Source organism: Bradyrhizobium niftali, from assembly GCF_004571025.1.
Lineage (GTDB): Bacteria > Pseudomonadota > Alphaproteobacteria > Rhizobiales > Xanthobacteraceae > Bradyrhizobium > Bradyrhizobium niftali.
The window spans coordinates 1-53,548 of sequence record NZ_SPQT01000012.1 but is presented as its reverse complement, the minus strand read 5'-3'; the positions used below and the strand labels follow the sequence as shown (position 1 = coordinate 53,548).

61 protein-coding genes and 1 riboswitch (1 of these 62 cut by a window edge) are annotated in these 53,548 nt (G+C 65.6%); of the genes, 38 read left to right on the top strand and 23 right to left on the bottom strand.

The window, feature by feature from the left end; translation table 11 throughout:
• Window positions 1-1,298 carry the 5' portion of an HlyD family secretion protein gene (locus tag E4K65_RS21230; RefSeq protein WP_135175833.1) on the bottom strand. 19 nt of this gene lie to the left of the window's left edge, so 1,298 of the gene's 1,317 nt are visible here — the first part of the coding sequence; the start codon lies at window positions 1,296-1,298; its stop codon lies beyond the left edge, outside the window.
• Window positions 1,299-1,494: 196 nt separating this feature from the next.
• Between E4K65_RS21230 and E4K65_RS21225 the strand changes: the two genes are divergently transcribed.
• Complete coding sequence (locus E4K65_RS21225; RefSeq protein ID WP_135175832.1) at window positions 1,495-2,130, top strand: TetR/AcrR family transcriptional regulator; 636 nt, start codon at window positions 1,495-1,497, stop codon at window positions 2,128-2,130.
• A 55-nt stretch (window positions 2,131-2,185) separates the two neighbouring features.
• Window positions 2,186-2,527, top strand: a complete 342-nt coding sequence (locus tag E4K65_RS21220) for a DUF6665 family protein (protein ID WP_135175831.1) — start codon at window positions 2,186-2,188, stop codon at window positions 2,525-2,527.
• 218 nt (window positions 2,528-2,745) lie between these two features.
• Here E4K65_RS21220 and E4K65_RS21215 read toward each other — a convergent pair whose 3' ends face one another.
• Both E4K65_RS21215 and E4K65_RS21205 read right to left on the bottom strand, forming a co-directional pair.
• Window positions 2,746-3,957: an extensin-like domain-containing protein gene (locus E4K65_RS21215; protein ID WP_135175830.1), complete on the bottom strand. Its 1,212-nt coding sequence runs from the start codon at window positions 3,955-3,957 to the stop codon at window positions 2,746-2,748.
• A 517-nt stretch (window positions 3,958-4,474) separates the two neighbouring features.
• Window positions 4,475-5,365 (bottom strand): DUF2147 domain-containing protein, encoded by an 891-nt coding sequence (locus tag E4K65_RS21205; protein WP_135175829.1) that lies wholly within the window; start codon window positions 5,363-5,365, stop codon window positions 4,475-4,477.
• A 199-nt stretch (window positions 5,366-5,564) separates the two neighbouring features.
• Between E4K65_RS21205 and E4K65_RS21200 the strand changes: the two genes are divergently transcribed.
• Both E4K65_RS21200 and E4K65_RS21195 read left to right on the top strand, forming a co-directional pair.
• Window positions 5,565-6,320 (top strand): DUF2147 domain-containing protein, encoded by a 756-nt coding sequence (locus E4K65_RS21200; RefSeq protein ID WP_135175828.1) that lies wholly within the window; start codon window positions 5,565-5,567, stop codon window positions 6,318-6,320.
• Window positions 6,321-6,732: 412 nt separating this feature from the next.
• On the top strand, window positions 6,733-8,160 hold the full coding sequence (locus E4K65_RS21195; RefSeq protein ID WP_167771021.1) for a FecR domain-containing protein: 1,428 nt from the start codon (window positions 6,733-6,735) through the stop codon (window positions 8,158-8,160).
• A 257-nt stretch (window positions 8,161-8,417) separates the two neighbouring features.
• On the opposite strand, the gene E4K65_RS21190 is transcribed toward E4K65_RS21195, so the two are convergent.
• Together E4K65_RS21190 and asd are read right to left on the bottom strand one after the other, a co-directional pair.
• Window positions 8,418-8,981: an NUDIX hydrolase gene (locus E4K65_RS21190; protein ID WP_135175951.1), complete on the bottom strand. Its 564-nt coding sequence runs from the start codon at window positions 8,979-8,981 to the stop codon at window positions 8,418-8,420.
• A gap of 68 nt (window positions 8,982-9,049) precedes the next feature.
• The gene (gene asd, locus E4K65_RS21185; RefSeq protein ID WP_135175826.1) at window positions 9,050-9,913 is read right to left on the bottom strand and encodes an archaetidylserine decarboxylase; all 864 of its coding nucleotides are present in this window, start codon (window positions 9,911-9,913) and stop codon (window positions 9,050-9,052) included.
• Between the two features lie 35 nt (window positions 9,914-9,948).
• On the opposite strand from asd, the gene E4K65_RS21180 reads away from it, so the two are divergent.
• Window positions 9,949-11,613 carry an aminotransferase class III-fold pyridoxal phosphate-dependent enzyme gene (locus E4K65_RS21180; protein WP_135175825.1) on the top strand — a complete coding sequence of 555 codons (1,665 nt, stop codon included), beginning with the start codon at window positions 9,949-9,951 and terminating at the stop codon, window positions 11,611-11,613.
• 197 nt (window positions 11,614-11,810) lie between these two features.
• Here the strand turns inward: E4K65_RS21180 and E4K65_RS21175 are convergent, their stop codons facing one another.
• The 3 genes from E4K65_RS21175 to E4K65_RS21165 all read right to left on the bottom strand — a co-directional run bounded on the left by E4K65_RS21175 (window position 11,811) and on the right by E4K65_RS21165 (window position 14,507).
• Window positions 11,811-12,470 (bottom strand): hypothetical protein, encoded by a 660-nt coding sequence (locus tag E4K65_RS21175; protein WP_135175824.1) that lies wholly within the window; start codon window positions 12,468-12,470, stop codon window positions 11,811-11,813.
• 261 nt (window positions 12,471-12,731) lie between these two features.
• Entirely contained in the window at window positions 12,732-13,421 is a 690-nt protein-coding gene (locus E4K65_RS21170) for a class I SAM-dependent methyltransferase (protein WP_135175823.1), read from the bottom strand.
• 33 nt (window positions 13,422-13,454) lie between these two features.
• Window positions 13,455-14,507, bottom strand: a complete 1,053-nt coding sequence (locus E4K65_RS21165; protein WP_167771001.1) for a glycosyltransferase family 4 protein — start codon at window positions 14,505-14,507, stop codon at window positions 13,455-13,457.
• Between the two features lie 273 nt (window positions 14,508-14,780).
• On the opposite strand from E4K65_RS21165, the gene E4K65_RS21160 reads away from it, so the two are divergent.
• From E4K65_RS21160 to E4K65_RS21150, 3 genes are all read left to right on the top strand, one after another.
• The gene (locus tag E4K65_RS21160) at window positions 14,781-15,497 is read left to right on the top strand and encodes a L,D-transpeptidase (protein WP_135175821.1); all 717 of its coding nucleotides are present in this window, start codon (window positions 14,781-14,783) and stop codon (window positions 15,495-15,497) included.
• A gap of 113 nt (window positions 15,498-15,610) precedes the next feature.
• Window positions 15,611-16,033, top strand: coding sequence for a c-type cytochrome (locus E4K65_RS21155; RefSeq protein ID WP_135175820.1), 423 nt, complete (start codon window positions 15,611-15,613; stop codon window positions 16,031-16,033).
• Window positions 16,034-16,226: 193 nt separating this feature from the next.
• On the top strand, window positions 16,227-16,565 hold the full coding sequence (locus tag E4K65_RS21150) for a GIY-YIG nuclease family protein (protein WP_135175819.1): 339 nt from the start codon (window positions 16,227-16,229) through the stop codon (window positions 16,563-16,565).
• A 114-nt stretch (window positions 16,566-16,679) separates the two neighbouring features.
• Here E4K65_RS21150 and E4K65_RS21145 read toward each other — a convergent pair whose 3' ends face one another.
• Window positions 16,680-16,952 (bottom strand): hypothetical protein, encoded by a 273-nt coding sequence (locus E4K65_RS21145; RefSeq protein ID WP_135175818.1) that lies wholly within the window; start codon window positions 16,950-16,952, stop codon window positions 16,680-16,682.
• Window positions 16,945-17,739, bottom strand: a complete 795-nt coding sequence (locus tag E4K65_RS21140; protein WP_135175817.1) for a DUF899 domain-containing protein — start codon at window positions 17,737-17,739, stop codon at window positions 16,945-16,947. The genes E4K65_RS21145 and E4K65_RS21140 overlap by 8 nt, the downstream gene beginning before the upstream one ends.
• A 150-nt stretch (window positions 17,740-17,889) precedes the next feature.
• On the opposite strand from E4K65_RS21140, the gene E4K65_RS21135 reads away from it, so the two are divergent.
• The 8 genes from E4K65_RS21135 to E4K65_RS21100 all read left to right on the top strand — a co-directional run bounded on the left by E4K65_RS21135 (window position 17,890) and on the right by E4K65_RS21100 (window position 27,741).
• A complete protein-coding gene (locus tag E4K65_RS21135) occupies window positions 17,890-19,110 on the top strand; it encodes a helix-turn-helix domain-containing protein (RefSeq protein WP_135175816.1) in 1,221 nt (406 codons plus the stop codon).
• Between the two features lie 28 nt (window positions 19,111-19,138).
• On the top strand, window positions 19,139-19,777 hold the full coding sequence (locus E4K65_RS21130) for a Vgb family protein (protein ID WP_167771000.1): 639 nt from the start codon (window positions 19,139-19,141) through the stop codon (window positions 19,775-19,777).
• Window positions 19,778-19,918: 141 nt separating this feature from the next.
• Complete coding sequence (locus E4K65_RS21125; RefSeq protein ID WP_135175814.1) at window positions 19,919-21,487, top strand: DUF4403 family protein; 1,569 nt, start codon at window positions 19,919-19,921, stop codon at window positions 21,485-21,487.
• A 126-nt stretch (window positions 21,488-21,613) separates the two neighbouring features.
• Window positions 21,614-22,738, top strand: coding sequence for an ABC transporter ATP-binding protein (locus E4K65_RS21120; protein ID WP_135175813.1), 1,125 nt, complete (start codon window positions 21,614-21,616; stop codon window positions 22,736-22,738).
• 65 nt (window positions 22,739-22,803) lie between these two features.
• A complete protein-coding gene (locus tag E4K65_RS21115; RefSeq protein ID WP_135175812.1) occupies window positions 22,804-23,862 on the top strand; it encodes an ABC transporter substrate-binding protein in 1,059 nt (352 codons plus the stop codon).
• A 331-nt stretch (window positions 23,863-24,193) separates the two neighbouring features.
• The gene (locus E4K65_RS21110) at window positions 24,194-25,456 is read left to right on the top strand and encodes an ABC transporter permease (RefSeq protein ID WP_135175811.1); all 1,263 of its coding nucleotides are present in this window, start codon (window positions 24,194-24,196) and stop codon (window positions 25,454-25,456) included.
• Window positions 25,453-26,283: an ABC transporter permease gene (locus tag E4K65_RS21105; protein ID WP_167770999.1), complete on the top strand. Its 831-nt coding sequence runs from the start codon at window positions 25,453-25,455 to the stop codon at window positions 26,281-26,283. Before E4K65_RS21110 ends, E4K65_RS21105 begins: the two co-directional genes overlap by 4 nt.
• A 246-nt stretch (window positions 26,284-26,529) precedes the next feature.
• Window positions 26,530-27,741, top strand: coding sequence for an ABC transporter substrate-binding protein (locus tag E4K65_RS21100; protein WP_135175810.1), 1,212 nt, complete (start codon window positions 26,530-26,532; stop codon window positions 27,739-27,741).
• A 229-nt stretch (window positions 27,742-27,970) separates the two neighbouring features.
• On the opposite strand, the gene E4K65_RS21095 is transcribed toward E4K65_RS21100, so the two are convergent.
• Both E4K65_RS21095 and E4K65_RS21090 read right to left on the bottom strand, forming a co-directional pair.
• Window positions 27,971-28,495 (bottom strand): PRC-barrel domain-containing protein, encoded by a 525-nt coding sequence (locus E4K65_RS21095; protein WP_135175809.1) that lies wholly within the window; start codon window positions 28,493-28,495, stop codon window positions 27,971-27,973.
• Between the two features lie 223 nt (window positions 28,496-28,718).
• Entirely contained in the window at window positions 28,719-29,288 is a 570-nt protein-coding gene (locus E4K65_RS21090; protein WP_135175808.1) for a hypothetical protein, read from the bottom strand.
• Window positions 29,289-29,469: 181 nt separating this feature from the next.
• Between E4K65_RS21090 and E4K65_RS21085 the strand changes: the two genes are divergently transcribed.
• Both E4K65_RS21085 and E4K65_RS21080 read left to right on the top strand, forming a co-directional pair.
• Entirely contained in the window at window positions 29,470-30,240 is a 771-nt protein-coding gene (locus E4K65_RS21085) for a response regulator (RefSeq protein ID WP_135175807.1), read from the top strand.
• Between the two features lie 13 nt (window positions 30,241-30,253).
• Entirely contained in the window at window positions 30,254-31,579 is a 1,326-nt protein-coding gene (locus E4K65_RS21080; RefSeq protein WP_135175806.1) for an ATP-binding protein, read from the top strand.
• Window positions 31,580-31,587: 8 nt separating this feature from the next.
• On the opposite strand, the gene E4K65_RS21075 is transcribed toward E4K65_RS21080, so the two are convergent.
• The gene (locus E4K65_RS21075) at window positions 31,588-31,803 is read right to left on the bottom strand and encodes a hypothetical protein (RefSeq protein ID WP_167771020.1); all 216 of its coding nucleotides are present in this window, start codon (window positions 31,801-31,803) and stop codon (window positions 31,588-31,590) included.
• A 311-nt stretch (window positions 31,804-32,114) separates the two neighbouring features.
• On the opposite strand from E4K65_RS21075, the gene E4K65_RS21070 reads away from it, so the two are divergent.
• The 6 genes from E4K65_RS21070 to thiC all read left to right on the top strand — a co-directional run bounded on the left by E4K65_RS21070 (window position 32,115) and on the right by thiC (window position 37,711).
• Window positions 32,115-32,648: a lytic transglycosylase domain-containing protein gene (locus tag E4K65_RS21070; RefSeq protein ID WP_135175804.1), complete on the top strand. Its 534-nt coding sequence runs from the start codon at window positions 32,115-32,117 to the stop codon at window positions 32,646-32,648.
• Window positions 32,649-32,783: 135 nt separating this feature from the next.
• Window positions 32,784-32,911: riboswitch (TPP riboswitch) on the top strand.
• Window positions 32,900-33,910: an FAD-dependent oxidoreductase gene (locus E4K65_RS21065; protein WP_135175803.1), complete on the top strand. Its 1,011-nt coding sequence runs from the start codon at window positions 32,900-32,902 to the stop codon at window positions 33,908-33,910. (Overlaps the previous riboswitch by 12 nt.)
• Window positions 33,901-34,098, top strand: coding sequence for a sulfur carrier protein ThiS (gene thiS, locus E4K65_RS21060; RefSeq protein WP_135175802.1), 198 nt, complete (start codon window positions 33,901-33,903; stop codon window positions 34,096-34,098). The genes E4K65_RS21065 and thiS overlap by 10 nt, the downstream gene beginning before the upstream one ends.
• 171 nt (window positions 34,099-34,269) lie before the next feature.
• Window positions 34,270-35,052, top strand: a complete 783-nt coding sequence (locus E4K65_RS21055; protein WP_135175801.1) for a thiazole synthase — start codon at window positions 34,270-34,272, stop codon at window positions 35,050-35,052.
• Window positions 35,039-35,647 (top strand): thiamine phosphate synthase, encoded by a 609-nt coding sequence (locus E4K65_RS21050; RefSeq protein ID WP_135175800.1) that lies wholly within the window; start codon window positions 35,039-35,041, stop codon window positions 35,645-35,647. Before E4K65_RS21055 ends, E4K65_RS21050 begins: the two co-directional genes overlap by 14 nt.
• 165 nt (window positions 35,648-35,812) lie before the next feature.
• Window positions 35,813-37,711, top strand: a complete 1,899-nt coding sequence (gene thiC / locus E4K65_RS21045; RefSeq protein WP_135175799.1) for a phosphomethylpyrimidine synthase ThiC — start codon at window positions 35,813-35,815, stop codon at window positions 37,709-37,711.
• 203 nt (window positions 37,712-37,914) lie between these two features.
• Here the strand turns inward: thiC and E4K65_RS21040 are convergent, their stop codons facing one another.
• Window positions 37,915-38,460, bottom strand: a complete 546-nt coding sequence (locus E4K65_RS21040; protein WP_135175950.1) for an HD domain-containing protein — start codon at window positions 38,458-38,460, stop codon at window positions 37,915-37,917.
• A 98-nt stretch (window positions 38,461-38,558) separates the two neighbouring features.
• Here E4K65_RS21040 and E4K65_RS21035 point away from each other — a divergent pair, with 98 nt between their 5' ends.
• Window positions 38,559-39,071, top strand: a complete 513-nt coding sequence (locus tag E4K65_RS21035) for a mismatch-specific DNA-glycosylase (protein ID WP_135175798.1) — start codon at window positions 38,559-38,561, stop codon at window positions 39,069-39,071.
• 124 nt (window positions 39,072-39,195) lie between these two features.
• Here E4K65_RS21035 and E4K65_RS21030 read toward each other — a convergent pair whose 3' ends face one another.
• Window positions 39,196-39,924, bottom strand: a complete 729-nt coding sequence (locus E4K65_RS21030; RefSeq protein ID WP_135175797.1) for an SDR family oxidoreductase — start codon at window positions 39,922-39,924, stop codon at window positions 39,196-39,198.
• A gap of 365 nt (window positions 39,925-40,289) precedes the next feature.
• On the opposite strand from E4K65_RS21030, the gene E4K65_RS21025 reads away from it, so the two are divergent.
• Together E4K65_RS21025 and E4K65_RS21020 are read left to right on the top strand one after the other, a co-directional pair.
• Complete coding sequence (locus tag E4K65_RS21025) at window positions 40,290-41,174, top strand: hypothetical protein (RefSeq protein ID WP_135175796.1); 885 nt, start codon at window positions 40,290-40,292, stop codon at window positions 41,172-41,174.
• A 231-nt stretch (window positions 41,175-41,405) separates the two neighbouring features.
• A complete protein-coding gene (locus tag E4K65_RS21020) occupies window positions 41,406-42,056 on the top strand; it encodes a glutathione S-transferase family protein (protein WP_135175795.1) in 651 nt (216 codons plus the stop codon).
• Window positions 42,057-42,149: 93 nt separating this feature from the next.
• Here E4K65_RS21020 and E4K65_RS21015 read toward each other — a convergent pair whose 3' ends face one another.
• Window positions 42,150-42,587 carry a VOC family protein gene (locus E4K65_RS21015; protein WP_135175794.1) on the bottom strand — a complete coding sequence of 146 codons (438 nt, stop codon included), beginning with the start codon at window positions 42,585-42,587 and terminating at the stop codon, window positions 42,150-42,152.
• Between the two features lie 150 nt (window positions 42,588-42,737).
• Here E4K65_RS21015 and E4K65_RS21010 point away from each other — a divergent pair, with 150 nt between their 5' ends.
• Window positions 42,738-43,433 carry a glutathione S-transferase family protein gene (locus E4K65_RS21010; RefSeq protein WP_135175793.1) on the top strand — a complete coding sequence of 232 codons (696 nt, stop codon included), beginning with the start codon at window positions 42,738-42,740 and terminating at the stop codon, window positions 43,431-43,433.
• Window positions 43,434-43,551: 118 nt separating this feature from the next.
• Here E4K65_RS21010 and E4K65_RS21005 read toward each other — a convergent pair whose 3' ends face one another.
• Window positions 43,552-43,986, bottom strand: coding sequence for a hypothetical protein (locus E4K65_RS21005; RefSeq protein WP_135175792.1), 435 nt, complete (start codon window positions 43,984-43,986; stop codon window positions 43,552-43,554).
• 481 nt (window positions 43,987-44,467) lie between these two features.
• Here E4K65_RS21005 and E4K65_RS21000 point away from each other — a divergent pair, with 481 nt between their 5' ends.
• The 4 genes from E4K65_RS21000 (at window position 44,468) to E4K65_RS20985 (ending at window position 46,492) form a co-directional block, all read left to right on the top strand.
• Window positions 44,468-44,851: a RidA family protein gene (locus E4K65_RS21000; RefSeq protein WP_135175791.1), complete on the top strand. Its 384-nt coding sequence runs from the start codon at window positions 44,468-44,470 to the stop codon at window positions 44,849-44,851.
• Between the two features lie 143 nt (window positions 44,852-44,994).
• Window positions 44,995-45,255: a hypothetical protein gene (locus E4K65_RS47380; RefSeq protein WP_027547916.1), complete on the top strand. Its 261-nt coding sequence runs from the start codon at window positions 44,995-44,997 to the stop codon at window positions 45,253-45,255.
• Between the two features lie 240 nt (window positions 45,256-45,495).
• Window positions 45,496-45,747, top strand: coding sequence for a hypothetical protein (locus E4K65_RS20990; RefSeq protein ID WP_135175790.1), 252 nt, complete (start codon window positions 45,496-45,498; stop codon window positions 45,745-45,747).
• Between the two features lie 106 nt (window positions 45,748-45,853).
• Window positions 45,854-46,492: a hypothetical protein gene (locus E4K65_RS20985; protein ID WP_135175789.1), complete on the top strand. Its 639-nt coding sequence runs from the start codon at window positions 45,854-45,856 to the stop codon at window positions 46,490-46,492.
• Between the two features lie 7 nt (window positions 46,493-46,499).
• Here the strand turns inward: E4K65_RS20985 and E4K65_RS20980 are convergent, their stop codons facing one another.
• A complete protein-coding gene (locus E4K65_RS20980; RefSeq protein WP_135175788.1) occupies window positions 46,500-46,985 on the bottom strand; it encodes a J domain-containing protein in 486 nt (161 codons plus the stop codon).
• A 111-nt stretch (window positions 46,986-47,096) separates the two neighbouring features.
• On the opposite strand from E4K65_RS20980, the gene E4K65_RS20975 reads away from it, so the two are divergent.
• Window positions 47,097-47,864, top strand: coding sequence for an SDR family NAD(P)-dependent oxidoreductase (locus E4K65_RS20975; protein ID WP_135175787.1), 768 nt, complete (start codon window positions 47,097-47,099; stop codon window positions 47,862-47,864).
• A 268-nt stretch (window positions 47,865-48,132) separates the two neighbouring features.
• Complete coding sequence (locus E4K65_RS20970; protein WP_027547911.1) at window positions 48,133-48,378, top strand: helix-turn-helix domain-containing protein; 246 nt, start codon at window positions 48,133-48,135, stop codon at window positions 48,376-48,378.
• A 21-nt stretch (window positions 48,379-48,399) separates the two neighbouring features.
• On the opposite strand, the gene E4K65_RS20965 is transcribed toward E4K65_RS20970, so the two are convergent.
• Window positions 48,400-48,681: a hypothetical protein gene (locus E4K65_RS20965; protein WP_135175786.1), complete on the bottom strand. Its 282-nt coding sequence runs from the start codon at window positions 48,679-48,681 to the stop codon at window positions 48,400-48,402.
• A gap of 158 nt (window positions 48,682-48,839) precedes the next feature.
• Here E4K65_RS20965 and E4K65_RS20960 point away from each other — a divergent pair, with 158 nt between their 5' ends.
• Window positions 48,840-49,364: a collagen-like domain-containing protein gene (locus E4K65_RS20960; protein ID WP_135175785.1), complete on the top strand. Its 525-nt coding sequence runs from the start codon at window positions 48,840-48,842 to the stop codon at window positions 49,362-49,364.
• A gap of 20 nt (window positions 49,365-49,384) precedes the next feature.
• Here E4K65_RS20960 and E4K65_RS20955 read toward each other — a convergent pair whose 3' ends face one another.
• Both E4K65_RS20955 and E4K65_RS20950 read right to left on the bottom strand, forming a co-directional pair.
• Entirely contained in the window at window positions 49,385-49,606 is a 222-nt protein-coding gene (locus tag E4K65_RS20955; RefSeq protein ID WP_135175784.1) for a hypothetical protein, read from the bottom strand.
• Between the two features lie 96 nt (window positions 49,607-49,702).
• Complete coding sequence (locus tag E4K65_RS20950; protein WP_135175783.1) at window positions 49,703-49,969, bottom strand: DUF2277 domain-containing protein; 267 nt, start codon at window positions 49,967-49,969, stop codon at window positions 49,703-49,705.
• Window positions 49,970-50,095: 126 nt separating this feature from the next.
• Between E4K65_RS20950 and E4K65_RS20945 the strand changes: the two genes are divergently transcribed.
• The 3 genes from E4K65_RS20945 to E4K65_RS20935 all read left to right on the top strand — a co-directional run bounded on the left by E4K65_RS20945 (window position 50,096) and on the right by E4K65_RS20935 (window position 52,362).
• Complete coding sequence (locus E4K65_RS20945; RefSeq protein WP_135175782.1) at window positions 50,096-51,157, top strand: alpha/beta fold hydrolase; 1,062 nt, start codon at window positions 50,096-50,098, stop codon at window positions 51,155-51,157.
• Window positions 51,158-51,328: 171 nt separating this feature from the next.
• On the top strand, window positions 51,329-51,682 hold the full coding sequence (locus E4K65_RS47375; RefSeq protein ID WP_167770998.1) for a hypothetical protein: 354 nt from the start codon (window positions 51,329-51,331) through the stop codon (window positions 51,680-51,682).
• A 77-nt stretch (window positions 51,683-51,759) separates the two neighbouring features.
• Window positions 51,760-52,362, top strand: coding sequence for a pyridoxamine 5'-phosphate oxidase family protein (locus tag E4K65_RS20935; protein ID WP_135175781.1), 603 nt, complete (start codon window positions 51,760-51,762; stop codon window positions 52,360-52,362).
• Window positions 52,363-52,442: 80 nt separating this feature from the next.
• Here the strand turns inward: E4K65_RS20935 and bfr are convergent, their stop codons facing one another.
• Together bfr and E4K65_RS20925 are read right to left on the bottom strand one after the other, a co-directional pair.
• Window positions 52,443-52,931 (bottom strand): bacterioferritin, encoded by a 489-nt coding sequence (bfr, locus tag E4K65_RS20930; RefSeq protein ID WP_011089420.1) that lies wholly within the window; start codon window positions 52,929-52,931, stop codon window positions 52,443-52,445.
• A 133-nt stretch (window positions 52,932-53,064) separates the two neighbouring features.
• A complete protein-coding gene (locus E4K65_RS20925) occupies window positions 53,065-53,337 on the bottom strand; it encodes a (2Fe-2S)-binding protein (RefSeq protein ID WP_011089421.1) in 273 nt (90 codons plus the stop codon).
• Window positions 53,338-53,548 lie beyond the last annotated feature (211 nt).

Here is a 53,548-nt window from a genome sequence, read left to right as displayed (position 1 = left end):
GTGGGATCGTCGAGATCGACCTCGCTGTCGGCGTCGGCCGCGCCCTTGTTGGTGTCGACGGTGGCGTAGACCGACATGCCGGCGCGGAGCAGGTTCTGCTTCGCCACCGACTTCGGCACGCGGATGCGGACCGGCACGCGCTGCACGATCTTGGTGAAGTTGCCGGTGGCGTTGTCGGGCGGCAGCAGCGTGAACACCGAGCCCGCGCCCGCCGCGATGCTGTCGACGACGCCGGAGAACTTGCGCATGCCATAGGCATCGACCTTGATCGTCACCGGCTGGCCGGGGCGGATGCGCTTGAGCTGCGTTTCCTTGAAGTTGGCGTCGATATAGACGTCGTCGAGCGGCACGACGTTGCCGAGCCGCTGGCCGACCGCGACGAAGTCGCCGGCGCTGACCAGGCGGTTCGAGAACGTGCCGCCAACCGGGGCGCGCACCGCGGTGAAGGCGAGATCGCGCTCGGCCTTGGCGAGCGAGGTCTTGAGCTCGGCAAGCTGGGCCTGCGCTTCGGCCTGCTGCGCCTTGGTGACGTCGACGTTGCTGACGGCGACGTCATAGGCGGCCTGCGCGGCCTTGACCGCGGCGGCGCCCTGGTCGCGTCCGGCTTCCGAGCTCTCGAAGGTGGCGCGCGAGGCAAAGCCCTTGCTGCTCAGCGCCTGCTGGCGCTCGTAGTCGAGGTCCGCGCGCTTGAGGCCCGCCTCGGCCGAGACGAGCTGTGCCTTGGCCTGGGCAACCTGGCTGTCGAGCGCCGCGATCTGGCGGCCGATGCGATCGATGGTCGCCTGCTGGGTCGCGATCCTGGTCGCGGCGGCGTCGACCGCGATCTTGTAGTCGCCGTCGTCGATGCGGAAGATGATGTCGCCGGCGCGCACCGTCGTGTTGTCGCCGGCAAGGATCGAGGAAATGTGGCCGGCAACGCGCGCGCCGAGCATGGTGTTGTTGGCGCGGACATAGGCGTCGTCGGTGGCGATGTAGAAACGCCCGACCACCGTGTAATAGCCGGCATAGCCGGCTGCCGCGAGCGCCAGCACCAGACCGACGCCCATCAGGACGAATTTGCGCTTGCCGGATTTCGGCGTGCCGCTGGCGGCGGGCGCATCTGCCCCCGGCGCGGCCGGCTTGTCGGTCACGGGCTTCTCCGGCGCCTCGCTGCGGCGCTTGGTTTCCTCGACCACATGGGAGCGCAGCTGCTCGGCGAGAACAGCGGACGTCTCGGTCGCAGGGTCACCGTTCGCCGAATTCGTCTCCACCGCTTCCTGGCGAAGGACGCGCGCAGCCTGGTCTCTCGATACGGCCATAACGGCCTCCCCAAAAAAAAGCGCGATGAAGGACGGCCCGCCAGCGGCGTGCTCCCCTCGCTTATCCCAAATATCATTGACCGAACGGTTCGGTCAATATACATAATATCCTGCGTCGGACCCTAGTGGCCCGAATCCTTTATTTGCGTTTCATTGTTCGGCACCTCGTCCCGAAACCTTCCGAGACCCTGAACCAATGGTTGTAGCTGCCAGCGAACCTCTGCACGTCATCCAGGAGGAGGACAGCTCGAAGCGCCGCCAGATCCTGGACGGGGCCCGCAAGGTGTTCATGGATCTCGGTTTCGACGGCGCCAGCATGGGCGAGATCGCGCGCGCGGCGCAGGTCTCCAAGGGCACGCTCTACGTCTACTTCGCCGACAAGTGCGCGCTGTTCGAAGCCATCCTCGAGCAGGAGGCGCTCCAGTACGGCCAGGTCGTGTTCAACTTCGATCCCGGCCGCGACGCCGAGACCACGCTGAAGGAGTTCGGCCGGGCCTACATCCATCTGCTCTGCCGGCCGGGCGGCGGATCGGCGATCCGCACCGTGATGGCGATCGCCGAGCGCATGCCCGATGTCGGTCGCCGCTACTATGCGCGGGTGCTGGACAAGACCATCAACCGCCTCTCCGATTATCTCAAAACCCATGCCGCCTCCGGCGATCTCACGATGGACGATTGCGATCTTGCCGCCTCGCAGTTCATGGAACTGTGCAAGGCTTCACTATTCCTGCCCTTCGTCTTCCAGGCCGCGCCCGCGCCGTCGGAAGAGCGCATGACCGAGGTGGTCGACAGCGCGACGCGGATGTTCCTGGCGGCGTACCGGGCGAAGTAATCGCAAGCACGCCACGCGTTGCGCAGGCCGGTCTCGCAGCATTATATTTGCGGCCATGCCCCGTGATCTTCGCCCGCCTGTCGATATCCTCCATTATGAGATCGTCCAGGAACAGGCCTCAGCGCTTGGACGGATGGGTCGCGCGCTCGAACAGAGCCTTGCGCGCTTGCGCGAGTTCGACGCCGCCTACGAAGCCCCGGGGACGCCGGCCTCGATGCAGCCGGCCAGGCGCAAGCTGGTGATGGAGGCCGGCCAGGCGCTCTGGATGTTCGTGGTGCAACGTGAGGCGTCCGGCTTGCGCGACAGCCGTCACATCATGCGGACCTACAACGTCCCGGGCGAGGTGCAGCTGTGCATGGGGCTGGTCCCCGCGCCGTCGAAGGCGACCTCGACATGACTTTCTGGCTGCGCAGAGCTACGATCCGATCTCTTCCATCTTGCGCCATCCATGCACGATTTTCCGCCCGTCACGCGTGAACGCGAAGACGTGGCCTCCACCCGACGATGGACATGTCGATTGACGCAATCGTGGCCCGCATGAGCGTAGCGATATGCGGGAATTCTGTTCCGGGATATCGCTACGCTCATCCGGACTACAAGAGAAGCTGCGCCCGCCTAATCGTCAGCGTAATCGTCCTCTTCCTGCTTCCGCGTGCTCTTGCGCGTTCCGAGCGAGCCGGTGACATAGGGATCGCGCCTGCCCGCATAAGGATTGCGCTGTTGCGCGCGCCCGGCGACCTCTTCGCCGGAGACGGCCGCGGGCTGGCAGATCAGGCGGCGGCTGGCGCGGCGCATCAGATCGACGTGGATGTGATCGTAGTGATAGACGTTCGAGCCCGGCGCGAGCACCGTGGTGAAATGCGCGCACGCGCCCGACTGCACGTCGCGCAGAAAACCCTGCTCTTCCGGCATGCCGCGCCAGCCGTCCTTCACCGTGACACGGCGGCCATCGGCGAGCACGAAGGCGGAGATGTCGAGCGCGTTGCCGAAGGCATGCTCGGAAATGTGGGCGTGCGAGTTGCCGTTCATGCCACGGCAGGAATAGGCGGAGATCTGCTTGATCTCGGCGACGCGCACGCCAAACCAGCGCATGGCCGAGGGCTGCACGGTGTCGGCGAGCCAGCGGTCGAGCTCGGACACGATCGGACAGGCCAGCGTCGCGGTCGGCTTGATCGCAACGGGACCGACGGCAGTAACCGGATTGCCCTGCGCGGGACCAAGGCGCGGCAGCGGCTGCTGCGCGGGCGCCTGCGAATAGGGTGCGGGACCGGGCTGCCACGCCGGATAGCTCGGCGCATTCATGTAGCGCGCCGCACCCGCAGCATCGGTGCCCTCGGGCGGCAGGTCGATCTCGTCTTCCTGCGGCGCCACACCGGGCGCATTCAGTGACATCGGTCCCGACGAGGCGCCATAACCGGACGGCTGGCGCACCGCGTTCTCGGGATAGTTCGGCCGTTGCGGATAAGAGGATGCCGGATAGGCCTGGCCCTGCGGATAATTCGATCGCGGCTGTGTCACCGGCCAGCGCGGCTGGTTGCCGACATTGCCCGGCGGGCGCAGTTCCTCGTCGGCAAAGCCGTAGCTGCTCGAGGGCTCACCGATGGCGGCGACCTTGAGCGGAAACTCCGCACCGCAGCTGCCGGGCCCGGAGATCGGGTCGATGCGGACGATGTCCGCACTTTCCTTGACCGCGCCGGATTTCAGGCATGCGGCTTCCGCCTCGGCCCGCCACGGTTCACGTTCGGCCTGGAAGAAGCCGCGTCCGCAACCCGCTAGCGAAACAAGGACGATGGAGCCGACGAGATACAAACGAACTCCGCGCGTCATGCACGCACGTTCGGTGAATTTACTTAAAGACTCTTCAACGTGTCGATTTCAGCCTTCCTTAACCATGCCGGGCGCGGCCGCGCGGTCGCTCCTGGAGATGAGCGGCAGCACGGCTGACTTTTTCGCAAGGACACTTTCTGTTAACCATGTCGGCCGGGCGCAGGGGCGCGCGAGCAGCGGGACCATGCTTCAGCGGAACATCCCAGGGAGCAACGGCATGACGTTTGCCGGGAGACTGAGCGTTATCACCGCGTACCTCGCCATGGCCTTCGTCGGCGCCATCGTGCTCGGCATGATCTAGCGGCTTCAGCCCACCGCCTCGAATGTTGCTTCGTCTCCCTTCTCCCCTTGTGGGACAAGGTGGCGCGCGTAGCGCGACGGATGAGGGGTCTGCTTCCGCCAGTTCAAGCGCGAGTGTTGCTCACGGTGAGAGACCCCTCACCCGTCTTGCCGCTACGCGGCCAGCCACCCTCTCCCACAAGGGGAGAGGGAAGAAGCGCGTGCGTATCGCGAAGAGCTACGACCGCGCGCCCCACTGCCGCGACGTCGTAACCACCTGCTCCTGCGGCTCCTCAACGCGCGTCCAGTCGTTGCCCGAGCACCAGAAGTGGCCGAGCGCGCAGGCCTCCACGTAGAGGCTGCCGGTGCGCTTCAGCGTCATTCTCGCATAATAGGTGTTGCCGGTGGAGCGGCTGTAGATGCTGCCGGTCCAGACGTCGTGCGATTTCTGCTTCATGTTGACGAGCACGCTCTCGCCCCTGCTCGACGTCTCGGTCAGCGCATATCCGCACAGCGCGGAGCCGCAGCGTTCGATGCGGACCGTGCCCTTGGCGCCGTCGCTTTCCCACTGCCCGAGCGGCATGCCGGGCGACTCGTCGTCACTGCGCTGTGCGATCGCCGTGGCCGGTTTGATCTCGGGCTTCGGCGCGACGACCGGCGGCTCCATGCGCGGCGGATCGAGCGCGATCGCCTTCGGCGGATCCTCGCGCGGCAGCTCAACCCGCGGCGGATTGGGGGCCAGGGCCTCGCTCCTTGGTGCCTCGGATCTTGGCGCCGGCGGCAGCACAACGGGCTGCGACGTCGTCGCGGCGAGCACGGGCGGCGGCGCCGGTGACGGCGCGACCGCAATCGCCTGTGGCGGCCGGGCCGGGGTTGCCGGATAGACCGGCTGCGGCGCCTGGACTACCGGCGGTGGGACAGGCAGAGCGGGTGTCGTGGCGACGTCCTCCGCCGGCCGAAAGTTGCGATTGGAGGAAATCGAGACGCAGGAAGCGGATCGGCAATTCCTGGGCGCCTCGACATGGAACCGGTGCCCGCCGATCGAGAACGCGTAGGAACCGGCCTGTGCTGGAGGCGCAACCGCCAGCAGCGCGATCAATGTGCCAAGCGAAGTCGCAAGCCGCGTCATCGGCGCCTCCCCCTCTTCTGTCGCGACGACGTTACGCGGGATGGACCGCGGCTGAATGTGCGCTGCCTCACCCAAGCGCGCGGGAGTCATTGTGACGTCCATCACGGAAGGCCGGACGGGCCGGGCGTAGGGTCGAACCAAGCATCGTCCACCAGCGACTTCAGTCCATATCGGGACCACGCATTTTTCGGAGGTTGTCATGAACAAGCTCGCCATCGCCGCCACCGCACTGTTCCTCGCTTCGACCGCAGCCGCTCATGCCGGCAATTCGATCTCGTTCCAGATCGAGGGCCAGCACATCCGCATCGAGACGCCGCGCAACTGCGCCTCGCTCGACTGCGTGACCATCGTCGCGCCGGGCCTGTCGGACAAGCCGATCAAGCTGAACAACATCAACCTCAAGGGCCTTGGCTCCAAGGACGATGACGTCGACACCACGCCGGCTCCGGCCACCACCGCGCAGCCCGCGCCGGCTCCGGTGCAGCAGCAGCCCGTGCAGCAGGCGCCGGTCCAGGCGACCGCGCCTGCGGTTGCCGCTCCCGCAGCGCCCGCCCCGACGGTTGCCGCTGCTCCGTCCGTCGGCTCCGACAACACGGTGCAGCCCGCGCCCGCTGCGGCTCCCGTCGCGGCGCCCGCTCCGGCTCCGGTGGCCGCTGCGCCGGCGCAGGTCGCCAACACGCCGATCGGCATCTGGGCGACCGAAGAGAACAAGGGCAACGTCCGCGTCGAGCAGTGCGGCGCCAATCTGTGCGGCTACGCGCAGAAGACCAATGAACGCATCCTGATCAACATGAAGCCCGAAGGCTCGAAGTGGAGCGGCCGCATCCACGATCCCGACTCCGGCCGCAACTACGACTCGACGATCGCGATGAAGGGCCCGAATGCGATGCGCGTGCAGGGCTGCGCCTTCGGCGGCATGTTCTGCGGCGGCCAGACCTGGAAGCGCGTGGGCTGACGCGCGGAGCGCGTCATCCCGGGGCGATGCGAAGCATCGAACCCGGGATCTCGTGCTCCAAGCACAAATGTTCGTCATGCCCGGGCTTGTCCCGCCTGCGCGGCCGAAGCCGCTTCGGCGAGGCGAAGGCCCGGGCATCCACGTTCTTGGTGCCGCGCGGCGAGCACACTTTATCCCCTCACCCTGAGGAGCCTGCGCAGCAGGCGTCTCGAAGGGCGAGGCCCGGACCGGCAGCCAGGCCTCTATGGTTCGAGACGCGCGCAAGGGCGCGCTCCTCACCATGAGGGGAGAGAGCACCGTTTGCACGCTCGCCCCGTCCATGCGACACGTGTTCATCCGCCGTTCAGCTGTCCACGGCTGAAATCGGCCGATCTCGCCTCGCGTTTCTCACCGGGACCTCTTCGTGACTTCATTGGTGGCTTGGCGCCGCTTCGTGTTTGCGCTTCCGCTGCTGGCCTTGCCGCTGGCCGGCACGAGCGGGGCGTTCGCGTCCGACGCAATCGAACTCGCACAGGCGCAGCCGCAGGCACAGCCGGCGCCCGCTCCCTCGCCGGCGCCCGCAGCCTCGCCGACACCGGCCACCGACGCGCAATCCACCGCGGTCGAACCGATCGGCAACGTCGCGACCGTGACGGGAATCGCGACCGTGATCCGGGACAAGAATTCCTATCCGCTGCGCGTGCGCGACGACATCTATCTCAACGACGTCGTGCAGACCTCGTCGAACTCCTCGCTCGGCATCACCTTCAACGATGCGACCACGTTCAACCTCTCCGCCAGCGCCAGGATCACCATCGACAATTACGTCTATGAGGACGGCGGCAAGCAGAATTCGGCGATCTTCGACATCGGCAAGGGCACGGTTGCCTTCGTTGCGGCGGCGGTGGCGAAGACCGGCGACATGAAGATCGCGACGCCGACCGCGACGCTCGGCATCCGCGGCACCACCGGCGTCGTCGACGTGCCCGAAGGCGCGGCCGCGAGCCGCGCCAGCAACGTCAACATCAAGCTCTATCCCGACGCCGACGGCCGGGTCGGACACATCGAGGTCAACGACCGCAGCAGCGGCACGCGGCTCGGCGCGCTGACGCAAGGCGCGAGCGGCTTTGCGATCCGCCCCGGCACGGGCGGCCCCGGCGGCATGCGCTTTGCGGCCGTGCCGATCACCATTGCCCCGCAGCAGATCGCGCGCGACCGCGGCTTCGTCAGCCAGGTGCATCTGGCACAGACCGCGGGCCGCCAGATCGTCACCGAGCAGCGCGACTTCCGCCGCGCCAATCCGACCGCGACCAGCCGCATTCCGCGGCCGGCGCAGCCGCCGCAGCAGCAACAATTGCGGCCGACGACGGCGCCCGTCCAACAGCCGCAGCGGCCGAACGGTCAGCCGGGCCAGAACAACCGTCCGGGTCAGCAGCAGCCGGGCACGCCAAACCGGCAAGGCGTACAGCCGCCGCAGCGGCAGGGCCAGGGACAACAAGGACAGGGCGGCGCGGTCCAGCCGGGCACGCCGCGCGCGGGCCAGCAGCAACACGGTCAGCAGCAGGGTGCGGGCCGGCCGGCCGGCGCACCGCGCACGCAGCCCGGCGGCACGCCGCAAACCCTGCCGCCGCGCGCCGGCCAGACTCCTGTGCAGCCCGGAGCAGCCGTGCCGCAGCCGGGCACGACACCGCAGCCGCAAACGCCGCGCACCGGATTGCAGCCGGGCCAGCCGCCCGCAGTCCAGCAGCCAGGCGGCATCCAGCGCCAGGGCGGATTCCAGCAGCGCCTCCCCGCCGCACAGCACCCCGCAGCGCCGCGCAAGCCGGCACCCGCTCCGAAGGAGAAGAAAGAGCGGCGGTGACATTCTTCCTTCTCCCCTTGTGGGAGAAGGTGCAGCGTCAATGCGGACACGACTTCCGCAACGATAGCGCTGGTGAGGCGCTTCCCTGCATCCTCCGTCATTGCGAGCGCAGCGAAGCAATCCAGAATCTTTCCACGGAGGGACTCTGGATTGCGTCGCTTCGCTCGCAATGACGACTTGGAGGGAACTGACGCTCCCACAGCCATTCTAGCTCGCGGATGTGTCCAAACTCGCAAGCAAAGCGGCGCGATGACAACTCACGCCTCGCCGCGCAGCCAGGCCTTCACCTTTTGCAACAAGCCATGACGCAGTTCATCGACCGACGCTGCTTCGGCGGGCGTCAGCGTCTGCAAGGCTGCATCGGCATCGTCGGTCGCCGGCGGCGGCACGGGTGCGGGCGGAGATGCAAGGCCGGCGGCGGCGATCGCGATCGGGCCGATCTGGATCAGGAAGGCGCGCTCGTATTCGCGCGACAGGCGCGCGATTGCATCCTCCAGCGTCAGCCAGTCGACCGCCTTGACGTCGTTCATCAGCTTGCGGACCGGACCGCCCCCGGCCTCCATGCGCCAGAAATGCACGACCTTGGAGCGGCCGCCCGACTGATAGACGAGCGTTCCCAGGAATTCGTGGATGGCGACCTCGTGACCGGTCTCTTCCAGCACCTCGCGGTGCGCGGCCTCCTTCGGCGTCTCGCCGTCGTCGAGCTTGCCCTTCGGCAAGACCCATTCGTTGCGCTTGCGCTGGCGCACGACTGCAATCAGCGGCGGCGCGCCACGCCGCAGCACAATACCCCCCGCCGCCATCACCGGCGCCCGCGCCATCGCCAAATCCGTGTCGATCAAATCGTTCCCCGCCGACCATATAGGCGGCGGAGACGGCGGATTGAAGGCTACTTTCTTCCGAGCAGCGCTTGACCGGCGCGGATGCGGGTACCCTCGGCGATGCCGTCGCAGAATTTGAAATCGCCGGGCGCGAGGATGATGATGGTCGAGCCGTGCTCGAACCAGCCGAGCTCCTCGCCCTTGCTCACGTTGACGTCGCAGGGGAAGTTGACCGGGCCCTTCGTCTGCGCGTTCAGCACCATGTCGAGGAAATGCAGGCGGATGCTCGCGACCAGGATCGCCGCGACCGGCACCAGCGTCACGGCCTCGCCGGTCGACAGATGCGTCCGGATCACCGCGCGCTCGTTCTTGCAGAAGAGACGCTCGACCCGCTTCAGCGCGATCGGGTTGACGTTCCAGACATCGCCATGGATCAGCGTCACGCGCTCGATGTGTGCGTCGTAGGGCGCATGGAAGCGATGATACATGCTCGAGGTCAACCGCAGCGTGACAAAGGAGCCGTTGCGGTGCTGGTCCACCAGTGCGGAATCGCCGAGCAGATCGAGCAGCGAATACGGCGCGCCCTTGACCTGGAACAGCTCGGTATCCGCGATCCGGCCATGGGCGCCGACGATGCCGTCCGAGGGGCTGGCGACAATGGACGGGTCCGGGTCGAACGGACGCAGGCCCGGCTTCAGATCCCGGGTGAAGCAGTCGTGCAGGCTCTTGAAATGGGTCTTCCGCGCCTCCGACAGGTCGAGGTCGGAGAACAGTTTCCACAGCGCGATCGAGGCGTCCCGCACGAGCGGATTCTCGATCTTGGAGAACCAGCCCATGAAGCGGGTCAGGGCCGCGCGGGGGATGCGGTTGGTCAACAGGAAGTTGAGGTCTTCCTGCTGGGTGAAAGAGGCGATGAGGGCTTTGACTGTCATGAATCTGTCAGCTCGCAGTATTAGCGCTTGTTGTCATGGAAACGACACTCCCGATTCTCTCGATGTCCGTGGCCGCCGCAGCCTCCGCTGCCGCCGCCTTCCCGAAGCTCAAGGCGCGGATCGAACTCTCCCGCGCCAAGCACCGCTCGCTCGCCGGGCACTCCAAGATGTCGCGCCGGGTGGCCCGGCTGCTCCCGTTCTACGAGTTCGGAGACGACGACTACTTTGCCTGCGACGGGGCGCCCGCGAATATCGCGGCCCAGCGCAAGGACGGCTTCTTCCGCCTCGCAAGCCTCTACGCCGAGCGCTACCCCAAGGGGCGCGCGATGACGAAGGAAGCGGCGGAAAAGATCTCCGACCTGCACTTCACCGAGACCTACCGCGTGCCGTTCCAGTTCTCGCGCCTTGTCCGCGAGCACCTGGGCACCTCGACCTTCATGGAATCCTCGCGCGGTGTCACCGTCACCGATGTCGACGGCAACACCTCCTACGACCTCACGGGGTCCTACGGCGTCAACATCTTCGGCAACGACTTCTACAAGGAGTGCATCGAGGGATCCGAGAAGCGGGCGCATGCGCTTGGACCGGTGCTCGGCCCCTATCACCCCGTCATCCTCGATAACGTGACCCGGCTGTGCCAGATCTCGGGCCTCGAGGAGGTCTCCTTCCACATGTCCGGCACCGAGGCCGTGATGCAGGCGGTGCGGCTCGCGCGCTACCACACCAGGCGCACACATCTCGTCCGCTTCGCCGGCGCCTATCACGGCTGGTGGGGCGACGTGCAGCCGGGCGTCGGCAATCCGATCCCCGCGCACGAGACCTACACCCTCGCCGAGATGTCGGAGAAAACGCTGCACGTGCTGCGCACCCGCAAGGACATTGCCTGCGTGCTGGTCAATCCGCTCCAGGGCTTGCATCCCAACGGCAACGCGCCCGGCGATTCCTCGCTGGTCGATTCCTCCCGCGGCGGCAACTTTGACCGCGCGGCGTATACCGACTGGCTGAAGAAGCTGCGCGAAGTCTGCACCGAGCGCGGCATCGCGCTGATCTTCGACGAGGTCTTCGTCGGCTTCCGCCTCGCCGCCGGTGGCGCCCAGGAATACTTTGGCGTGCGCGCCGACATGGTAACCTACGGCAAGAGCCTCGCTGGCGGCCTCCCGGTCGGCGTGGTCTGCGGCAAGCGCGAGCTGATGCGCCGCTTCCGCGACGATCGTCCCGCCGATATCTGCTTCGCCCGCGGCACCTTCAACTCCCATCCGTACGTCATGACGGCGATGGACGAGTTCCTGAGCCGGCTCGCCAGCCCGAACTTCCGCGCCATCTATGACGGGTTGGAGGCGACCTGGAACGGCCGCGCGCAAAAGCTCAACCAGATGATGACGGACGCTGACCTGCCGGTGCGGTTCGCCAACTTCTCGTCGATCTGGACGGTGAAATACACCACCCCGTCCCGCTACAACTGGATGCTGCAATATTACCTGCGCGCCGAAGGCCTGGCGCTGAGCTGGGTCGGCACCGGACGGCTGATCTTCAGCCTCAACTACACCGAGGCCGATTTCACGGAAGTCGCCGAACGCTTCGTCCGCGCCGCCGAAAAGATGAAGGCCGACGGCTTCTGGTGGCACGACGGCGCGCTCACCAACAAGCAAATCAAGCGGCAGATCTTGAAAGAGATGCTCGCCAAGCGCTTCGGGCGCTGAGGCTGGTTCTTCGATCATAGGCACAGTCATTCCGAGGCGGTCCGCAGGACCGAACCCGGAATCTCGAGATTCCGGGTTCGATGCTGCGCATCGCCCCGGAATGACGACATCTATAGCCCCCAAGACGTGGATGCCCGGCACGAGGCCGGGCATGACGCAACCATCAGACATCGGAGTGTTGTGTGTACGCAGCGCGCTCAGGCGTGCTGCTCTTCGAGCGTGGGCTCGGCGATCAGGCCCAGCGTGTGCTCGGGGTTGAGGTGCAGGCCGGGGTCCATCAGCTCGCCGCGCATCAGGGCGAGCGGCGCGCTGCGATAGAGCATCAGATCGTGGAAGGGGTCGGTCAGGATCTTGGTCATCCAGACGAGGCCAGTCTCGACGTCGCGGATGAAGAACAGGTGCACGGTGCGGAACAGAAGACCGCCGCCGCCGACGACGAGCCAGATCTTGGCGACCTGCCGCATGAAGTCGGTCGCGCTCGCCCAGGGCGTGAACAGGCCGAACAGCGTCGGATCGGCAAGCAGCACCAGCGGCGAGGCCGCCCAGATCGCCATCAGCACCACCTTGCGCTGAAGGTTGTAGCCGACCTTGATCTCTTCCTTGTACTCGTGCGTCGCCTGGTTGATGTGGTCGTAAGTGTGCGGCTCGAAGAAGAAGTGACCGGCCTGGCGCGAGGTCATCGAGACCAGCCAGCCGACCAGCGCGGAGATCACGGGATCGATGAACAGCCAGACATAGGCGAAGAGGAAGCTCAGTGCGCTGATGAAGTGCAGGCTCTGATTGATGCGGCTGTGGTGATAGTAGCGATGGTCGTCCCAGCGCTGGATCCGCAGCTGCTCGAGATAATTCTTGATCATGCTCTCCCCCAAAATGCTTTCGGGTACGGGATTACAGGGATTCGATGTACGCCGTGTGACATCATCATTTTGTCATGTGACGATGTGCAGCGGCGCGATGACGCACGGTTACTCTCTTCCCTCATCCTGAGGAGCGCGGAACGCGCGTCCCGAAGGATGAAGGCCGAGCTGCATCGGCCGATCCTTCATGGTTCTCCGAGCGATGCGAAGCAACGTCCGGGAGACGGCGCTTACGCGCCTCCTCACCATGAGGAGAGGCCGTTACGCCGCCTTGGCGACGCCGACCTTGCGGAAGCGCACCAGCGAGAAATGGCCGAGCGGCGGAATCAGGCGGCGCTCGGCGAGCTCGATGCCGGGAGCGCCGGCCAGCCACTTGGCATAGCGCGACCAGGCGAACTCGGCGGTGCGGAAGCCGAGCGGACGCACCACCGGCTGCAGCTTCTGCTCGATGAAACGGCGCATGCCGGCGTCGGCACTGACGCGGGTCAGGATGATCAGCTCGCCGCCGGGGCGGAGCACGCGGGCGAATTCGTCGAGCGCCTTTTCCGGATTCGGCACGGCGGTGACGACATATTGCGCCATCACGACGTCGAAGGAATTGTCGGGGAATTCGAGCTTCTCGGCGTCCATCACCGCGAGGCCCTCGACGTTCTTCAGCTGGCCCTCGGTGACGCGCTGGCGCGCCTTGTCGAGCATCGCTTCCGAAATGTCGGTGCCGAAGATGCGCAGGTGCGGCGCGTAGAGCGGCAGCGAGATGCCGGTGCCGACGCCGACCTCGAGCACGCGGCCGCCGATCTTGTTGGTGGCCGCGATCGCCGCCTGCCGGCCCTTGGCGAATACGCCGCCGAACACGAGATCGTAGACGGGCGCCCAGCGATCGTAGGCCTGCTCGACCGTGCCGCGGGTGAGGTCGAGCTGCTGGGTGCCGTCAAGGTTCATGATCTTAGCCATCGATGAGGTTCTCGCTGTGGGTCAAAGTTGGGATCAACCGCGCACCGGCCGCCGCGCCATCACCGGCGAGGCGCGCAGGATGCGGCTGGGCTGAAGTGAGGTGAGGTTTCCGACGAACTGGCGCGCACTGTTCTCCCAGGAGCGCTCCAGCGCGAAGTTGCGGCAGGTCTCGCGCGACATGGTGAGCGCGCGCAGGCACGCGGTACGCAGATCATGGTCGATCGCGCCGATCGGGTGACCGGCGATGACGTCCTTCGGACCCGTCACCGGAAACGCCGCAACCGGCGTGCCGCAGGCGAGCGCCTCCAGCTGCACCACGCCGAAGGTATCGGTCAGGCTGGGGAATACGAAGACATCGGCCGCGGCGAGATGCGCGGTGAGATCCGCGCCCTTCTTCTCACCGAGGAAGACCGCATCCGGATATTTCTTCTCGAGCGCGGCCTTCTGCGGGCCGTCGCCGACGACGACCTTGGTGCCGGGCAGATCGAGCGCGAGGAATGCTTCGAGGTTCTTCTCCACCGCCACGCGGCCCATGGTCATGAAGATCGGGCCCGGCAGATCGAGCTTGGCCGGAGCGTCCGGGTGGAACAGCTCGGTGTTGACGCCGCGCGTCCAGAAGCCGAGCCGCTTGAAGCCGCGCTCGGACAGCTCCTGCCGCAGCGAGGGCGTCGCCACCATGGTCATAGCGGCGGCATCGTGGAAGTGGCGCAGCACGGCATAGCCGACGCTCGCGGGAATGCCGGTTCGCACCGAGACATACTCCGGAAAGCGCGTCGTATAGGAGGTGGTGAAGGCGAGCCGGTTGCGGCGGCAATAGGCCCGCGCGGCCCAGCCGATCGGACCCTCGGTCGCGATGTGCAGCGCTTCGGGCGCGGCCTTCTCGATCCGCCGCGCGATCTCCTTAGCGCTCGGCAGCGCAATGCGCAGGCCCGGATAGGTCGGCAGCGGCCACGACGGGAAGCCGTCCGGCGTGAGGAAGTCGATCTCGACGTCGAGGGCCTTGGCGGCACCCGCCAGCGAGGTCAGGGTCCGGACCACACCGTTAACCTGCGGATGCCAGGCGTCAGTCGCGATTAATACCCGCATGGGAAAATCCCGAGAGTTTGATGATTCTCGGCTTAGGACCATCAACCACGGATATTTCAGGCGTGTGACGTCACAGAAGTGTCGGCCCGCTGTTTTGTTCGTTAACGAGCTCGCGCGGCCACGAAACTGTCATGAAACAATCCTTGCCGCGATGAAACCGTTTTCGGTTTTCCGCGCAAACGTCCCGAAACTTATTGCCGTTAGTGATCTACGCAACGGAGCACCGCAATGGTGCCGCGGTGGACAAAACACCGAGCAAACAGGGGCGATCACATGTTCAATCTGGACACGTTCAAGACGTATTCGCGCGCCGCTGCTTTGGGCGCAGTCGCTGTCACCGCGATCGCATTCACAGGTCCGGCCAAGGCCGCGCCGGTGCAGCTCTTCCCCTTCTTCCAGCCGCTGCCTCCGATGGCCGCGCCGCAGCCGATCCAGCCCTATCAGCCCTACCAGGCGACGCCTTACCAGGCAGCTCCCTCCGAGGACCAGGACGCGGTCGAGATGCCGGCCCGCTTCCGCCGCCAGACCGTCTCCTACGCGACGCGCGAAGCGCCGGGCACCATCATCATCGATACGCCCAACACCTACCTCTATTACGTGCTGGGCAACGGCCAGGCCGTTCGCTACGGCATCGGCGTCGGCCGCGACGGCTTCACCTGGTCAGGCATCCAGTCGGTGACCAAGAAGGCGGAGTGGCCGGATTGGACCCCGCCGCCGGAGATGATCGCCCGCCAGCCCTATCTGCCGCGCCACATGGCCGGCGGTCCCGGCAATCCGCTTGGCGCCCGCGCCATGTATCTCGGCGGCACCATCTACCGCATCCACGGCACCAACGCCCCCGAGACCATCGGCAAGCACGTCTCCTCCGGCTGCATCCGCATGACCAATGACGACGTCACCAACCTCTACTCCCGCGTCAACGTCGGCACCAAGGTGATCGTGCTGCCGATGACGGAGCGCCGTGCTGACCTTGGCGCTGCGACGCGCTAAAGCGACAGGACATTGTGACGCAAACGGCCCCGGAACCCACCGGGGCCGTTTTCGTTGGCCCTCGACATCCCGATGCGCGCTTGTCGCGGCGCGATCCCCGATGGAGGCGCTAGATGCAATCCCGCCTGCAAACATCGCCAAGCCCATGGCTGCGCCCGATCGCCGGCGCGGGAGCATTGACGCTGCTGCTGTTCGCGCCCTCCTCGCTCGCCCAGCAGCCGGTGAACGACGAGGCAGCTCAGCAGGCGTTCAACAATTCCTGCCGCACCTGCCACTCGGTGAAGGAAGGCGACAATCGCCTCGGCCCCAATCTCAGCAAGATCGTCGGACGGAAGGCAGGCTCGCTGCCCGACTACAACTACTCTGCGTCGATGAAGGACGCCGGCTTCGTCTGGGACAAGGACAAGCTCACCCGCTTCATGGTCAAGCCGGACGAGGTCGTCTCCGGCAACAAGATGCAGCCCTATGGCGGCGTCTCCGCGGACGAAGCCGCCAAGGTAGTTGCGTATCTGCAAGCTGTGTCGGGCCCACAATAGCGGCCCTTGCGTAGCGCGCCGTTTTGGTTTGCATTGGGAATCGCGGCGCATCCTTCGAGACGCCCGCCTTCGGCGGGCCCTCAGGATGAGGACTGAACGCGCAGCTTCACGCTTGCGCCAAGTCACCGAGGCCAGTTAGCCTCATCCCGAGGAGCGCGCTCTTGCGCGCGTCTCGAAGGATGGGGCGGGCACGATGACCGAAGGCGCGTACCTCTACATTCTCCGATGCGCCGACGGCAGCTACTACATCGGCACGACGCGCACCGAGCTTGAGTTCAGGATCGCCCAGCACAACGCAGGCACGTTCGACGGCTATACGAAGTCGCGCAGGCCCGTGACCCTGGTCTTCTCGCAATGGTTCGATCGCATCACCGACGCGATCGAGTGCGAACGCAAACTCAAGAAATGGAGCCGCGCCAAGAAGGAAGCCTTCATGCGCGGCGATTTTGCCGAGCTCCATGAATTGGCGAAGCGCGGATCTCATCATCCTTCGAGACGCCCGCCTCCGGCGGGCCCTCAGGATGAGGGCTGAGTGTGCGGCGGCACTTTCGCCGCGGCGCCGATGCCGGTTAGCCTCATCCTGAGGAGCGCGCTCTTGCGCGCGTCTCGAAGGACGAGGCGTTCACGCGGGCGAAAGTCCCTCACCTCACCGCCCACCCCGCCGCTCCGAGATCAGCTTCAGCCACGCCGATGCATGAAACGCGCTCATCAGAAGATACATCGGCACCATCCCGCCCAGCAAAGACGCGTGTCCGGCGGCGCAGAGCATGTCCGCCGGGCCGCCGCCGAGCGCGGCCGTCAGCACGGCCATGATCGCGAAGGTTGGCGTCGCCGCAAGACCGAGCCATCTGGCGAGGCGGCGCGCGGCCACGACACCGTCGCGGCTGGCGCCGGCGGCCGCGCTGACGGGACTAGTCACGGCCTTCCGCGGCCTCTTCGCGAAAGGCCTTCTCGCCGGCGTCGGAGATCTCCACCCATTTCTTGTCGGGCGCTGCACCCTCCGTGTAGCTGTCGTGCCAGTTCCACCATTTGTAGGTCGGCGTCTGCGGATAGCCCTTGGGTGAATCCTCCCACACCTCCTGCCGGCCGAGCGGCGTGATGTCGAGATAGTTCCAGGTGCCGCCCATCTGCTCGTCGCCGCGGCTCTTGATGAAGTAGGTGCGGAAGATGCGCTTCCCGTCGCTGAAGAACACGTTGGTGCCGTGCCATTCGTCCACGCTGAAATCGGCATCGAAACTGTCGGTGATGGTGACCCACGGCAGGGTCCAGCCCATCCGCTTCTTCAGCTTGGCGATATCGGCCTGCGGCGCGCGCGAGGCGAAGACCAGCGTGGTGTCGCGGGCGTTCAGGTGCGAGACATGGGCGACCTGGTCGGCGACCATCGAGCAGCCGCGGCACGCATGATCCGGCCAGCCGAACACGCCCGGCTCGAAGAAGGCCCGGTAGACGATCAGCTGCCGCCGGCCCTGGAACAGGTCGAGCAAAGTGACCTTGCCGCCGGGCCCCTCGAACGCATAGGTTTTGTCCACGACCATCCACGGCATGCGCCGGCGCTCGGCGGCCAGCGCGTCGCGGGCGCGGGTCTGCGCCTTTTCCTTCACGAGCAGTTGCTGACGGGCTGCCTCCCAGTCCTGCGGCGACACCACCGGCGGTGTTTGCATGGCGGCCTGTCCGTTACTTCCTGCTTTTTCTGCTGACGTCATCATGGCTCTCCAAACCTCTCTTCTGGGCGCTCATTCCGCGTCTCGCTTTGACAGACGTGGAACCGCTCGCCCCTCACCGCACATTGTCGGCCGTCAACGATTTCTGGCACCAAGCGGTTGCGTGGTGGGAGTAACAAGTGTGGCGGGATTGAAATGGAGTCGCTGATCACGGCCGCCGCGCGTGCGCTCGAAGCCGGCGATCCGCTCGGCGCACTGAACCGTGTCGCATTGCGCAACGATGCCCCGTCGCTGGCGCTGCGCGGCATCGCGATGGCGCAGCTCGGCGATCTCGCAAAGGCGAAGGCGCTGCTGCGGAGCGCCGCGCGCGCCTTCGGTCCGCGCGAGGCGGTGGCGCGGGCAAGATGCGTCGTGGCGGAAGCCGAGATCGCGCTCGTCTCGCGCGACCTGAACTGGCCGGCGAAGACCCTCGCAGCCGCGCGGGCGACGCTCGAACAGCATGGCGATCTCGCCAATGCCGCCCATGCCGGCCACATCGAGGCGCGCCGTCTCCTCCTCCTCGGACGCATAGACGAGGCAGAGCGCACGCTGGCCGAGGCCGGCACCGCATCGCTCCCGCCTGCGTCTCAGGTGGCGCGCGAGCTGGTGGTCGCGGGCATTGCGATACGGCGGCTCAGGACAGAAGCCGCGCGGACCGCGCTCGACCGCGCGGCCAAGGCAGCGCGGCTGGCGGGAATCCCGGCACTCGCGGCCGAGGTCGACAGCGCGAACCGCATCCTCGACACGCCGGCCGCGCGACTGATCGCGCGCGGCAGCGAACACCCGTTATTGCTCGGGGAGGTCGAAAGACTGGCGACCTCGACAGCGCTCGTCGTGGACACCTTCCATCATGTCGTGCGCAGGCAAGGCGTTGCCGTGTCGCTCGGAACGCGGCCCGTGCTGTTCGCGCTCGCCCGTCTTCTGGCGCAGGCATGGCCCGCGGACGTCTCGCGAGAGATGCTGATATCAGGTGCGTTCCGGGCGAAGCACGCCGATGAATCGCATCGCGCGCGATTGCGCGTCGAGATCGGACGGCTTCGCACCCAGCTCAAGCCGCTGGCCGACGTCAGTGCGACGAAGAACGGTTTTGTGCTGGCGCCGCGCAAGACGCGCGACGTCCTCGTGCTGGCCCGGCCCGTCGAGGAAAAGCACGCCGCCGTCCTCGCCTTCCTCTCCGACGGCGAGCCATGGTCGAGCTCGGCGCTGGCGCTGGCGCTGGGAGCGAGCGCGCGGACGGTGCAACGGGCGCTCGAGGAGCTCGCACGATCGAACAAGGTGCAGTCGTTCGGACACGGACGGGCGCGCCGCTGGATGACCCCGCCCGTCCCGGGCTTCCCGACAGGCTTGTTACTCCCCGGACCACTGCTGAAGACGTAAGGTGGATCAGTTCACAGGGATCAAGCACATGAAACGTTCGGCCGCCGAGATCATCAAGGAATACGGACCCTTTCCGGGCGTCGAGGCCGTGCATGGCGTCACCTATGACGGCACGCAAGTCTGGTTCGCATCCGGCGACAAGCTGAACGCGGTCGATCCGGCCAGCGGCAAGCTCACACGTTCGATCGACGTCGCCGCGCATGCCGGGACGGCGTTCGACGGCCGTCACCTGTTCCAGATCGCCGAGGACCGCATCCAGAAGATCGACGCCGCGACCGGCAAGGTGGTGAACACCATCCCGGCGCCCGGCGGCGGTGGCGATTCCGGACTTGCCTGGGCGGAGGGGTCGCTGTGGGTCGGTCAATATCGGGAGCGCAAGATCCACCAGATCGATCCGGAGACCGGGACGGTGCTCCGTACCATCGAGAGCAAGCGCTTCGTGACCGGGGTGACGTGGGTCGACGGCGAGCTCTGGCACGGCACCTGGGAAGGCGACGATAGCGACATCAGGCGGATCGATCCCGACACGGGCAAGGTGCTGGAGCAGCTCGACCTGCCTGCGGGCACGATGGTCTCGGGCCTGGAGTCCGATGGCGGCGATCGCTTGTTCTGCGGCGGCGGCAGCGCCGGCAAGGTGAGAGCGGTCCGCCGTCCGAGGCGCGACTAGCGCCCCGCGACGATTGCCTGAATGTGCGGCAATTGCGCGCTCGCGGCCGTTAACACATTCGCCCCAATTCCACCCCATCGATGCGCTCTAGCGCCCTCCTCTCCCGCCCTGTAGAATCCCCGCGGGCGGCCTGGGGGTGAGATGCGTCTGGCGTTGAATTTCAAGACTATCCTGATCGCGGTCACGGTGCTCGCGGCGTCGTTCTTCATCAGCCTGAAGGCGATGGACTGGCTGTCGCCGCGCGCGACGAATTCGGCGCCCCCGGTCGCGCAGCTGCCGCCGCTGCCGCCGGTCTCGAAGAGCTCGATCGTGGTGGCGCCGGTCGCCATCGCGGTGTCGGCGATCCGCGAGCAGGCCGAGAAGGCCGCGCCGCGCAATTTCGCGGGCAAGGCCGACAACCCGATCTCGCAGATCCTGGAGAACGCCGATATCGGCTGGTCCGCCGTGCGCGGACCGATGGCCGCTGCCGGCGACAAGGACGTGCTGACGATCTCGACGCCGCTCAGCGGCAAGCTGAACGTGACGGGCTCGTTGTCGGCGAAAGCCACCGGCGCGCTTGGCGATGCGCTGGGCAGCGTGCTCGGCGGTGACGCAGCGAAACGGATCGGCGCGGTCAACATCAAGAATTTGAACGCCAGCGCCGAGATCAAGGGCAATGTGGTCGTCACCTCGCGTCCGAAGCTCGCAACGAACTGGCATCTCGAGCCCAATCTCGGCGCCCAGGTCAATCTCGGTGACACCAACCTTGCGGTCGCCGGCGCCAAGGTCAACGTGCCGGCGCAGGTGAAGCCGCTGATCGACAAGAACGTCGGCGAGCAGATCAACCTCGTCTCCGAGCGCATCCGCAACGATCCTTCGCTGCGGGAGAATGCGAAGTTGCAATGGGCCAAGGCCTGCCGCTCGATTCCGCTGCAAGGCTCGGGCTCCTCCGCCGCGCTGCCGCCGCTCTGGCTCGAGATGAAGCCGACCCGCGCCATCGCCGCGCAGCCGCGCGTTGATGCGCAGGCCGTGACGCTGCTGCTCGGCCTCGAGCTCGAGACGCGTGTGACGTCGTCGCCGACCAAGCCGGAGTGTCCGTTCCCCGACAAGATCTCGATCGTGCCGCCGACCGGCACCGGCGTGAACATCGGCGTGCCGATCGACGTACCCTTTACCGAGATCAACAAGCTCATCGCGGCGCAGATGGCCGGCCACACCTATCCCGAGGACGGCTCGGGCCCGGTCGACGTCACCGTGAAGAGCGTCAACGTGGTCCCGTCCGGCGACCGGCTGCTGATCTCGCTCCTGGTGCGCGCGAAGGAGAAGAAGAGCTGGCTCGGCCTCGGCGCCGAGGCGACCGTGCATATCTGGGGCCGGCCGATGCTCGACCAGGCGCAGCAGACGCTGCGGCTCGCCGACATCCAGCTCGCGGTGGAATCCGAGGCCGCCTTCGGGCTGCTCGGCGCGGCGGCGCGCGCGGTGGTGCCGCAGATGCAGCAGGCGCTGGTGCAGAAGGCGACGCTCGACCTGAAGCCGATCGCCGCCAACGCCCGCGAGAAGATCGCGGCCGCGATCGCCGACTACCAGAAGAGCGAGGACGGCCTCAAGGTCGACGCGAAGATCGACAGCCTGACGCTCGCCGACATTGCCTTCGATTCCAAGACGCTGCGCGTGGTCGCCGAGGCCGGCGGCTCGCTCAACGTGTATGTGACGAAGCTGTCGGGGATGTAGCGCGCCATCGCTGTCCGGGCCCGCCTTCGCTTGCGCCGCTGGCATTCTCGTCGGAGGGTGCTAAGCTGTTCCTCGTAACCTCGAACGAGGTCCTGGCAGCACTGTAGCTGATAACGCGAGGACAAGATGGAAGCCGGCATGGTCACGTCTGCGCCGGCACTGGTGCGCTTCTCCGGCATTCAGAAAACCTATGATGGCGAGCACCTCGTGGTGAAGAACCTCGATCTCGACATCAGGAAGGGCGAGTTCATCACGCTGCTCGGCCCGTCGGGCTCGGGCAAGACGACCACGCTGATGATGCTGGCCGGCTTCGAGGTTCCGACCCATGGCGAGATTTACCTCGCCGACCGGCCTATCAAGAACGTGCCGCCCCATAAGCGCGACATCGGCATGGTGTTCCAGAACTATGCCTTATTTCCACACCTGACGATTGCAGAAAATATCGCCTTCCCGCTGTCCGTTCGCAAGACGAGCAAGGCGGAAGCGCAGGAGCGCGTCAGGGCCGCGTTGCGCATGATCAAGATGGAACCCCTGGCGCACCGGCGGCCCGGGCAGCTGTCCGGCGGTCAGCAGCAGCGCGTGGCGCTGGCCCGCGCGCTGGTTTTCAATCCGCAACTCGTGCTGATGGACGAGCCCCTTGGCGCCCTCGACAAGCGCCTGCGGGAGCAGATGCAACTGGAGATCAAGCAACTGCACGAGACGATGGGCATCACCGTCGTCTACGTCACTCACGATCAGAGTGAAGCGCTCACCATGTCGGACCGCATCGCCGTGTTCAACGACGGCATCGTGCAGCAGATCGACAGGCCCGACGCGCTGTACGAGCATCCGGTGAACAGCTTCGTCGCTCACTTCATCGGCGAGAACAATGTGCTGGCCGGCACCGTCGAGACAGTCGAAAAGGAATATTGCCGCGTCGCGCTGGCTGGTGGCGGCGCCGTGACCGCGCGGGCGGTCAATGTATCAGGCGCGGGCGCATCAACCTCCCTGTCGGTGCGGCCGGAGCGCGTCGCCATTGTCCCGGATGGCGCCTCCAGCGAAGGACCGAACCGTCTGCCGGCCAGGGTTCAGAACACCATCTATCTCGGCGACCACGCGCTGGCCGTGCTCAATGTCGCCGGCAACGGCGAGTTCATGGTCAAGCTTCAGCCGGGAACGCATGACAGCCTGAGACATGGTAGCCTGAGGCCTGGCGAAAACGTGTTCATCACCTTCCGCCCCGAGGACTGCCTGGCCCTCGATCCCGCCTGATCCAACGCAAGCGGATCCGCATCGATCAACTACAACGCAACTCACATGAAGAAGGAACAAAGACCATGCTGAAGCGCAAGATTGGCAAGATCGCTCTGGGCCTGGCCGCGGCACTGAGCGCCAGCGCTGCGCTGGCGACGGTCGCGCAGGCGCGTGACCTCACGGTCGTGTCGTGGGGCGGCGCGTATCAGGATGCCCAGAAGAAGGTCTATTTCGAGCCGTTCAAGAAGGCAGCCGGCGTCCCGATGAACGACGAGTCCTGGGACGGCGGTGTCGGCGTGTTGCGCGCCAAGGTGCAGGGTGGCGCCGCCACCTGGGACGTCGTCCAGGTCGAGAGCGACGAACTGGCCGTCGGCTGCGAGGAAGGCCTGTTCGAGAAGCTCGATTACTCCAAGATCGGCGGCGAGGCCGCCTATATCCCGCCGTCGGTCAATCCCTGCGGCGTGGGCGCCATCCTCTACGATTTCGTCCTCGGCTACGACAAGGACAAGCTGAAGGACGCGCCCAAGGGCTGGGCCGACTTCTTCGACACCAAGAAGATTCCGGGCAAGCGCGCGCTGCGTCAGGGCCCGAAGACCACGCTGGAGATCGCCCTCATGGCCGACGGCGTCCCGCCGAAGGACGTCTACAAGGTGCTGGCGACCGACGAGGGCGTCGATCGTGCGTTCAAGAAGCTCGACACCATCAAGGGCGACCTCGTCTGGTGGAAGGCCGGCGCCCAGCCGCCGCAATTGCTCGCCTCCGGCGAAGTGGCGATGACCTCGGTCTACAATGGCCGCATCGACACCGCGAACAAGAACGAGAAGAAGAATTTTGGCATGGTGTGGGACGGCGCGCTCTTCACCCTCGACAGCTGGGTCATCCTGAAGGGCAGCCCGAACAAGGACGCGGCCTACAAGTTCCTGGACTTCGCGGGCAAGGCCGAGAACCAGTCGAAACTGTCGGAGAACATCGCCTACGGCACCTCGAACAAGGACGCCGCCGCCCTGATCCAGCCGGCCGTCCTGAAAGATCTGCCGACCGCGCCTGACAACATCAAGAACGCGGTCGAGATCAACGTGGGCTTCTGGCTCGAGAACATCGACCGCTTGACCGAGCGCTTCAACAAATGGGCCGCGAAATAGCGCGCGAGCGAACCGGCGTGCGACGCAGGCAGAGGGTCGGTGCCCCCTCGCCTGTGCCCTGCGCCTTGCCTGAAATCGAAGGGCAACCGCATTTGAGGGCAGTTTCGTTGCGGCCATCCTTCGAGACGCCCGCTTTTGGCGGGCTCCTCAGGATGAGGTTGGAGTGTGTGGCCGCCATTTCACCGGCACCGATGTCGATGAGCCTCATCCTGAGGAGACAGCAAAGCGGTCGTCTCGAAGGACGAGGCGCGCGCTCAGGTCGCTCCAAAAAGCCATATGCGATTGCCCTACCCGAAAAGGCGAGGGATGTCCGGTCAAAGAGGCTCGCCCCATGACAGCAGTGTCCCTGACCGGCGCCGATGCCGAGACCAAGGTGCCGCTCAAGCGCCGCCTGAAGCGGGCGGAGCGCGCACGCCAGATCAAGGCATTGGCGCTGGTTCTGCCGCTTCTGCTGTTTCTGCTCTTCACCTTCGCTGGGCCCATCGCGGGCATGCTGTGGCGCGCGGTCGATGACAGGGAGGTGCGTCAGATTCTGCCGCAAACAGTCGCGGCTCTCGCCAATTGGGACGGCAGGGACCTGCCGGACGAAGAGGCCTTTGCTGCGCTGGCAGGCGACATCCTGGCGGCCCGCACCTCCGGCACCATCGCCGTCGCGGCCAAGCGGCTCAACTACGCGCTGAACGGCTTCCGCACGATCCTGACCAGCACGGCACGCAATCTGAAGGCGGTGCCGGAGCGAGGGGCGGCCAAGGAGACGCTGGGCAAGATCAACCCGGCCTGGCGCGAACGCGCCACCTGGACGACGATCAAGGACGCCGGCGGCCCAGTGACCGGCTTCTACCTTCTTGCGGCGCTCGACCTGACGCGGAACGCGGACGGCGCGATCGTCGCAGCCCCGCCGGATCAGGCCATCTACCGCGACGTTTTCGGCCGCACCTTCCTCATCAGCTTCAGCGTCACGGTACTCTGCCTGATCCTCGGCTTCCCGGTCGCCTACCTGCTGGCGACACTGCCGCCGGGCCGGTCGAACCTCTTGATGATCTTCGTCCTGCTGCCGTTCTGGACGTCGCTTCTGGTCCGCACCTGCGCCTGGATCGTGCTGTTGCAGAGCAAGGGCGTCGTGAACGACAGCCTTCAGTGGCTTGGCATCATCGACCAGCCGTTGCGCCTGATCTACAACCGCTTCGGTGTCTGCGTGGCCATGACCCACGTTCTCCTGCCGTTCATGATCCTGCCGCTCTACAGCAGCATGAAGGCGATCTCGCCTGCCTACATGCGTGCCGCCGCCTCGCTCGGTGCGCCGCCGCTCACCGCCTTCCTGCGGATCTACCTGCCTCAAACTCTGCCCGGCATCGGCGCGGGAAGCCTGCTCGTCTTCATCCTGGCACTCGGCTACTACATCACACCGGCACTCGTCGGGGGCGCCGCCGACCAGATGATCAGCTACTTCATCGCGCTCTACACGACCGAGACCGCCAATTGGGGCCTTGCTTCGGCGCTGGGTGCGGTGCTGCTGCTGGCCACCGTTGTGCTCGCGCTCGTCTACGGCAAGCTGGTGCAGGGACAGCACGTCACGGGAGGAATGAAGAATTGAGCGATCATTCGTCCCTCCGCACGCCCAGCCAGCGCATCGCGTGGACCGCGACCATCATTGTCTCCACGCTGGTATTCTTCTTCCTGATCGCGCCCATCCTTGCGATCATGCCGCTGTCGTTCAGCTCGGGCTCGTACCTCACATATCCGCTGCCAGGCCTCTCCTTGCGCTGGTACGACGACTTCATCAATTCGCCGCGCTGGATGAACTCGCTGAAGAACAGCATGATCATCGGTGTCGCCTCGACTCTGCTGTCGATGGTGCTGGGGACGCTGGCCGCGCTGGGGCTGGCGCAGTGGAAGAGCCGGTTCAAGCCGCTCGTGCTGGCGTTCGTGCTGTCGCCGGTCGTCGTGCCCGGTGTCATCACCGCGGTCGGCCTGTATTTCTTCTTCGCGCCGATCGGACTGACCGGCAGTTATCTCGGCCTGATCCTGGCCCACACCGCGCTGGCGACGCCCTTTGTGGTGATTACGGTCGGCGCGACGCTGCAAAGCTTCGACACCAATCTGGCGCGCGCCGCCGCCTCGCTCGGTGCCTCGCCGCTCTATGCGTTCCGCCGCGTGATCCTGCCGCTGATCCTGCCCGGCCTCGCCTCAGGTGCGCTGTTCGCCTTCGCGACCAGCTTCGATGAGGTGGTGATCGTGCTGTTCATGGCGGGGCCGGAGCAGCGCACTTTGCCGCGCGAGATGTTCAGCGGCATCCGCGAGAACATCAGCCCGACCATCACGGCAGCGGCGGTGGTTCTGACGACCGTATCGGTCATCCTCCTCGCCACCCTGGAAGGCCTGCGCCGACGCAACGAACGGCTCAAAGGCAGCAGCGCCTGAAAGGCGTCCGCTGTCATTCCGGGGCGCGCGCAGCGCGAGCCCGGAATCCATCGGGCCGCAGCGACGGTGGATGAATGGATTCCGGGCTCGCGCCCAAGGGGGCGCGGCGCGCCCCGGAATGACGACAGATCCCCCTGCTTTTTTCTCCACCCCCTCACGCATCTTTGGCTTAGCTGCGACCACGGTTTGTGGCTAGAACAGTCCCTGCAAACAACGCCCAAACAACAACACACAGGGAGAAACAACATGCAAAAACTCATCGCCGCCGTCGCGGCCGGCCTCGCCCTCGCCGCCGCGTCGGGCGCCGCGCAGGCGCAGATTTCCGATGACGTCGTCAAGATCGGCGTGCTTACGGACATGTCGAGCCTCTATGCGGACGCGACCGGCAAGGGCTCGCTCGCCGCCGTCGAGATGGCGGTCGCCGATTACGGCGCCAAGGCCGCCGGCAAGCCGGTCCAGGTCGTCGCCGCCGACCACCAGAACAAGCCCGACGTCGGCGTCAACATCGCCCGCAACTGGTACGACAACGACAAGGTCGACGCGATCTTCGATGTGCCGACCTCATCGGTCGCGCTGCCGATCTCGGCGCTGACGCGCGAGAAGAACAGGATCAACATCAATTCCGGCGGCGGCTCGTCCGACATCACCGGCGTTGCCTGCTCGCCCAACACGGTGCACTGGACCTACGATACCTATGCGCTGTCGAACGTCGCCGGCAAGGCGATGGTGAAGCGCGGCGAGGACAGCTGGTTCTTCGTCACCGCCGACTATGCCTTCGGCATGGCGCTGCAGCGCGACGCCGCCAACGTGGTCAAGGAGAGCGGCGGCAAGGTGCTCGGCGAGGTCCGTCATCCGCTCAACTCGTCGGACTTCTCCTCCTTCCTGCTCCAGGCCCAGGCCTCCAAGGCCAAGGTGGTCGCGCTGGCCAACGCCGGCGGCGACACCACCAATGCGCTGAAGCAGGCCGCCGAGTTCGGCCTGACGCAAGGCGGCCAGAAGATGATCGCGCTCCTGCAGGAGATCACCGACACGCATTCGCTCGGCATCAAGGCGACGCAGGGCCTGATCGTCACCGATGCGTTCTACTGGGACATGAACGAGGAGACGCGCGCCTTCTCGAGACGCTTCAACGAGAAGGTCGGGCACATGCCGACCATGATCCAGGCCGGTCTCTATTCGGCGACCATGCACTATCTGAAGGCGATCGACGCCATCAAGACCGACGAGGCGCCGAAGGTGATGGCACAGATGCGCTCAACGCCGGTCAACGATTTCTTCGCCAAAAACGGCAAGATCCGCGTCGACGGCCGCATGGTCCACGACATGTATCTGTTCGAGGTCAAGAAGCCCGAGGAGTCCAAGGGCGAGTGGGACCTCTACAAGCTGATCGCCACCGTGCCGGGCGACGAGGCATTCCGTCCGCTCGACAAGGGCGGCTGCCCGCTGGTGACGCACTGAGGCTTTCCCTCGCTGCCAATTCCTCATCCTGAGGAGCGTGCGAAGCAAGCGTCTCGAAGGATGAAGGCCCGGCTGGTGGCCTCGCCCTTCGAGACTCCGCAAGCGCGGCTCCTCAGGGTGAGGGTCAACATCAGGGTGAGGGTCAACATCTCACGATGACGAAAAATGACATGACAGCGCGCCCGGTAAAAACCGGGCGCGCTTCGTTCAAGTCGTCACGCGAACCGCATTACTCCGAGTACTTGAACTCGGGCATGTTCTTCAGCTCGTCCTTGGTCGCGTTGAACACGGCGTGGTCCGGATACCACTTGGACGCTACCGTCGCGGTCGTCGCGGTCTTGTCGGTGCCGGTCGCGGCGCCGGTCGTGGTGGTCGCACCCGGCTTGGCGCTCGGGTTTGTGGCGGCGCCGGTATAGGCGACGGCCTCATTGACGAACTTCAACTTGTCATAGGGCACGGCGACCAGATGCTCGCCCATGCCGAGGAAGCCGCCGACACCGATCACGGCGATCTTGATGGCGCCGCTCTTGTCCATCAGCAGATCGTTGATCGAGCCGATGCTCTCGTTGGCGTCGTTGTAGATCTTCAGGCCCGCCATCTTCGAAGCGCGCCATTCACCCGACGCAGTCGTGGTCGTCGTGGTGGTAGCCGCAGCCGGCGCCTTGTCCGTGGTGGCGGTCGGGTTTTGCGCAAACGCAACTGTCGCAAGCAGCGCGGTGCCGGCAAGGCCGGCGGCGATTGATTTCATCAGCATTGTTGTCCTCTCCTTCAGCAAAAACTCGTATGGAGAAAACAGCGCCGATCACGTGCAGTTCCTCAGCTGCGGCGATTTCGTCGCATAACCGTGGCGCTGCGTTGCAGTGAAAGTTCCTAAGTCACGCAGGAACGTTTCCGGATGCACAGTTCCCCGCCGACGATCATGCGCCCTGGGAGAAGCACGAGCGTGGCGGGGACTGCGCTGACCTGCGTCGCTCAGGTCAACTCTTGTAGTCGAGCAGGAGTGCGGAGAAGTCCGAGTTGCCGGACGAGCTGCCGTTGGCACCGTACGACGACGCCGACGATTGCGACTGCTGAAGCGCCTGGAGGAACTGCTGGAGAATCTCCGCCGTCGTCGAATCGCTCGACGTGCTGCTGGTGGAATCCGTGGAGGACGAATCCGAAGAGCTGTCGTCCGGCGGCGGACCGGGCGGCGGCCCGCCTGCACCACCGGCTCCGCCCGCGCCACCGGGACCGCTGGCGAAGGCGGACTGAAACACGCCCTTGAGCTGTTCGGCCTGCTCCGAGGTCAGCGTCCCGTTCGACACCTCGTTGGAGATGAGGTCGTCGATCTTCGACTTCATGTCGTCCTTGGAGGGACGCGTGCCGCTCGCCTGGTCGCTCGAGCGGCTCTGCTGGAGCGCCGTGTCGATGTCGGTCAGCGCGGTCGAGAGCGCGGACTGGTCCGACGACGAGATCGTGCCGGCGGAAACTTCCGATTGCAATTCCTGCTGCAGCCGCTGTAGCGGCGACTGATGGGTACCGGCGGAGGCCGCCGAAATCGAGGTCATGATGGCTCCGTGGATCTTGCGGGGTTTCTTGTATGGCCGCGCCACGGTATGGTTAACGGCCTTAACGAGACCTTGCCGCGCCACTGCCCGGGTGTGTCACGGTATTGCGGCCGGACCCGCAGAAACAATCTGAAACAAAAATCTTCGCCTTTTGGCCCGAATCTTGGACAAACAAACGCGCATGGCCATTTCCAATCCCAACATCCTGGTCGTCGAGGACGACCGCGAAACGCGGACGTTGATTGCGAAGTACCTGCGCAACAACGCCTGCAACGTCACCGCCGTGCGCGATGGCCGCGAGATGTCGCGCGCCATGACCGATCATCGCGTCGACCTCATCATCCTCGACGTCATGCTGCCGGGCGAGGACGGCCTGAGCCTCTGCCGCAAGGTGCGCTCGGAGGCGCAGACGCCGATCATCATGCTGACCGCGCGCGGCGAGGACGTCGATCGCATCGTCGGCCTCGAGATGGGCGCGGACGACTATTTGCCAAAGCCCTTCAACCCGCGCGAGCTGCTCGCCCGCATCAACGCGGTGTTGCGCCGCCAGGCCGCAGCCCAGGCGGCGAGCTCGATCGAAGGCGCGAGCACGCTCACCTTCGAGGGCTGGCGCATCGACCTGCGCCTGCGCGAGCTTCGCAATCCGGAAGGCGCGCGCGTCGCGGTGACCAGCGCCGAGTTCGATCTGCTGAGGACGTTCTGCGAGCGACCCGGCCGCGTGCTGTCGCGCGACAGCCTGCTCGACCTCACGCAGGGCCGCAACACCGGCTCGTTCGAACGCTCCATCGACGTGCTGGTCAGCCGCATCCGCCGCAAGATCGAGCCCAACCCGCAGGATCCGACCATCATCAAGACGGTGCGCTCCGGCGGCTATCTGTTCACGCCAAGAACTGAAGCGGCACGAACTGAAGCAGCAAGCACTGAAGCGGTCGCGGCCTCCCTCGGCAACTGAGGGGGCGCCGACCATGAAGCCGCTCGGGTTCTTCCACCTCAAGGGTATCGGCGGGCAGATCGCCGCGCTGGTGCTGGCTTCCACCGTCGCGCTCCATCTCGTCGTCACCGCCGCCTTCCTGATCAGCCGGCCGGATCGCCCGGACACGCCGCCGGACGGCGCCCATCAATTGACCGATGCCGCGCTGCTGCTCGGCTCGGCCGAGGCCGGCGAGCGGCCGCGCCTCGTCGCCGACCTCGCGCGCGCCTTCCCCAAGCTCGGCATCGAGATGCACGCGCCCGGCACGGCGGCCATTGTCAAGGAGAGCGACGGCCAGCACCTGCGCGGGATGCGCCGTCATCTCGGACGCGGCTACAAGGTGGTGCAGCTCGCCGCCGACGACACCGCGCACCGCGTCGGCGTCGAATTGCCCGACGGCAGCGTGATCGCCGGCCGCGTCGATGGCGGCCTGCGGCCGTGGTTCTGGGGCGCACCGTGGCTGACGGCGCTGATGACCACCTTCATCTGCGTCACCGTGCTCGGCCTGTGGGCGGCGCGCGCGCTGGCCGCGCCGCTGTCGTCCTTCGCCGAGGCCGCCGAGAATTTCAGCCTGGACGGCGAAGCTGATCCGCTGCCCGAGCGCGGCCCGGAGGAGATCCGCTCGGTGGCGCGCGCGCTCAACCGCATGCATGAGCGGATCGCGCGGCTGATGTCGGATCGCACCAGGATGCTGGCGGCGATCAGCCACGATCTGCGCACGCCGATCACGCGGCTGCGCCTGCGCGCCGAGTTCATCGAGGACGAGGTCAACCGCAAGCGCATGCTGATGGATCTCGACCAGATGCGCTCGATGCTGGAATCCGTGCTCTCGCTCCTGCGCAACGACCGCAAGATCGAGGCGGTGACGCTGGTCGACATCGCCTCTACGCTCCAGCTCATTGCCGACCAGTTCGGCGACATGGGCCATGTCGTGCACTATGACGGCCCCGCTTCCGCGACCGCGGCGGCGCGTCCCGACGATCTGCATCGCGGCGTCACCAATCTCGTCGAGAACGCCGTGCGCTACGGCGCCGAGGTCACGATCCGCCTCGACATATCGGGCACCAGGCTCGTCATCGACGTCGAGGACGACGGCCCCGGCATTTCGGATGCACGCAAGCAGGAGATGCTGGAGCCGTTCGCGCGCGGCGACGATGCGCGCACCATGGACGAGTCCACCGGCTTCGGCCTCGGCCTGTCGATCGCGCACGCGATCGCCGTCGCCCACGGCGGGACGCTGTCGCTGCACGACCGCGAGCCGCACGGGCTGATCGTGCGGATGGAGTTGCCGGTCTGGCAGGAGCCGCGGCTCGCGGCGTAGATCGCAGCCTAAGCCGCGAGCGGCGGATGCTCGACTGCCGCCTCGTCGAAGATCGCCACCGCCTCGAAGCGATAATTGCAGGCGCGGCAGGTCCAGAGATAGGAGATGCGCCCCTCGCCCGGCTCGATCCAGTCGGGCTTCGGAATCGGCGCGCCGCATTGGGCACAGGGATTCTGTCTGGGGATGTCGCCGGCGTGTGCTGTGGCCATGGTTGATTTCTGCATTTCTGCTTTTGTCATGGCACCTCTCCCGATTTGCGGCCGCTTCATACTCGCTTTCGCGCACCATCGCGAATAGACAGGCGTGCTGTCGCGAGCGGGGGTCGTCCGCCCCGAAGCTCAGCTACGCCGGCTTTGCGTCTTAACGGCGGCTCGGCACCGCAAAATCGCCGGCGGCGGCGTTTGGTCACATCATCGCCGCGTTCGCGAGTCCTAAAGCGTGATCCGGAAAAGCGCACCGCGGTTTTCCGAAAGGATCATGCTCAAACAATAATTGCGGCCGGGCGCAGGTCGTTCAGGGACGTCAGGAATATCCGATGAAAATTTTACGCGTTGCCGCGTTCATCGCGGCCGGACTGGTGTCGCCGCAGGCCGCATTCGCGGGCCAAGCCGAGTACGCCGAGATGGTCGCGGCCCATGCCCGCGCCAATGGCGTGCCGGAAGCGCTGGTGCATCGCGTCATCATGCGCGAAAGCCGCTATCAGCCCGGCCTCGTCGGCCGAGGCGGCACCATCGGCCTGATGCAGATCAAGCTCGCGACCGCCCGCGGGGTCGGCTACACCGGCGATGCCGCCGGCCTACGCGATCCCAACACCAACCTCACCTACGCGGTCAAATACCTCGCCGGCGCCTATCGCGCGGCCAATGGCGACCACGCCCGAGCCGTGCGTTATTTCGCGGGCGGCTATTACTACGTTGCAAAGCGGCAGCGCCAGGAGGCCGTGCAGGTCGCCAACATGGGCGATACCTGGCTGGAGCCGAACGGCAATCCGCAGCCGATGTTCGGCACGGCGCCGCATAAGAAGCTGGCCCAGCGCGTCCGCAATGCGCGGGCGCAGGTTCCACACTAACCGCCGTCATTCCGGGATGGTGCGAAGCACCAGACCCGGAATCTCGAGATTCCGGGCTCGATGCTTCGCATCGCCCCGGAATGACTGCCCTGTGGCAACACGCGTTGACCACCTCGTCCCGCTGGCATACATTGGCGCCGTTCCGAGGGGTGCTCCGAGGAGGAGCTGAGATACCGCTAAATGGGCAAATCCGCCCAGGACCGCGGTGACCCTTTGAACCTGATCCGGGTCATGCCGGCGAAGGGACAGGGATGTTACAGACGACCAAGCGAGCGGATTCCGCGGTATCCATCATCGGCGCAGGCATTGCCGGAGCCTGGCAGGCGCTTTTGTTCGCGCAGGCCGGCCATTCCGTGACGCTACACGAGCGCGGCGACGCTGCGATGACGGACTCCACCAGCCATTGGGCTGGCGGCATGCTCGCGCCCTGGTGCGAGGCGGAGGTCGCCGAACCCATCATCTCCAGGCTTGGCCAGCGCTCCCTCGACATCTGGCGGCGTGAGCTGCCCGACACGCCCTTCAACGGTTCCCTCGTTGTCGCCCATCCGCGCGAGCGCAACGATTTCGAGCGCTTTGCCCGGATGACCGAAGCGCACCGCCGGCTCGATGCCGCGGGCCTTGCCGAGCTCGAGCCGTCACTGGAAGGCCGCTTCCGTGACGCGCTGTTCTTCCCGGCCGAGGGCCATGTCGAGCCGCGCCGCGTGCTGCCGAAGCTGCACGAGCGCATCCGCGCCGCCGGCGGCACCATCAAGTTCGAAAGCGATGTCAGCGCCGCCGATCTCGACGGCATCGTGATCGACTGCCGCGGCCTCTCCGCCCGCGACGAGCAGCCTGACTTGCGCGGCGTCAAGGGCGAGATGATCCTGATCGAGACCAGCGAGGTGCAGCTGGCGCGCCCGGTGCGGCTGATCCATCCGCGCTGGCCGCTCTACGTGATCCCGCGCGAGGACAATCTGTTCATGCTGGGCGCGACCTCGATCGAGGCCGAGGACACCGGCGTCAGCGTGCGCTCGGCGCTGGAGCTTCTGGGTGCGGCCTATACGGTGCACCCGGCGTTCGGCGAGGCGCGCATCGTCGAGTTCGGCTCGGGCCTTCGCCCCGCGTTCCCCGACAATCTGCCCCGGATCGGCATTCGCGGCGAAAGGATCGCCGTCAACGGGCTCTACCGCCACGGCTTCCTGATCGCGCCGGCGCTCGCCGAGCTGACGTTGCAATACGTCCAGCGCGGCCAGATCGACAACGAGGTGATGCAATGCGCGTGATCGTGAACGGTGAGCAGCGCGAGGTGAACTCGGCCAGCGTCGACGCGCTGCTCAGCGAGCTCGACTACGAAGGCACCCATTTCGCGATCGCGCTGAACTACGACGTCGTGCCGAAAAGCCGCTGGGCCGAGACCGCGCTGAAGGCCGGCGACGAGATCGAGATCATCACGCCGCGGCAGGGAGGGTGAGGTGATGGCTCTCCGTTTGTCGCGGCGCCGCGCGTCGCACCCTCCGCTGTCATCGCCCGGCTTGACCGGGCGATCCAGTACGCCGCGGCTTCACTGCTCCAGCCGCACCGCCGCGGCGTACTGGATCCCCGCTTTCGCGGGGATGACAACGTCATTTGAGGAAACACCGCCATGGTGACCTTCTACGGCAAATCCTTCGCCTCGCGCCTCCTGATCGGCAGCGCGCTCTATCCCTCGCCGGCGATCATGCAAGGAGCGATCCGCGCCTCCGGCTCGAACATCGTCACGGTGTCGCTGCGGCGTGAGGCCGCCGGCGGCAAGACCGGGGACGCGTTCTGGAATCTGATCCGCGAGCTCGACGTCACCGTGCTGCCGAACACCGCCGGCTGCCGCAGCGTGCGCGAGGCGGTGACGACCGCCAAGCTCGCGCGCGAACTGTTCGGCACCTCCTGGATCAAGCTCGAAGTGATCGCCGACAACGACACGCTGCAGCCCGACGTCGTCGGCCTCGTTGAGGCCGCCGCCATCCTGATCAAGGACGGTTTTGAAGTGTTCCCCTATTGCACCGAGGATCTCTCGGTCGCGAACCGCCTGGTCGATGCCGGCTGCAAGGTGGTGATGCCGTGGGCAGCTCCGATCGGCAGCGCCAAGGGCATCACCAACCGCGATGCGCTGAAGCTCTTGCGCGACCGCCTGCCCGACATCACGCTGGTGGTCGACGCCGGCCTGGGCGCGCCGAGCCACGCGGCGCAGGCGCTCGAGCTCGGCTATGACGCCGTGCTGCTCAACACCGCCATCGCCAAAGCCGCCGATCCCGTCGCCATGGCCAACGCCTTCCGCCTGGGTGTCGAGGCCGGCCGCACCGCTTACGAAGCCGGGCTGATGAACGCCCGCGACTTCGCCTCCCCTTCAACCCCTGTCGTTGGGACCCCGTTCTGGCATGCCGTATCCTGATCGCTTTTATCCCGTCGTCGACAGCCTCGCCTGGGTCGAGCGCCTGACCAAGCTCGGCGTCGGCACGATTCAACTGCGCACGAAAGACCTGAACGACGCCGAAGCGCTGCAGATCGTCACCGACGCGCTGGCCATCACCGAGGGCACGCAGGCAAAGCTCGTCGTGAATGATTACTGGCGCGCGGCGATCGTCGCCGGCGCCAAGTATCTGCACCTCGGCCAGGAGGATCTCGCCGACGCCGATCTCAAGGCGATCCGCGAGGCGGGCCTTCTCCTCGGCATCTCCACCCATGACGACGCCGAGCTTGCGACCGCACTCGCGGCCAAGCCCGACTACGTCGCGCTCGGCCCGATCTTCTTCACAACCTTGAAGTCGATGCGCTTCGAGCCGCAGGGCGTTCCGAAGATCACGGAATGGAAGCAGCGCATCGGCACCATCCCGCTGGTCGCGATCGGCGGCATCAAGTTCGAGCACGCCGCGGAGATCTTTGCCGCCGGCGCCGATTCCATCGCCGTCGTCAGCGACGTCACGCAGAATACCGACCCCGACGCGCGGGTGCGGCAATGGCTCGGCCTACCTGCGGAGGCGGCGTGATGCGCCCTCTCTCCACGCGGCATTGCGAGCGCAGCGAAGCAATCCAGAGTCTCTCCGCAGAGACAGTCTGGATTGCTTCGTCGCAAGGGCTCCTCGCAATGACGGAGCAAGATTTCACCGCCGTCGCTCAAGCGCACGCACACCAGAATTAACCGGAGGATCCCCATGAACATCCGCTCCAACCCCGACAAGACCGTCCCCGCCGTCACCACCGGCCCGCTGCCCTCCTCGCGCAAGATCTTTGCGTCCCCCGACGCCGCGCCCGACCTGCGCGTGCCCCTGCGCGAGATCATCCTGTCCGAAGGCGCCGGCGAGCCGAACCTGCCGGTGTACGACACCTCGGGCCCCTACACCGATCCGTCCGTCACCATCGACGTCAACGCGGGTCTCGCGCGCAACCGCAAGGCCTGGGTGCTGGAGCGCGGCGGCGTCGAGGAATATGAGGGCCGGCAGGTCAAGCCGGAGGACAATGGCAACCTCTCCACCGACAAGGCCGCGCGCGCGTTCAGCGCCTATCACAAGCCGCTGCGCGGCCTCGACGGCCACAAGATCACGCAGCTCGAATTCGCCCGCGCCGGCATCATCACCAAGGAGATGATCTACGTCGCCGCCCGCGAAAATCTCGGCCGCAAGGAGCAGCTCGAGCGCGCGGAGGCAGCCCTCGCCGACGGCGAAAGCTTCGGCGCGGAGGTCCCCGCCTTCATCACCCCGGAGTTCGTGCGAGCTGAGATCGCGCGCGGCCGTGCCATCATCCCCAGCAACATCAACCACTCAGAACTCGAGCCGATGATCATCGGCCGCAACTTCCTGACCAAGATCAACGCCAATATCGGCAACTCGGCGGTGACCTCCTCGGTCGAGGAAGAGGTCGAGAAGATGGTGTGGGCGATCCGCTGGGGCGCCGACACCGTGATGGACCTCTCAACGGGCCGCAACATCCACACCACCCGCGAATGGATTTTGCGCAACGCGCCGGTGCCGATCGGCACCGTTCCCATTTATCAGGCGCTGGAGAAGTGCAACGGCGATCCGGTCAAGCTGACCTGGGAGCTCTACAAGGACACGCTGATCGAGCAGTGCGAGCAGGGCGTCGACTATTTCACGATCCACGCCGGCGTGCGCCTGTCCTACATCCACCTCACCGCCAACCGCGTCACCGGCATCGTCTCTCGCGGCGGCTCGATCATGGCGAAGTGGTGCCTGGCGCATCACAAGGAGAGCTTCCTCTACACGCATTTCGACGAGATCTGCGACCTCATGCGCAAGTATGACGTCTCGTTCTCGCTCGGCGACGGCCTGCGCCCGGGCTCGATTGCGGATGCCAACGACCGCGCGCAGTTCGCAGAGCTGGAGACGCTCGGCGAGCTGACGAAGATCGCGTGGGACAAGGGCTGCCAGGTCATGATCGAAGGCCCCGGCCACGTGCCGATGCACAAGATCAAGATCAACATGGACAAGCAGCTCAAGGAGTGCGGCGAGGCGCCGTTCTACACGCTTGGACCGCTGACCACCGACATCGCGCCGGGCTATGACCACATCACGTCAGGCATTGGCGCGGCCATGATCGGCTGGTTCGGCTGCGCCATGCTCTGTTACGTCACCCCGAAGGAGCATCTCGGCCTGCCCGACCGCAACGACGTCAAGACCGGCGTCATCACCTACAAGATCGCCGCCCACGCCAGCGATCTCGCCAAGGGCCACCCGGCTGCCCAGCTCCGCGACGACGCGCTCTCCCGCGCCCGTTTCGACTTCCGCTGGAGCGACCAGTTCAACCTCGGCCTCGACCCCGATACCGCGAAGAATTTCCACGACGAGACCCTGCCGAAGGAAGCCCACAAGGTCGCCCATTTCTGCTCGATGTGCGGCCCAAAATTCTGCTCGATGAAGATCACGCAGGACGTGCGGGATTATGCGGCGACGCTGAACGACCCGAACTCGATCGGCATGTCGATCAGCGGCACGGCCGAGGACGGCATGGCGAAGATGAGCGCGAAGTTCAAGGAGATGGGCAGCAGCGTATATCTGGATGCGGAGAAGGTGAAGGAGAGCAATCGGGTGCTGTGAGGAGTCCTTCGCTCGTCATGCCCGGGCTTGACCCGGGCATCCATCTGAAAATGAAAGGCCGGGCGAGCGCCCGGCTTTTTTTGCGAACGTCGCATCAAGCAGGCGTAGCCTGGATGAGCGAAGCGACATCCGGGATCGACAGTTGCCCCGCATGTCGCTTCGCTCATGCGGGCTACGGAGTAGCGCCGCGCACGACGTCGGCTTCAGCTCAACGACGCCAGCTCCCGCGCAAGGTTGTCGCGTGCCTGCCGGTCATGGATCGCGGCGAAACCGGCATCGGGGTAGATGACCGGCCGGGCGGCGAACTGACGCAACACCTTGGCACGGCCGGCGCGATAGTCGCTGTCGCTGACGTGGATGAATTCCTGGCGGATCGCCGCCGCGTAGGCGTCGTAGCGCGCAGGCGCCGCGCCGAGGATGCTGAGATCGATCGAGATCAGGATCGCGCCGAGGCGATCATCCGGTTGGACGTTGTGCGTCCTGGTCAGGCGGATCAAGCGCCTCACTTCGTGGCCGATATCGGCGCGAACGTGTTGCTCGGCCAGTTGCGCGCTGAGCTCTTCATTGTCCGACCGGGTCGGATCATAGACGACATCGTGCCACCAGATGGCCTCCGTCAGAATCTCGCGCTCGGCCGCCGAGATTCCTTCCACCCGCGCGAGCGCATCGAGACAGTCCTCGATGTGCGAGAGGTTGTGATAGTGCCGGCCAGGCGCCGCATAAGCGGCGGCCAGTTCTTCGCGGTTCATGGGCAAGGTATAGAACGTGAACGACAGAAATGGTAGCTGTCGAGCCGAGCAACCGGGCGAACAGGTCGCCCGCCGCATGCAGGCTCATTGGCCCTTCGATGACCGACAACGACTTCCACCGCCTCCCCGACCAGCTCCGCCCCAACCTCCGCCTTGTCTTCGTCGGCACCGCGGCCAGCACGCGCTCGGCCGAGCTCGGGCACTACTACGCCCATCCCGGCAACCGCTTCTGGCGCGCGATCCATGAGGCCGGCATCACGCCGCGGCGCTATCAGCCAAGCGAGTTCGCGGCGCTGATCGAGCTCGGGATCGGCTTCACCGATCTCTCCAAGTCGGGCGCGGGGATGGATCACCAGATCGCGGCTGACACGATCGACGTAGCCGGCTTCAAGGCCAAGATCGAAAAGTATCGGCCGCGGACGATTGCGTTCACGAGCAAGAAGGCGGCGAGCCTGTTTTACGGTCGGCAGTCGAGTGGGATTTCGCTGGGGCGGCAGCAGCGCGATGGAAGCCTGCCGGAGATATTCGTGCTGCCCTCGCCGTCCGGCGCTGCGTCGGGGCACTGGACGCTGGAGCCGTGGCGCGAGCTGGCGAAGTGGATCGCTGTGTAGGGTGGGTTAGACGTGCGGCGGCGCGAAGCGCAGTCCGCGCGGCGTAACCCACCAACTTCGTGCGGCGATCGTGGAGGCGTGGTGGGTTACGCTGCGCTAACCCACCCTACGAACTGCACGCGCCCTAGAGATCGAAATTGGTCGGCAGCATCACCACGTCGCGAATGGTCATGCCGCGCGGCCGGGTCAGCATGAACATCACGACCTCGGCCACGTCACTGGCCTCCAGCAGGCTTCCCGTGTCCCTGGCTTCCTTCAGCTTCTCGGGCGGCCAGTCCGCGAGCAGGGCGCTGACGACCGGGCCGGGCGAGATCGAGCCCACGCGAATGCCATGCTTGAAGACCTGGCGCCGCACCGTCTGGACAAAGCAGTTGATCGCCCATTTGGACGACGCGTAGACCGGCTCCCACGGCGTCGGAAAATGAGCCGCCAGCGAACTCGTGACGATGATGTCGCCGGTCCGGCGTTCGATCATGTGCGGCAGCACGTCGTGCACGTTTTTCATCACGACGTTGACGTTCAGGTTCAGCATCCGGTCGATCGCCATGGTGTCGGCATCGACCAGGTCGCCGCCGACATAGGTGCCCGCATTTGCATGCAGGATATCGAGTTGGCCGGCCTTCTCCAGAACGCGCGGCAGCAGCGTTGCGCAGTCTTTCGGATCGAGCAGGTCGACGACCAGCGGGATCACGGTGTCGCCGTGCTTGTTGCAGAGCGCCTTCAGCGCGGCGGCGTCGCGGTCGACCATCACCACGCGCGCGCCCGCGGCCAACATCGCCTCGGTACTCGCCAATCCGATACCGGACGCGGCCCCGGTCACGGCAGCAACCTTGCCTTCCAATTCTCTCGCCATGAGCTCACCATCCTGCTGGAATTGGCAGTATAGCGATCCAAGGCGACCTGGCGAAGTGGATCAGGTCGCAAAACGGTCAACGCGCGCAGGCGCTGGGTTTCGCTTTGCCCTCCCCATCCGACGCGCCGGCTTTCGCCAGGACGCCGCGGGTTCGGCCAACCCACCCTGCGATTTCAGCGTGTTCCCGCGGTCGCTCCGCCGTTTGCAACATTTTCCCGAAATAGGAACTTTGGCGGACAGGGAAGATTGACGCCGGCAGGGTATTGGAGGCGACAATGAACGGTTTGATTTATCTCGTTGGCTTGGTCGTGGTGATCCTCGCCGTGCTGTCCTTTTTCGGCCTGCGCTGAGCAAGGATGATGGAAATGTCCATGGAAAGCCTTCCTCCGGCGTCGCGCGCCGATGTCGAGGCGTATCGCGCCGAGCGCGGACCGCGCCATCTGCAATGGTCGCCGATCCTGCTGGGAGCATTTGCGGCTACGGCGATGTCCTTCATCCTTGTGACGTTCGGCGCAAGCGTCGGCCTGGGCGTCACGTCAGCTTCGCCGACATGGCGCGATGCCTCCGCGGCATTATGGATATTGTCCGGCATCTACCTGATCCTCCAGGCAATCATCAGCTTCGGATTGGGCGGCTATATTGCCGGGTGGGTTCGCAATCCCCCCGCGCCCGGCCCTGTGGAGCAAATCGAGCAGGCGGACGGCCTGCATGGCGTGGCGGTCTGGGCGCTGGCGGTGGTGATGGGCGCGGTTTTGGCCACGCTGCTGGGTGCGGCGAGCCTGTCGCGCAATCCCTCAGCCGCCACTTCGGCGCGGACGAGCGCCGCCGAACCGCTGTTGAGCTACGAGCTGGACCGTCTCTATCGCGCCGGGCGCCGTGCCCCCAACATCGATCTCAGTTCGGAACGCGCTGAAGCGGGCCGCATCCTTCTCACCGCGTCAAGCCACGACGGCATGAGCACTGACGACAGGACCTACCTGATCCAGCAAGTTGCCGGCGCAACCGGCCTTGCGGCGGCCGACGCCGAACGCCGGGTCGACAACGTGATTGCCAACGCCAAGACTGCGATCGCGCGATCGCGGCGCAGCACGATCATCCTGGCGTTCTCGGTGGCCACGGCCGTCCTGCTTGGTGCCATCGCGGCCTGGGCCGCGGCTTGCGCCGGTGGCCGGCATCGCGACGGCGCCCCCCTGCCCGAATGGATGGTCCATTCGAATTCGTTGGACCGGCGTCGAGCCGCGTTGCCATGAAGGATGCGAAATGCGTGGGACCGGTCAGCACAAACCGGTCCCCGAGCGATGTCCATTTGGCTCAAAGCGAGTTGCCAGCGCGACAAGCGCTGGCATGACTTTCTCCAATCACGCGCGCTCCCGCGGCTGATCGCCAGCGGCCCTCACAACGCAAAAGCAAGATAGTCTGTCGGAATCCGCGCCGGCCGTTCGTCCTCTGGATGCAAAGCGCCACCACCCCGGAGCCTCCAGATGCCCCCCACCATCACCGCCTTCGAAAGCTCGCCCGACCGCGGCAGGGGACAGGCGCGCGACATGCGCGTCCGCTGGGCGCTGGAGGAGGTCGGCCAGCCCTACGACGTCCGCCTCGTCTCGTTCGCGGCAATGAAGCAACCGGCGCATCTTGCGCTGCATCCGTTCGGGCAGATCCCGACCTTCGAGGACGGCGATCTCGCCCTGTTTGAATCAGGCGCGATCGTGCTCCATCTCGCCGAGCGCCATGCCGGGCTGCTGCCGCTCGAGGCGAATGCAAGGAGCCGCGCGATTGCGTGGATGTTTGCCGCGCTGAACACGCTGGAGCCGCCGATCGTCGAGCTCGGAATGGCGCTGCTGTTCGAGCGCGACAAGAGCTGGCACGAGGCGCGCCTGCCGATGTTGCAGGATCGCGTCCGTGTCAGGCTCGGCGAATTGTCCCGCCGCCTCGGCGAGGCCGACTGGCTCGACGGCGCGTTCAGCGCCGGCGATCTCATGATGGTGACGGTGCTGCGCCGGCTGAACGCATCGGGCCTGCTCGACGAATATCCCGACGTCGCCGCTTATGTCGCCCGCGGCGAAGCGCGCCCGGCCTTCAGGCGCGCGTTCGATGCGCAACTGGCTGTCTTCAACGCCGCATCGCGTTCGTAGGGTGGATTAGCCTCGCGGCTGCGCGAAGCGCCGTCCGCGCGGCGTTCCGTGCGGAGCGACCGCATTCGTGACCGGCTGACCCATTCTACGCCCTCACCCCGCATACGCCCTGTCCAGATCCGCAATCACGATCTTCTTCATCTGCATCATCGCCTGTATGACGCGGTTGGCCCTGGTGCGGTCGGGGTCGCCGAGGTAGCGGGAAAGCGCCGATGGGATCACCTGCCAGGACAGGCCGAACTTGTCCTTGAGCCAGCCGCAGCGGGATTCTTCGCCGCCATCCGCGGTGAGCCGGCTCCAGAAATAGTCGACCTCACCTTGCGTCTCCACGCTGATGAAGAACGACACCGCCTCGTTGAAACGGTATTGCGGGCCGCCATTGAGCGCATTGAAACGCTGCCCTTCGAGCTCGAACACCGCCATGAAGTCGCTGACGGTCTCTACTTTCGCGTTGGGAAACACCGATTTGTAGAAGGCGACGGCTTCGGGGACGTTGTTGTCGAACCAGAGGAACGGCGTGATGGAGGTCATGTGCTGGTATCCTTGGTGATGAAAAGAGGCGAGGAGGCGCGGCATCATCCGGAGGACGAAGCACGAAACCGGGATCCGACAGGCCGGGGCGTATTTTTTTCAGCAACCCTGTATGATGGGCCTGGAGTTGCCCGGTTGAGGAGCCCGCCCATGCTGACGCTCTACTCGTATCCGGAACTGTGCGGCGTCGCCGACAACAACGGCTACGGCCTCAAGGTCTACGCTTTCCTGAAGCTCGCCTGCGTGCCATTCGTCCATGAGCACATCTTCGATGCCTCCGCCGCGCCGCGCGGGCAGCTGCCCTACATCGTCGACGACGGCGAGACCATCGGCGACAGCGAGACGATCATCGCGCATGCGATCGCGAAATATCGCCTACGCATCGATGCCGGGCTGTCAACGGAGCAGCGGAGGACCAATCATTTCGTCACCCGCATGCTGGACGATCTCTACTGGGTGATGTCCTATTCGCGCTGGAAGGACGAGCGCTACTACCCGGCCTTCCGCGATGCCTTCATCGCACAGCACCCGCAGATCAATGCGGAGGGATTTGAGAAGGCGAAGGCGTACAATGCGCAGCGCTATCATTTCCAGGGCATCGGCCGCTACACGCCGGAGCAGGCCTATGCGCGAGGGCTCGCCGACCTCCAGGTGCTGGCCGAGATCGTGCCCGCCACCGGTTTCGTGCACGGCGAAGCCGCGACCAGCATCGATGCCGGCATCTATGGCTTCATCGCCAACATCTATTACTTCCCGATCCCGACGCCGCTGAAGACCTTCGTCGACGCGCACGCCAATCTGGTCGCGCATTGCGAGAGGATCCATGCGGCGGTGAGCGGATCGTAGGGTGGGTTAGCTCGCGGCCGCGCGGAGCGTGGTCCGCGGGCGTAACCCACCACTTCTGTCTCCGCGGAAACCAAAGAGGTGGGTTACGCCTTCGGCTAACCCACCCTACGAGACCTGCCTACCGCATCGTGATCGCGAGTCCGCTCAGATCCGCATTCGCCATCAGGCCGGTCTGGTAGCCCGACAGTTCCAGCACCGCGCCCTTCTGGTTGGTGAGCACGATGGCGCGGGCGCCGCGGCCGACGGCAAGGCCGGCACCGGCGGCGCCGTAGACACCGGCGACGTCGGAGGGACGGTTGATGTTGGAGACGCGGCCGCGCAGCACGGTCTTGGAGCCGCCGAAGACGAGGCCGTAATCGAGGCCGCCGGACGAGAGCCCGTAGGAGCGGCCGCGGAAGTTCAGCACGCCGGAGCCGCCGGAGCCGCCGATGATCCAGCCCGCCTTGTAGATCGTCAGCACCACGGTGCCGCCGTCGGCCAGCGCCGAGGTCGAGAGCCCGGCAAGGGCGGCGATGGCGACCAGCGCGGCGCGAAGGGTGGATGCGAGCTTCATAGGGCGTCTCCGGGGGCTATTTTTCAAGGAGGGATCGAATCAGACCGGACGAATCTATCCGATCGATCACGGCGGCAACATGATGGAGCGGCCGTGAGGCGTGAGGTGCAGCAACGCATTCAACTGTCATCGCCCGGCTTGACCGGGCGATCCAGTATTCCAGAGACGGCGGTGGCTGAACCGGGAAGCCGCGGCGTACTGGATGCCCCGGTCAGGCCGGGGCATGACGGCAGCGCTTGGTGCCGCAGGACGCGGCAACTTCATGATGCCATTCTGCTCCTGTTTTGCCCGACGGAGCAATCGATTATTTTTCTTTTTCCGAACTGAAAAGACTCCAATGAATTCTGTTCGATCTCTACTGTGCATGGGGTTGTTTTCGCAGTTTTTGTTTTGCCCCCCTGCGCCGGCCCCCTGATGACGATTGCAAGTCCCCCGCATGTCGCTACGCTGATGCGCCCTGCACGACCCCCGAGGTGATCCCATGACGATCCAGCATTTCGCGCCCCCGCCGCATGTGAAGGCACCGCCGCTGTCCTTTGCGACGCGCGTCGGCGACCTCCTGTTCGTTTCCGGCATTCCCGGCTTCGACGGCAATGGCGCGCTGCCCGACGGCTTCGAGGCGCAGTTCGCCAACGTCGCCGTCAACATCAAGCGCGTGCTGGACGAAGCCGGTGCAACCGTCCGCGATCTCGTCAAGGTCAACGTGCTCCTGACCCGCGCCTCCGACGTTGCCGCCATGAACGCGCTCTATGCCGGCGCGTTCGGTCCGCCGCCCTATCCGGCACGCACCACCTGCGTGGTGCATGCACTGCCCGATCCGAAGATGCTGATCGAGATCGAGGCGGTGGCGTCGCTTTCGAAGTGAGCAGTGTGACTTGCCGGGCACGCGGCCAAACCAAGTGCCCTGCATCGCCTGACATGTCCGTGAACGGCGGCTCCCCGGCTTGCAAAGGACCGGCTTTTACCGCACGAATTTTCGGGTCACACTTCCCCACAAGGAGATATTTCATGCGTCGCGTTCTCGCCCTCTGTGCCGTTGCCGGCATCGCTAGTTCCGTGTTCGCCATGCCCGCTTCGGCGGCTGTCGGCTATTACGTGATCCGCTGGGACAACACCGGCATCTGCCAGGTCTGGAACGAGGACCTGAAGTACAAGCCGTTCCAGTGGGGCGCTTCGACCTACAAGGTTGTCAGCAAGCCGCTGCCGACCTTCACGGCCGCCTCCGACCTCCAGATCAAGCTGCGCGCGGAGCGCCGCTGCACGCTCTGAGCCTGACGCGACAGACCGGATTTGAAGGGCGGATCGCCCGAGCGATCCGCCCTCTTCTTTTGGGCGGGCGGCCCTCGTTTTCCGGCCAAAATCCCGCGTTTCCAGCGCACGCGCGTTGAACCTGATCAGCAGGCGGAACTACTCACATCTTGTCCGGGGCGCGCTCCCCAAAAGCGTCCCGCACCACCCCTCCCGTGATTGTCGGGAGGCGCATCACATCTTTCATTTGAGGAGCTGATCATGCGTCGTATTTCCGTGCTGTGCGCTGCCGCCGGTCTTGCCGTCACTGCCTTCGTGGCCGCGAGCCCTGCCGAAGCCAACTATCACCTGATCCGCTGGCAGGACACCGGCTTCTGCCAGATCTGGGACGAGAGCATCCCGACCGCGCCGTGGCCCTCCGACTACGCCCGCGTCAGCAGCACCGTGCCGACCTTCGTCGACGCGCTGGCGCTGAAGGATCACGCGCTGAAGAACGGCCGCTGCGCCTGGTAGGATTCGATCGGCGGACGACAAGGATCGGGCAAGGATGCGATGCTAGCATCCTTGCCCGTTCGCGTTTCTATCCAGCGTTTCTAATTAGTCCCCGCGGGATCAATCGATGCGCACGCTCACCACGACGGCAGCCATCTTCACCGTGTCGCTCGCACTCGTCTCCGCTGGCCGCGCGCAGGCGCCGCAATCCTTCCGCGCGATCTCGCCGATCTTCGGCCAGCTCGTCAGCTTCGCGATGCCGTCGAACTTCGTCGCGGTGTTCGAGAACACCAAGGGCGGCCACTACATCCGCGAAGCCGTGCCGAAGGGCGAGACGCCGGAACGCTGGACGCAGATGATCACCGTCACCGGCGAGAAGGGCATGACGCTGACGCCGGGCGCCTCGCCCGAGACGTTCGCAGGCTCCATCGCCGGCGGCTTCAAATCGGCCTGCCCGGACAGCTTTGCGGCACGGCCGCTCGGTGCCACCAATTTCGGCCGCTTCGAGGGTTTCGTCGCGGTGATCGGCTGCGGCCGCGTCGACAGCGGCCCGACCCGGCACAGCGAGACCGCGCTGCTGGTCACGCTGAAGGGCACGACCGACTACTACACCATCCAATGGGCCGAGCGCGGCCCCGAGAGCGACGAGCCGCCGGTCAACGACGAACGCTGGCAGGTGCGCTTGCACGAGCTCAGCCCGATCGAGCTCTGCCCGATCGTAGCAGGGGAAGCCGCGCCCTATCCAAGCTGCGTGAACAAGAGCTGAGGCGCTCTCACGCGTCCTTGTGCGCGCCGGGATGGATCAGCAGGTCGCGTGCCGCGGCGAGGTCGATGAAGGCTTCCGCGCTGCCGCCCCGGTCGGGATGCATGCCCTTGGCGGCGCGGCGATAGGCCTGGTTGATGTCCTCGCAGGTGAGCTGCACCGCGAGCGGCAGGCCGAGCACCTTGCGGGCGCGGTCCTCGCTCGAGAGTTTCTTCGGCATGGCGTTGCGGCGGCCGAAGCGCGGCGCGGTCAGACCATGCACGACATCGAGGACCACGCCGATGCGGCGCTGGGCCGCCAGCGTGACACCGTGATCGTCATTGTCCACGGCCTGGCGCAGCACCGGAAGCGCCTGCTCGGCGGCCTGTCGCAGCGTGACATCGGTGCTCATCCGCACGATCTCGGCCACCAGCCGGCCCGCCTCGGCCCAGTCGGCGGACTCCGGCGACCGCAGGCGCTCGAGCGCCAATTTCCAGGATTCAAGCCGTTCCATCATGCGCGCAACGTTTAGCAATGAAGATCAGTATGCCAAGGCCGCCGTTTCCGACCCCTTAATTTCGAGTTAGCCTTTCATGAAACTTAGAAACGAATCCGGGAGGAAAATGTCATGGCATTGCTTGCAAACCATATCGCCGTCGTCACGGGCGCCGGTTCCGGCATCGGCCGGGCGATCGCGGCCGGCTACGCGCGCGAAGGCGCGCAAGTGGTGCTGCTCGACGTCAACGCCGACACGGTCGCGGAAGCGGCGCAGGAGATCCGCAACGCCGGCGGCAGGGCCGAGAGCTTCGCGCTCGACGTGACCAGGCGCGAGGACTGCTTTGCGCTGGCCAAGCAAGTCGCCGACAAGGTCGGGCAGGTCTCGATCCTCGTCAACAATGCCGGCATCACCCGCCGCAACGCCTTCACCGCGGAGACGGAGACGGTGGCGAAGGACTGGAACGACATCATCTCGCTCAACCTCAACGGCGTCTTCAACATGACGCAAGCCTTCCTCGCTCCGTTGCGCGCAGCCAAGGGCCGCATCGTCAATATCGGCTCGATCCAGTCCTTCGTGCATCTGCGCACGCCGAGCTCGGTGGCCTACACCACCTCCAAGCACGGCGTGCTCGGCTTCACCAAGGCGCTTGCGGCCGAGCTCGGCAAGGAAGGCGTGCGCGTCAACGCGATCGGGCCCGGCTTCATCGAGACCAACATCAACGCCAATGTGCGCGCGACCAATCCGGCGCTGGTGCAAACCTTCGTCGATCGCACCCCGCTGGCGCGCACCGGCAAGCCCGAGGACATCGTAGGGCCCGCGATCTTCCTCGCCTCGGACCTGTCGGCCTACGTCACGGGAACGATCGTGATGGTGGACGGCGGGTACCGGACGGTGTGAGGAGGACGCGTCGATCTATCGACACACAAGGTGTCATGCCCCGCCGCGGGGCGTGACAGCGTATGTGTGGCGCGAGATAAGCCCGCATCCGTGCGCATACGGCGCCAATCGCGGCGGCTTCGCGGCAATCCCAAGGTCAATTGGTGCGATCGCCGGCGGTTAACCTTTCATTAACCAAACCCGACCACCGTGGATTTACGGCTTGGGGGTCGTTTGTTCTCGATCCGCTTCCAATGATGGAAGCGGGCGTTGGTCGGGAGGTATATTGATGACCACTGTTCATGTCGCCGCGCCGCAGGGCGCAGAATTCCTTGCTCCAAACCAGATCGTTCCGTTGCTGATCGGTGCGACCGTCGACGAGGTCGAGCGCGAGCTCGTGCTCCAGACACTCGCCCGCTGCGACGGCAATCGCACACGCGCCGCGCGCGTGCTCGGCCTGTCGGTGCGCACGCTGCGCAACAAGATCAGGCTCTATGCCGCCTCCGGCATCGACGTGCCGGCCTATCAGGACTAGCGCGTGGCCGCGCCAGGTCGATCAGTCGGCCTGCGACGCCCGGCGCGACGATGTGCTGCGAAAGCGGCGGCGCAGCTCCTGCTGCAGGTACGCGCCGGCGAGAACCGCGAGCGCGATGATTGCGACTGCGGCCGCGATCAGCTCGATCGCGCGGAGCACGAAGGCCGTCATGACGGCCCATGACCCCTGCGGCTCTTCGGCGAAAGCGACCGGCACGATATCGGGCACGAACTCGTGGGCAAGGCCGAGCGCAATGCCAAAAGTGACTGCAGCCAAGCAGAACATTTTCCACGCTTCGCGCATCGGTCGCTCCTCGTGAGGTTGTGGCCGCGCGCCCTCCAATGACACGCCGCCGCGTGCCGCCGGTTGATGTTGATCAAGCGTGGTGCGATGCGCGGACGGAATTGCTGCTGTCGTCAAACGACGCTAAGTAGCTTGCTTCCGGTCAAGGGAGCAGTGGCGTGGCAGACGAACAGAAACGGCAGGGACCCCAGGGTCCGCGCGGGCGGCAGGGCGAGCCGGGACGGCCGGGACCGCAGGGTCATCCGGGCCGGCGCGGCCCGGACGGCGCGCGCGGCAAGCCAGGACCGCAAGGCAAGCCGGGGCCGATCGGAAAGGCTGGGCCACTGGGCAAGGCCGGGCCGCAAGGCAAGCTGGGCGAGGCCGGTCCGCGTGGCGCTGCCGGAGCGCAGGGACCTGTCGGACCGCAAGGGCCGGCAGGGCCGCAGGGCCCGCGCGGCGAGGCCGGCCCACCCGGCCAACTGCCGTCGATCGAACAGGTGTTGCCCTGGCTCGAACAGCTCTTCGACGCCTGGGACGAGCGTCGCCGCCAGCGCGAGCGCGAAGCCGCCGAGCGCGAGGCGCTGGAGGCCGCCGTGCAGGAAACCGACGAGCCGATCGCCGATGACGAGAGCGACGACGGCGAAGGCGAAGGCGACGACCACAAGAAAAAGAAGAAAAAGAAGAAGCACGGCCACAGGGATTAGCCACGCACTCTTGCCCCGGATCACGAAGCCCTTGAGGAATCATCCTTGTGTGGCAGCATGCCCATGCGCTCGAACTGCCAGCGCATGGCGCGATACCAGAGATAGCCGACTGCCGCGCCGCACACCGCCAGGATGGCGGCGTTCGCGCTCGAGAACGAGCCACTCCACCACATCATCCACGCGGTCCACAGCAGCGTGAAGATGATGGCACCTGCTTTGAGGGGAAGAAGGGGGCGGCTCATGATCGTGCTCCGGGTTGGCAAAACCCCGGCAGACATCATTGCAAGTCGCGGCGCCCCGCACCGTGAGCCAGATCACGGAACGGGTCTGCGGATCCGCTAGCCAAAGCGCAACCGCGAACGCTCCTTGGCCTTTTCCGCCTCGATCTCGCGGTCGCGCGTCGGCGCATGGGTGTGCAGCGAGGTGAGGAGCTTTCGCGCCGCCTCCGAGACCTCGGCCACCGCGCGGTCGAACGCCGCCTCGTTGGCCTGCGACGGCTTGTTGAAGCCCGACAATTTGCGCACAAACTGCAAGGCCGAGGCATGGATCTCGTCCTCCGTCGCCGGCGGCTCGAAGTTGAACAGCGTCTTGATGTTGCGGCACATGCAGTCTCTCCCGATGGTTTCCTCGAGGACGATCGGCGGAACCAAAATCCTACATTGTTCCGGAGAGTTTTGCTAAGATCCCCCGCAACGCGGCCGCCGGATACGAGCCGCATGGAGAGAGAAAATATGAAGGCTTCTTGCGCGGCGCTGTCGGCCATCCTGCTGTCCATCTCAGCGTCGGCCATGGCCGCCGACTATCCTGCGCCGAAACAGGGCGACTGGATCGCCAGGGATTTCAAGTTCCACACTGGCGAGGTCATGCCGGAGCTGCGGCTGCATTACACCACCGTCGGAGAGCCGAGCGGGCAACCGGTGCTGGTGCTGCATGGCACGGGCGGCTCGGGCGCAAGCATGCTGACGCCAGGCTTTGCCGGCGAGCTGTTCGGTGCCGGACAGCCGCTCGACGCCGCCAAATATTACATCATCATTCCCGACGGCATCGGCCACGGCAAATCGTCAAAGCCGTCCGACGGCATGAAGACGGGCTTTCCGAAATACGACTACGACGACATGGTCGAGGCGCAGTACCGCCTGGTGACGGAAGGACTCGGCGTCAAGCATCTGCGGCTCGTCATCGGCAATTCGATGGGCGGCATGCACACCTGGCTGTGGGGCGAGAAATATCCGAAGGCGATGGACGCACTGATCCCGATGGCCTCGCAGCCGACCGAGATGGCATCGCGCAACTGGATGCTGCGGCGGATCATGCTCGACACCATACGCAACGATCCCGACTACAATGGCGGCAACTACACCAGCCAGCCGCGCATGATGAAATACGCCGTCACCGCCTACGGCATCGCGAGCATCGGCGGAACGCTGGCCTATCAATCGCAGGCGCCGACGGCGGCCAAGGCCGACAAGATCGTCGACGAGCGGCTCGCGACGCCGATCACGGTCGATGCCAACGACTTCGTCTATCAGTGGGAGTCCTCGCACGACTACAATGCCGGGGAGAAGCTGGAGCAGATCGAAGCCTCGTTGCTGCTGATCAACTCCGCCGACGACGAGCGCAACCCGCCGGAGACCGGCCTCACCGACGCGGCGATGAAGAGGATCAAGAACAGCCGCCTGTATCTGATCCCCGCCAGCACCGAGACGCGCGGTCACGGCACCACCGGCAATGCAAAATTCTACAGCGAGCAGGTCAGGCAATTGCTGCAAACCGCGCCGCAACGGACGATGTAAAACCGGCGACAAATCCTCTTATCGCAATGCATCATATGCGGCGCCTCTCGCGCCGCATATTATTTGAGCATGCAATGCGCCGGCAGCTCGGGCTTAATCTCGTCAACGATACGAATCGACGCGCGGGACAAATCGCGCGCCACTGGCACGACACGCGATGAGGAGGATCGCATGCGCAGGCTTGCACTGTGCGTTTGGCTGGCTGCGATGACGGCGCTGACGAGCGCGGCGTTTGCGTTCGACAACGGGCAATATGACCACGTCCTGCCCGACATCCGCGCCTGGTTCAAGAGCGTGATCGCGCCGAATGGCGTGCCCTGCTGCGACATCTCCGACGGCCATCGCACCGACTACGACGTGCGCAACGGCGCCTATTGGGTACCGATCGAGGGACAGTGGATGGCCGTGCCTGAGCGCGCCATCATCCGCGACCGCGGCAATCCGGTCGGCCAGGCCGTGGTGTGGTACGTCCACCATCGCGGCACCATCATCATCAGCTGCTTCGTGCCGGCCGATGCAGTCTAGCGGATCGCGATGAATTTCGTTGGCCGGGCGCGGCCCCATCGGGTAGTTTGCCGCCGAGCTCATACGGAGGCACACCGTTGACCGATCTTTGCGCCGAAGACCTCGCCACCATCTATGCCAGGCCGAGCCCACGCGTGATCGCGAAGGCACGTCCCGCGATCGATGCGCATGCCAAGAAATTCATCGAGATGTCGCCGTTCTGCGTGCTCGCGACCTCTGGCAGCGACGGCAGCGTCGACGCCTCGCCGCGCGGTGGTGGCATCGGCTTCGTCCACGTCGCCGGCCCCAACCAGTTGCTGATGCCCGACCGCTCCGGCAACAACCGGATCGACAGTTTTCGCAACGTCGTCGAAGGCTCGGGCTTCGTGCATCTGCTGTTCTTCGTCCCGGGCATCGACGAGACGCTGCGCGTCGGCGGGCGCGGCACGCTGTCGGCCGATCCGGACCTGCTCGCCTCGATGGTGGAATTCGGCAAGCCACCGCGCGCGGTGCTGAACGTTGCGGTCAGCGAAGTCTATTTCCACTGCGGCAAGGCGCTGATGCGCTCGAAGCTGTGGTCGCCGGAGAAGGTGCAGCGCTCGGTGATGCCGAGCATCGTCGAAGTCATTCACGACCAGACGGGCCTGGGCGAACCGGAGAGTCAGGAGATCGTGGAAGAGCGCTATAAGCAGCAGCTGTAGGGGTTCGATGTCGTCCCGGCCTAGTGCGCAATTGCGCACTAGGCCGGGACGACACAAGAGTGTGCGGCTGACGCCGAAGCCTAGTGCCCCTCGCCCTCGAGCCCGCCGACGTGCTTCTGGGTGTAGAGCTCGAGACCGATGCGGCCGATCAGGTCGAGCTGGGTTTCGAGGAAGTCGATGTGGTGCTCCTCGTCGCTCATCAGCTTCTCGAACAGGTCGCGCGTGACGTAGTCCTTGACGCCGTGGCAGTAGGTCGCCGCTTCCTGATAGAGCGCCCGCGCGCTCATCTCGGCGGCGAGATCGCACTCGATGATCTCCTTGACGTTCTGGCCGATGCGCAGGGGATCGAGCACCTGCATGTTCGGGAAGCCGTCGAAGAACAGGATGCGCGCGGTGAGCTTGTCGGCGTGCTCCATCTCCTCGATGGATTCCTTGCGCCAGACCTTGGCCATGTCCAGCAGGCCCCAATTGTCGAGGAAGCGGTAGTGCAGCCAGTACTGGTTGATCGCAGTCAGCTCGTGACGCAGTGCCTTGTTGAGGTAGTCGATGACTTTTGCGTCGCCCTGCATGGTTCACTCCAGCTCTTGCAGTCCAAATCGGTCCTAAACCGAATTTAGAACGCTTCTAAATGAGTTTACGCACGGGAGCAACCGGCTACGGGGACGCAGCCGGGGAAAAGCTCAGCCGAGGTTACGGAAGATTTCAGCAGGCCGCGAGCGCGAACTGGGCGGACTCGGCCGTCTCGTCATTGGCGGCCACGGTGTGGCTGTGCGGGCAGCCGGAGCAGCAGGACTTGGCGCAGGGGCCAAGCGCTTCGTCGATGATGGTTTTGATCGTCCGCGCGCAGCGGCCGCACTCGGCGCTACACCCGAGGCAGCCATAGACCTGCTTGGCATGGCGCACGGCGTCGTCGGACTCGGCGACAGCAGCGCGGATGTCGTCATCGCTCAGCACGTTACAGGAACAAACGATCATGGAAGCGGCAGGCCCTTCGGTGATGCGCCATCATCGATATTTAAGGGGCCGGCCGGATGCAAAAGGAAAAACCGGTATTTGAAGCTATTCCAAACTGGCCCGCAAACAGCCTAGAACGGCTCTAAAATAGGGTGTTGCGCTGGATCAAGATTGCGGCGGATCTAGTCACCGCCACCGCCTCCCCCACCGTCGCCACCACCTCCACAATCCC

Excerpts from the sequence above, each read along its gene's own strand:
- E4K65_RS21225 (WP_135175832.1), top strand. The coding sequence starts at position 1,495 with ATGGTTGTAGCTGCCAGCGAACCTCTGCACGTCATCCAGGAGGAGGAC.
- E4K65_RS21220 (WP_135175831.1), top strand. The coding sequence starts at position 2,186 with ATGCCCCGTGATCTTCGCCCGCCTGTCGATATCCTCCATTATGAGATC.
- E4K65_RS21215 (WP_135175830.1), bottom strand. The coding sequence starts at position 3,957 with ATGACGCGCGGAGTTCGTTTGTATCTCGTCGGCTCCATCGTCCTTGTT.
- E4K65_RS21205 (WP_135175829.1), bottom strand. The coding sequence starts at position 5,365 with ATGACGCGGCTTGCGACTTCGCTTGGCACATTGATCGCGCTGCTGGCG.
- E4K65_RS21200 (WP_135175828.1), top strand. The coding sequence starts at position 5,565 with ATGAACAAGCTCGCCATCGCCGCCACCGCACTGTTCCTCGCTTCGACC.
- E4K65_RS21190 (WP_135175951.1), bottom strand. The coding sequence starts at position 8,981 with ATGGCGCGGGCGCCGGTGATGGCGGCGGGGGGTATTGTGCTGCGGCGT.
- asd (WP_135175826.1), bottom strand. The coding sequence starts at position 9,913 with ATGACAGTCAAAGCCCTCATCGCCTCTTTCACCCAGCAGGAAGACCTC.
- E4K65_RS21180 (WP_135175825.1), top strand. The coding sequence starts at position 9,949 with ATGGAAACGACACTCCCGATTCTCTCGATGTCCGTGGCCGCCGCAGCC.
- E4K65_RS21175 (WP_135175824.1), bottom strand. The coding sequence starts at position 12,470 with ATGATCAAGAATTATCTCGAGCAGCTGCGGATCCAGCGCTGGGACGAC.
- E4K65_RS21170 (WP_135175823.1), bottom strand. The coding sequence starts at position 13,421 with ATGGCTAAGATCATGAACCTTGACGGCACCCAGCAGCTCGACCTCACC.
- E4K65_RS21165 (WP_167771001.1), bottom strand. The coding sequence starts at position 14,507 with ATGCGGGTATTAATCGCGACTGACGCCTGGCATCCGCAGGTTAACGGT.
- E4K65_RS21160 (WP_135175821.1), top strand. The coding sequence starts at position 14,781 with ATGTTCAATCTGGACACGTTCAAGACGTATTCGCGCGCCGCTGCTTTG.
- E4K65_RS21155 (WP_135175820.1), top strand. The coding sequence starts at position 15,611 with ATGCAATCCCGCCTGCAAACATCGCCAAGCCCATGGCTGCGCCCGATC.
- E4K65_RS21150 (WP_135175819.1), top strand. The coding sequence starts at position 16,227 with ATGACCGAAGGCGCGTACCTCTACATTCTCCGATGCGCCGACGGCAGC.
- E4K65_RS21140 (WP_135175817.1), bottom strand. The coding sequence starts at position 17,739 with ATGATGACGTCAGCAGAAAAAGCAGGAAGTAACGGACAGGCCGCCATG.
- E4K65_RS21135 (WP_135175816.1), top strand. The coding sequence starts at position 17,890 with ATGGAGTCGCTGATCACGGCCGCCGCGCGTGCGCTCGAAGCCGGCGAT.
- E4K65_RS21130 (WP_167771000.1), top strand. The coding sequence starts at position 19,139 with ATGAAACGTTCGGCCGCCGAGATCATCAAGGAATACGGACCCTTTCCG.
- E4K65_RS21125 (WP_135175814.1), top strand. The coding sequence starts at position 19,919 with ATGCGTCTGGCGTTGAATTTCAAGACTATCCTGATCGCGGTCACGGTG.
- E4K65_RS21120 (WP_135175813.1), top strand. The coding sequence starts at position 21,614 with ATGGAAGCCGGCATGGTCACGTCTGCGCCGGCACTGGTGCGCTTCTCC.
- E4K65_RS21115 (WP_135175812.1), top strand. The coding sequence starts at position 22,804 with ATGCTGAAGCGCAAGATTGGCAAGATCGCTCTGGGCCTGGCCGCGGCA.
- E4K65_RS21110 (WP_135175811.1), top strand. The coding sequence starts at position 24,194 with ATGACAGCAGTGTCCCTGACCGGCGCCGATGCCGAGACCAAGGTGCCG.
- E4K65_RS21100 (WP_135175810.1), top strand. The coding sequence starts at position 26,530 with ATGCAAAAACTCATCGCCGCCGTCGCGGCCGGCCTCGCCCTCGCCGCC.
- E4K65_RS21095 (WP_135175809.1), bottom strand. The coding sequence starts at position 28,495 with ATGCTGATGAAATCAATCGCCGCCGGCCTTGCCGGCACCGCGCTGCTT.
- E4K65_RS21090 (WP_135175808.1), bottom strand. The coding sequence starts at position 29,288 with ATGACCTCGATTTCGGCGGCCTCCGCCGGTACCCATCAGTCGCCGCTA.
- E4K65_RS21085 (WP_135175807.1), top strand. The coding sequence starts at position 29,470 with ATGGCCATTTCCAATCCCAACATCCTGGTCGTCGAGGACGACCGCGAA.
- E4K65_RS21080 (WP_135175806.1), top strand. The coding sequence starts at position 30,254 with ATGAAGCCGCTCGGGTTCTTCCACCTCAAGGGTATCGGCGGGCAGATC.
- E4K65_RS21075 (WP_167771020.1), bottom strand. The coding sequence starts at position 31,803 with ATGCAGAAATCAACCATGGCCACAGCACACGCCGGCGACATCCCCAGA.
- E4K65_RS21070 (WP_135175804.1), top strand. The coding sequence starts at position 32,115 with ATGAAAATTTTACGCGTTGCCGCGTTCATCGCGGCCGGACTGGTGTCG.
- E4K65_RS21065 (WP_135175803.1), top strand. The coding sequence starts at position 32,900 with ATGTTACAGACGACCAAGCGAGCGGATTCCGCGGTATCCATCATCGGC.
- thiS (WP_135175802.1), top strand. The coding sequence starts at position 33,901 with ATGCGCGTGATCGTGAACGGTGAGCAGCGCGAGGTGAACTCGGCCAGC.
- E4K65_RS21055 (WP_135175801.1), top strand. The coding sequence starts at position 34,270 with ATGGTGACCTTCTACGGCAAATCCTTCGCCTCGCGCCTCCTGATCGGC.
- E4K65_RS21050 (WP_135175800.1), top strand. The coding sequence starts at position 35,039 with ATGCCGTATCCTGATCGCTTTTATCCCGTCGTCGACAGCCTCGCCTGG.
- thiC (WP_135175799.1), top strand. The coding sequence starts at position 35,813 with ATGAACATCCGCTCCAACCCCGACAAGACCGTCCCCGCCGTCACCACC.
- E4K65_RS21040 (WP_135175950.1), bottom strand. The coding sequence starts at position 38,460 with ATGAACCGCGAAGAACTGGCCGCCGCTTATGCGGCGCCTGGCCGGCAC.
- E4K65_RS21035 (WP_135175798.1), top strand. The coding sequence starts at position 38,559 with ATGACCGACAACGACTTCCACCGCCTCCCCGACCAGCTCCGCCCCAAC.
- E4K65_RS21030 (WP_135175797.1), bottom strand. The coding sequence starts at position 39,924 with ATGGCGAGAGAATTGGAAGGCAAGGTTGCTGCCGTGACCGGGGCCGCG.
- E4K65_RS21025 (WP_135175796.1), top strand. The coding sequence starts at position 40,290 with ATGTCCATGGAAAGCCTTCCTCCGGCGTCGCGCGCCGATGTCGAGGCG.
- E4K65_RS21020 (WP_135175795.1), top strand. The coding sequence starts at position 41,406 with ATGCCCCCCACCATCACCGCCTTCGAAAGCTCGCCCGACCGCGGCAGG.
- E4K65_RS21015 (WP_135175794.1), bottom strand. The coding sequence starts at position 42,587 with ATGACCTCCATCACGCCGTTCCTCTGGTTCGACAACAACGTCCCCGAA.
- E4K65_RS21010 (WP_135175793.1), top strand. The coding sequence starts at position 42,738 with ATGCTGACGCTCTACTCGTATCCGGAACTGTGCGGCGTCGCCGACAAC.
- E4K65_RS21005 (WP_135175792.1), bottom strand. The coding sequence starts at position 43,986 with ATGAAGCTCGCATCCACCCTTCGCGCCGCGCTGGTCGCCATCGCCGCC.
- E4K65_RS21000 (WP_135175791.1), top strand. The coding sequence starts at position 44,468 with ATGACGATCCAGCATTTCGCGCCCCCGCCGCATGTGAAGGCACCGCCG.
- E4K65_RS47380 (WP_027547916.1), top strand. The coding sequence starts at position 44,995 with ATGCGTCGCGTTCTCGCCCTCTGTGCCGTTGCCGGCATCGCTAGTTCC.
- E4K65_RS20990 (WP_135175790.1), top strand. The coding sequence starts at position 45,496 with ATGCGTCGTATTTCCGTGCTGTGCGCTGCCGCCGGTCTTGCCGTCACT.
- E4K65_RS20985 (WP_135175789.1), top strand. The coding sequence starts at position 45,854 with ATGCGCACGCTCACCACGACGGCAGCCATCTTCACCGTGTCGCTCGCA.
- E4K65_RS20980 (WP_135175788.1), bottom strand. The coding sequence starts at position 46,985 with ATGATGGAACGGCTTGAATCCTGGAAATTGGCGCTCGAGCGCCTGCGG.
- E4K65_RS20975 (WP_135175787.1), top strand. The coding sequence starts at position 47,097 with ATGGCATTGCTTGCAAACCATATCGCCGTCGTCACGGGCGCCGGTTCC.
- E4K65_RS20970 (WP_027547911.1), top strand. The coding sequence starts at position 48,133 with ATGACCACTGTTCATGTCGCCGCGCCGCAGGGCGCAGAATTCCTTGCT.
- E4K65_RS20965 (WP_135175786.1), bottom strand. The coding sequence starts at position 48,681 with ATGCGCGAAGCGTGGAAAATGTTCTGCTTGGCTGCAGTCACTTTTGGC.
- E4K65_RS20955 (WP_135175784.1), bottom strand. The coding sequence starts at position 49,606 with ATGAGCCGCCCCCTTCTTCCCCTCAAAGCAGGTGCCATCATCTTCACG.
- E4K65_RS20950 (WP_135175783.1), bottom strand. The coding sequence starts at position 49,969 with ATGTGCCGCAACATCAAGACGCTGTTCAACTTCGAGCCGCCGGCGACG.
- E4K65_RS20945 (WP_135175782.1), top strand. The coding sequence starts at position 50,096 with ATGAAGGCTTCTTGCGCGGCGCTGTCGGCCATCCTGCTGTCCATCTCA.
- E4K65_RS47375 (WP_167770998.1), top strand. The coding sequence starts at position 51,329 with ATGCGCAGGCTTGCACTGTGCGTTTGGCTGGCTGCGATGACGGCGCTG.
- bfr (WP_011089420.1), bottom strand. The coding sequence starts at position 52,931 with ATGCAGGGCGACGCAAAAGTCATCGACTACCTCAACAAGGCACTGCGT.
- E4K65_RS20925 (WP_011089421.1), bottom strand. The coding sequence starts at position 53,337 with ATGATCGTTTGTTCCTGTAACGTGCTGAGCGATGACGACATCCGCGCT.